Origin of the sequence: Streptomyces sp. CB01881 (genome assembly GCF_002953255.1) — a bacterium.
Lineage (GTDB): Bacteria > Actinomycetota > Actinomycetes > Streptomycetales > Streptomycetaceae > Kitasatospora.
Map to the genome: position 1 here is coordinate 7,739,366 of NZ_CP026498.1, position 55,731 is coordinate 7,795,096.

52 protein-coding genes (1 of these 52 running past the window's edge) are annotated in these 55,731 nt (G+C 73.1%); 30 read left to right on the forward strand and 22 right to left on the reverse strand.

Translation table 11 applies throughout. The features are described from left to right. Positions 1-1,380 (forward strand): IS1634 family transposase (locus C2142_RS23845; RefSeq protein ID WP_148644981.1); only part of this gene is annotated, 1,380 nt, incomplete at its 5' end. A gap of 23 nt (positions 1,381-1,403) precedes the next feature. Here the strand turns inward: C2142_RS23845 and fdhD are convergent. Beyond that, on the reverse strand, positions 1,404-2,228 hold the full coding sequence (gene fdhD / locus C2142_RS23850) for a formate dehydrogenase accessory sulfurtransferase FdhD (protein WP_148644523.1): 825 nt from the start codon (positions 2,226-2,228) through the stop codon (positions 1,404-1,406). A gap of 156 nt (positions 2,229-2,384) precedes the next feature. Here fdhD and hutH point away from each other — a divergent pair, with 156 nt between their 5' ends. Further along, positions 2,385-3,962, forward strand: a complete 1,578-nt coding sequence (gene hutH / locus C2142_RS23855; protein WP_148644982.1) for a histidine ammonia-lyase — start codon at positions 2,385-2,387, stop codon at positions 3,960-3,962. Between the two features lie 61 nt (positions 3,963-4,023). Here hutH and C2142_RS23860 read toward each other — a convergent pair whose 3' ends face one another. Further along, positions 4,024-4,446: a hypothetical protein gene (locus C2142_RS23860; RefSeq protein ID WP_148644524.1), complete on the reverse strand. Its 423-nt coding sequence runs from the start codon at positions 4,444-4,446 to the stop codon at positions 4,024-4,026. 221 nt (positions 4,447-4,667) lie between these two features. Here C2142_RS23860 and C2142_RS23865 point away from each other — a divergent pair, with 221 nt between their 5' ends. Further along, a complete protein-coding gene (locus C2142_RS23865; RefSeq protein ID WP_148644525.1) occupies positions 4,668-5,537 on the forward strand; it encodes a MurR/RpiR family transcriptional regulator in 870 nt (289 codons plus the stop codon). Positions 5,538-5,587: 50 nt separating this feature from the next. Here the strand turns inward: C2142_RS23865 and C2142_RS23870 are convergent, their stop codons facing one another. Beyond that, positions 5,588-6,067, reverse strand: coding sequence for an SRPBCC family protein (locus tag C2142_RS23870; protein ID WP_148644526.1), 480 nt, complete (start codon positions 6,065-6,067; stop codon positions 5,588-5,590). A 117-nt stretch (positions 6,068-6,184) separates the two neighbouring features. Here C2142_RS23870 and C2142_RS23875 point away from each other — a divergent pair, with 117 nt between their 5' ends. After that, positions 6,185-6,505, forward strand: coding sequence for a hypothetical protein (locus tag C2142_RS23875; protein ID WP_148644527.1), 321 nt, complete (start codon positions 6,185-6,187; stop codon positions 6,503-6,505). A gap of 7 nt (positions 6,506-6,512) precedes the next feature. Here the strand turns inward: C2142_RS23875 and C2142_RS23880 are convergent, their stop codons facing one another. After that, on the reverse strand, positions 6,513-7,085 hold the full coding sequence (locus tag C2142_RS23880; RefSeq protein ID WP_148644528.1) for a Uma2 family endonuclease: 573 nt from the start codon (positions 7,083-7,085) through the stop codon (positions 6,513-6,515). A gap of 181 nt (positions 7,086-7,266) precedes the next feature. Here C2142_RS23880 and hutU point away from each other — a divergent pair, with 181 nt between their 5' ends. From hutU to hutI, 4 genes are all read left to right on the forward strand, one after another. After that, a complete protein-coding gene (gene hutU / locus C2142_RS23885) occupies positions 7,267-8,937 on the forward strand; it encodes a urocanate hydratase (RefSeq protein ID WP_148644529.1) in 1,671 nt (556 codons plus the stop codon). An 11-nt stretch (positions 8,938-8,948) separates the two neighbouring features. After that, entirely contained in the window at positions 8,949-10,151 is a 1,203-nt protein-coding gene (locus tag C2142_RS23890; RefSeq protein ID WP_148644983.1) for an allantoate amidohydrolase, read from the forward strand. Beyond that, positions 10,142-11,491, forward strand: a complete 1,350-nt coding sequence (locus C2142_RS23895; RefSeq protein ID WP_148644530.1) for a formimidoylglutamate deiminase — start codon at positions 10,142-10,144, stop codon at positions 11,489-11,491. Before C2142_RS23890 ends, C2142_RS23895 begins: the two co-directional genes overlap by 10 nt. Positions 11,492-11,609: 118 nt before the next feature. Then, positions 11,610-12,779, forward strand: coding sequence for an imidazolonepropionase (gene hutI / locus C2142_RS23900; protein WP_148644984.1), 1,170 nt, complete (start codon positions 11,610-11,612; stop codon positions 12,777-12,779). Positions 12,780-12,822: 43 nt separating this feature from the next. Here the strand turns inward: hutI and C2142_RS23905 are convergent, their stop codons facing one another. Further along, the gene (locus tag C2142_RS23905; protein ID WP_148644531.1) at positions 12,823-14,907 is read right to left on the reverse strand and encodes a prolyl oligopeptidase family serine peptidase; all 2,085 of its coding nucleotides are present in this window, start codon (positions 14,905-14,907) and stop codon (positions 12,823-12,825) included. A 171-nt stretch (positions 14,908-15,078) separates the two neighbouring features. Further along, positions 15,079-16,587, reverse strand: a complete 1,509-nt coding sequence (locus C2142_RS23910) for an oligopeptide:H+ symporter (protein ID WP_148644532.1) — start codon at positions 16,585-16,587, stop codon at positions 15,079-15,081. Positions 16,588-16,916: 329 nt separating this feature from the next. On the opposite strand from C2142_RS23910, the gene C2142_RS23915 reads away from it, so the two are divergent. Beyond that, positions 16,917-17,591: a response regulator transcription factor gene (locus C2142_RS23915; RefSeq protein WP_030290974.1), complete on the forward strand. Its 675-nt coding sequence runs from the start codon at positions 16,917-16,919 to the stop codon at positions 17,589-17,591. Positions 17,592-17,647: 56 nt separating this feature from the next. Beyond that, on the forward strand, positions 17,648-18,895 hold the full coding sequence (locus tag C2142_RS23920; protein ID WP_148644533.1) for an ATP-binding protein: 1,248 nt from the start codon (positions 17,648-17,650) through the stop codon (positions 18,893-18,895). 145 nt (positions 18,896-19,040) lie between these two features. On the opposite strand, the gene C2142_RS23925 is transcribed toward C2142_RS23920, so the two are convergent. Next, positions 19,041-19,733: an ester cyclase gene (locus tag C2142_RS23925; RefSeq protein ID WP_148644534.1), complete on the reverse strand. Its 693-nt coding sequence runs from the start codon at positions 19,731-19,733 to the stop codon at positions 19,041-19,043. A gap of 102 nt (positions 19,734-19,835) precedes the next feature. Continuing rightward, a complete protein-coding gene (locus C2142_RS23930) occupies positions 19,836-20,375 on the reverse strand; it encodes a GtrA family protein (protein ID WP_148644535.1) in 540 nt (179 codons plus the stop codon). Between the two features lie 230 nt (positions 20,376-20,605). Between C2142_RS23930 and C2142_RS23935 the strand changes: the two genes are divergently transcribed. Genes C2142_RS23935 through C2142_RS23950 form a run of 4 tightly spaced genes read left to right on the forward strand, consistent with a single transcriptional unit; the run spans position 20,606 to position 24,413 of the window. Then, the gene (locus C2142_RS23935; protein ID WP_148644536.1) at positions 20,606-21,763 is read left to right on the forward strand and encodes a 5-(carboxyamino)imidazole ribonucleotide synthase; all 1,158 of its coding nucleotides are present in this window, start codon (positions 20,606-20,608) and stop codon (positions 21,761-21,763) included. Then, a complete protein-coding gene (gene purE / locus C2142_RS23940; RefSeq protein WP_148644537.1) occupies positions 21,760-22,284 on the forward strand; it encodes a 5-(carboxyamino)imidazole ribonucleotide mutase in 525 nt (174 codons plus the stop codon). Before C2142_RS23935 ends, purE begins: the two co-directional genes overlap by 4 nt. Positions 22,285-22,307: 23 nt before the next feature. Further along, a complete protein-coding gene (locus tag C2142_RS23945) occupies positions 22,308-23,534 on the forward strand; it encodes a dipeptidase (RefSeq protein WP_148644538.1) in 1,227 nt (408 codons plus the stop codon). A gap of 42 nt (positions 23,535-23,576) precedes the next feature. After that, on the forward strand, positions 23,577-24,413 hold the full coding sequence (locus C2142_RS23950) for a MerR family transcriptional regulator (RefSeq protein ID WP_148644539.1): 837 nt from the start codon (positions 23,577-23,579) through the stop codon (positions 24,411-24,413). 7 nt (positions 24,414-24,420) lie between these two features. Here C2142_RS23950 and C2142_RS23955 read toward each other — a convergent pair whose 3' ends face one another. Together C2142_RS23955 and C2142_RS23960 are read right to left on the reverse strand one after the other, a co-directional pair. Then, on the reverse strand, positions 24,421-24,834 hold the full coding sequence (locus C2142_RS23955) for a CoA-binding protein (protein ID WP_148644540.1): 414 nt from the start codon (positions 24,832-24,834) through the stop codon (positions 24,421-24,423). Positions 24,835-24,883: 49 nt separating this feature from the next. Beyond that, on the reverse strand, positions 24,884-26,221 hold the full coding sequence (locus C2142_RS23960) for a UDP-glucose/GDP-mannose dehydrogenase family protein (protein ID WP_148644541.1): 1,338 nt from the start codon (positions 26,219-26,221) through the stop codon (positions 24,884-24,886). A gap of 225 nt (positions 26,222-26,446) precedes the next feature. Between C2142_RS23960 and C2142_RS23965 the strand changes: the two genes are divergently transcribed. Together C2142_RS23965 and C2142_RS23970 are read left to right on the forward strand one after the other, a co-directional pair. Further along, on the forward strand, positions 26,447-26,668 hold the full coding sequence (locus C2142_RS23965) for a hypothetical protein (RefSeq protein ID WP_148644542.1): 222 nt from the start codon (positions 26,447-26,449) through the stop codon (positions 26,666-26,668). Between the two features lie 83 nt (positions 26,669-26,751). After that, the gene (locus C2142_RS23970; protein WP_148644543.1) at positions 26,752-27,918 is read left to right on the forward strand and encodes an acyl-CoA dehydrogenase family protein; all 1,167 of its coding nucleotides are present in this window, start codon (positions 26,752-26,754) and stop codon (positions 27,916-27,918) included. A gap of 17 nt (positions 27,919-27,935) precedes the next feature. On the opposite strand, the gene C2142_RS23975 is transcribed toward C2142_RS23970, so the two are convergent. Beyond that, a complete protein-coding gene (locus tag C2142_RS23975; protein ID WP_148644544.1) occupies positions 27,936-28,883 on the reverse strand; it encodes a LysR family transcriptional regulator in 948 nt (315 codons plus the stop codon). Between the two features lie 199 nt (positions 28,884-29,082). Here C2142_RS23975 and C2142_RS23980 point away from each other — a divergent pair, with 199 nt between their 5' ends. The 3 genes from C2142_RS23980 (at position 29,083) to C2142_RS23990 (ending at position 31,872) form a co-directional block, all read left to right on the forward strand. After that, the gene (locus tag C2142_RS23980) at positions 29,083-29,946 is read left to right on the forward strand and encodes an oxidoreductase (protein ID WP_148644545.1); all 864 of its coding nucleotides are present in this window, start codon (positions 29,083-29,085) and stop codon (positions 29,944-29,946) included. 171 nt (positions 29,947-30,117) lie between these two features. Further along, positions 30,118-31,341: a beta-ketoacyl-ACP synthase II gene (locus C2142_RS23985; RefSeq protein ID WP_148644546.1), complete on the forward strand. Its 1,224-nt coding sequence runs from the start codon at positions 30,118-30,120 to the stop codon at positions 31,339-31,341. 45 nt (positions 31,342-31,386) lie between these two features. Next, a complete protein-coding gene (locus tag C2142_RS23990) occupies positions 31,387-31,872 on the forward strand; it encodes a GNAT family N-acetyltransferase (RefSeq protein ID WP_148644547.1) in 486 nt (161 codons plus the stop codon). Positions 31,873-31,936: 64 nt separating this feature from the next. Here C2142_RS23990 and C2142_RS23995 read toward each other — a convergent pair whose 3' ends face one another. From C2142_RS23995 to C2142_RS24005, 3 genes are all read right to left on the reverse strand, one after another. Further along, on the reverse strand, positions 31,937-32,545 hold the full coding sequence (locus C2142_RS23995) for a hypothetical protein (protein WP_148644548.1): 609 nt from the start codon (positions 32,543-32,545) through the stop codon (positions 31,937-31,939). A gap of 185 nt (positions 32,546-32,730) precedes the next feature. Beyond that, complete coding sequence (locus tag C2142_RS24000) at positions 32,731-33,333, reverse strand: NAD(P)H-dependent oxidoreductase (protein ID WP_148644549.1); 603 nt, start codon at positions 33,331-33,333, stop codon at positions 32,731-32,733. 118 nt (positions 33,334-33,451) lie between these two features. Then, positions 33,452-33,850 carry a MerR family transcriptional regulator gene (locus C2142_RS24005; RefSeq protein ID WP_148644550.1) on the reverse strand — a complete coding sequence of 133 codons (399 nt, stop codon included), beginning with the start codon at positions 33,848-33,850 and terminating at the stop codon, positions 33,452-33,454. 81 nt (positions 33,851-33,931) lie between these two features. On the opposite strand from C2142_RS24005, the gene C2142_RS24010 reads away from it, so the two are divergent. From C2142_RS24010 to C2142_RS24020, 3 genes are all read left to right on the forward strand, one after another. After that, positions 33,932-35,104, forward strand: a complete 1,173-nt coding sequence (locus tag C2142_RS24010) for an alkene reductase (RefSeq protein WP_148644551.1) — start codon at positions 33,932-33,934, stop codon at positions 35,102-35,104. Positions 35,105-35,209: 105 nt separating this feature from the next. Next, positions 35,210-35,704, forward strand: a complete 495-nt coding sequence (locus C2142_RS24015; protein ID WP_148644552.1) for a peptidylprolyl isomerase — start codon at positions 35,210-35,212, stop codon at positions 35,702-35,704. A 188-nt stretch (positions 35,705-35,892) separates the two neighbouring features. Continuing rightward, positions 35,893-36,696: an arylamine N-acetyltransferase gene (locus C2142_RS24020; protein WP_241002746.1), complete on the forward strand. Its 804-nt coding sequence runs from the start codon at positions 35,893-35,895 to the stop codon at positions 36,694-36,696. Positions 36,697-36,899: 203 nt separating this feature from the next. Here C2142_RS24020 and C2142_RS24025 read toward each other — a convergent pair whose 3' ends face one another. Further along, entirely contained in the window at positions 36,900-38,318 is a 1,419-nt protein-coding gene (locus tag C2142_RS24025) for an LCP family protein (RefSeq protein ID WP_148644554.1), read from the reverse strand. Between the two features lie 468 nt (positions 38,319-38,786). Here C2142_RS24025 and ssuE point away from each other — a divergent pair, with 468 nt between their 5' ends. The 3 genes from ssuE to C2142_RS24040 all read left to right on the forward strand — a co-directional run bounded on the left by ssuE (position 38,787) and on the right by C2142_RS24040 (position 43,032). After that, positions 38,787-39,341 (forward strand): NADPH-dependent FMN reductase, encoded by a 555-nt coding sequence (ssuE, locus tag C2142_RS24030; protein ID WP_148644555.1) that lies wholly within the window; start codon positions 38,787-38,789, stop codon positions 39,339-39,341. A gap of 322 nt (positions 39,342-39,663) precedes the next feature. Next, the gene (locus C2142_RS24035; protein WP_241002747.1) at positions 39,664-40,449 is read left to right on the forward strand and encodes an ABC transporter ATP-binding protein; all 786 of its coding nucleotides are present in this window, start codon (positions 39,664-39,666) and stop codon (positions 40,447-40,449) included. A gap of 18 nt (positions 40,450-40,467) precedes the next feature. Beyond that, positions 40,468-43,032: an ABC transporter permease gene (locus tag C2142_RS24040; protein ID WP_148644556.1), complete on the forward strand. Its 2,565-nt coding sequence runs from the start codon at positions 40,468-40,470 to the stop codon at positions 43,030-43,032. Positions 43,033-43,119: 87 nt separating this feature from the next. Here C2142_RS24040 and C2142_RS24045 read toward each other — a convergent pair whose 3' ends face one another. Continuing rightward, positions 43,120-44,667, reverse strand: coding sequence for an LCP family protein (locus tag C2142_RS24045; RefSeq protein ID WP_148644557.1), 1,548 nt, complete (start codon positions 44,665-44,667; stop codon positions 43,120-43,122). A 164-nt stretch (positions 44,668-44,831) separates the two neighbouring features. On the opposite strand from C2142_RS24045, the gene C2142_RS24050 reads away from it, so the two are divergent. Next, a complete protein-coding gene (locus C2142_RS24050) occupies positions 44,832-45,872 on the forward strand; it encodes a glycosyltransferase family 2 protein (RefSeq protein WP_148644558.1) in 1,041 nt (346 codons plus the stop codon). A gap of 80 nt (positions 45,873-45,952) precedes the next feature. Then, the gene (locus C2142_RS24055; RefSeq protein WP_148644559.1) at positions 45,953-46,582 is read left to right on the forward strand and encodes an acyltransferase; all 630 of its coding nucleotides are present in this window, start codon (positions 45,953-45,955) and stop codon (positions 46,580-46,582) included. Positions 46,583-46,613: 31 nt separating this feature from the next. Here the strand turns inward: C2142_RS24055 and C2142_RS24060 are convergent, their stop codons facing one another. The 3 genes from C2142_RS24060 to C2142_RS24070 form a co-directional block, all read right to left on the reverse strand. After that, on the reverse strand, positions 46,614-48,293 hold the full coding sequence (locus C2142_RS24060) for an LCP family protein (protein ID WP_148644560.1): 1,680 nt from the start codon (positions 48,291-48,293) through the stop codon (positions 46,614-46,616). A gap of 215 nt (positions 48,294-48,508) precedes the next feature. Then, positions 48,509-49,735, reverse strand: coding sequence for an LCP family protein (locus tag C2142_RS24065; RefSeq protein ID WP_241003261.1), 1,227 nt, complete (start codon positions 49,733-49,735; stop codon positions 48,509-48,511). A gap of 147 nt (positions 49,736-49,882) precedes the next feature. Beyond that, positions 49,883-50,674 (reverse strand): TIGR03089 family protein, encoded by a 792-nt coding sequence (locus C2142_RS24070; RefSeq protein ID WP_148644562.1) that lies wholly within the window; start codon positions 50,672-50,674, stop codon positions 49,883-49,885. A 104-nt stretch (positions 50,675-50,778) separates the two neighbouring features. Between C2142_RS24070 and C2142_RS24075 the strand changes: the two genes are divergently transcribed. Next, the gene (locus C2142_RS24075) at positions 50,779-51,924 is read left to right on the forward strand and encodes an N-acetylmuramoyl-L-alanine amidase (RefSeq protein WP_148644563.1); all 1,146 of its coding nucleotides are present in this window, start codon (positions 50,779-50,781) and stop codon (positions 51,922-51,924) included. Between the two features lie 19 nt (positions 51,925-51,943). Here C2142_RS24075 and C2142_RS24080 read toward each other — a convergent pair whose 3' ends face one another. Beyond that, positions 51,944-52,435: an SgcJ/EcaC family oxidoreductase gene (locus C2142_RS24080; RefSeq protein ID WP_148644564.1), complete on the reverse strand. Its 492-nt coding sequence runs from the start codon at positions 52,433-52,435 to the stop codon at positions 51,944-51,946. 54 nt (positions 52,436-52,489) lie between these two features. Between C2142_RS24080 and C2142_RS24085 the strand changes: the two genes are divergently transcribed. Together C2142_RS24085 and C2142_RS24090 are read left to right on the forward strand one after the other, a co-directional pair. Next, positions 52,490-53,407: a DNA-3-methyladenine glycosylase gene (locus tag C2142_RS24085; RefSeq protein WP_148644565.1), complete on the forward strand. Its 918-nt coding sequence runs from the start codon at positions 52,490-52,492 to the stop codon at positions 53,405-53,407. 17 nt (positions 53,408-53,424) lie between these two features. After that, complete coding sequence (locus C2142_RS24090) at positions 53,425-53,565, forward strand: hypothetical protein (protein WP_153882813.1); 141 nt, start codon at positions 53,425-53,427, stop codon at positions 53,563-53,565. A gap of 3 nt (positions 53,566-53,568) precedes the next feature. Here C2142_RS24090 and C2142_RS24095 read toward each other — a convergent pair whose 3' ends face one another. Further along, on the reverse strand, positions 53,569-54,861 hold the full coding sequence (locus C2142_RS24095; RefSeq protein ID WP_148644566.1) for a coenzyme F420-0:L-glutamate ligase: 1,293 nt from the start codon (positions 54,859-54,861) through the stop codon (positions 53,569-53,571). Continuing rightward, positions 54,858-55,731 carry the 3' portion of a 2-phospho-L-lactate transferase gene (gene cofD / locus C2142_RS24100; protein WP_148644567.1) on the reverse strand. The gene runs 86 nt beyond the window's last position, so 874 of the gene's 960 nt are visible here — the last part of the coding sequence; the start codon falls outside the window, past its right edge; its stop codon occupies positions 54,858-54,860. Before cofD ends, C2142_RS24095 begins: the two co-directional genes overlap by 4 nt.

The following is a 55,731-nucleotide window of genomic DNA, read 5'->3' on the forward strand; positions in this document are numbered from 1 at the left end:
GGCGTCGAGCCGGACCTGCTCAACGACGACAGGCTCGCCCGCGCTCTCGACGCGATCGCCCCGCATCTGGAGGAGATCACCGGCTCCGTCGGCGCGCAGGCCATCGCGGAATTCGGCATCGACACCGCCCAAATTCACTGGGACATGACGTCGATGTCCCTGTTCGGCGCCTACGAGGACCAGGAAGAGGGCTTTCCGCAGGTCAGGTACGGTCACCCCAAGGACCGGCGGGTGGATCTGAAGCAGATCCAGGCCGGCCTGGCCGTCACCCGCGACGGCGGGATCCCCCTCTTCCACCGGGTCTACGACGGCGGCGCGGGCGAGGTCGCGCAGGTCGTCGGCGCGATGAACGCCCTGCGGAAGACCGCCGAGCGCAAGGACTTCCTGCTCGTCGCGGACTCCAAACTCGTCTCCCACCCGAACATCACCGCACTGCTGGACGCGAAGGTCGACTTCATCGCCCCGCTCCCGGCCGCCCAGGTCAAGGCGGATGTCTACGCCGCCCTCGACCTTCACTCCGCCCGGCCGGTCGACTACGTCAACGACCGCGACCGCGAGCGGAACACCCCCGCCGACCAACGGGAGTCCTACCGGGTCCTGGAGGACGTCCACGTCATGACCGGGCCACGCAAGAGCGACCCGCAGCACCGGCTGCGCAGGATCCTGGTCCACTCCACCGGCAACGCCAAAGGCCAGCAGGCCGCCCGCGCCAAGCGCCTGGCCCGGGCCGCGGAAGACCTGGAGAAACTGCAGCGCTCGGCCGGCGGCCGCTTCTACAACACCGCGGCCAAGGTCGAGGCCCGCATCGGCGTGATCGCCAAAACCCGCCGGGTCGCGAGCTGCCTGCGCACCGGGGTCACCGTCGATTCCGACGGGCGCCCGTCCCTGGCCTGGCACTTCGATCAGGACATCCTGGACACCGAGGCCGCCGCCGACGGCTGGTACGCCCTGGTCACCCGGCTCACTCCCGAGCAGGCCGACGCCGCCGAGGTCCTCAAGCGCTACAAGGGCCAAGGCGTCGTCGAGCGTCGCTACAACGACTTCAAGGGCCCGCTCGCCGTCGCCCCGATCTTCCTGGAACACAACCGGCGCATCGCCGCCCTGATCACCGTCATCTGCCTGGCCCTACTCGTGTTCTGCCTGATCGAACGCCAGGTCCGCCAGGCCCTGGGCCCCGACCGGACCATGGGCGGCCTCTACCCCGACAACCGCAAGGTCCGCCCCACCGGCCGCATGATCCTCTACCACCTCGACAGCCTCATGCTCCGACCCGGCACCGCGACCAGCCCACCCGTCATCCTCATCAACCGAGGAGTCCAAGCACACCTGCTCGAACTCCTCGGCATCGACGAAACCCGACCCCGCTGGCTGGAAACCTAAGACCCCACCTGCGAAGTCACCGGCTAGCCGGTGATGCGGTCCGGGCGGGTGTAGACGTTGGCGCCCTCGCCGCGCAGGAAGCCGACCAGGGTCAGGCCCAGCTCCTCGGCGAGGTCAACCGCGAGCGAGGACGGTGCCGAGACGGCGGCCAGCAGCGGTATGCCCGCCAGCGCCGCCTTCTGGGTCAGCTCGAACGACGCCCGCCCGCTGACCAGCAGCACGTGCCCGGTCAGCGGCAGCCGCCCGGCGCGCAGCGCCCAGCCGACCACCTTGTCCACCGCGTTGTGCCGGCCGACGTCCTCACGGGCGCAGAGCAGCTCGCCGGTCGTGCCGTCGAACAGTCCGGCCGCGTGCAGGCCGCCGGTCGACTCGAAGGTGCGCTGCGCGGCCCGCAGGGCGTCCGGCAGCCCGTACAGCAGGGCGGGCGGGACGGTCAGCGGATCGTCCGCGACGGGGTGGCGGACGTGGGTGCGGACGGCGTCCACGGTGTCCCGGCCGCAGAGGCCGCAGGCGCTGGTGGTGAGCAGGTTGCGGTGGGCGGAGAGCGGGACGGTGCCGACGCCGCGCAGCGTCGCGTCCACCACGTTGTAGGTGTTGGCGCCGGCCTCGTCCGTCCCGGCGCAGTAGCGCAGCGCGGCCAGCCCGTCCGTCGTGTGGACCAGCCCCTCGCCGACCAGGAAGCCGGCCACCAGGTCGAAGTCCTGCCCCGGGGTGCGCATGGTCACCGTGAGCGGCTCGCCGCCGAGCCGGATCTCCAGCGGCTCCTCCGCCGCGAGCGCGTCCGGCCGCGCGCTGCGCACGTCCCCGCGCAGTCGCACGACCCGCCGTCGCGCCGTCGCCCGTGTCATCGCCCCGCCACCTCCGCGCCGTTCGTCACCCCCACAGCGTGCGCCACGGGCCGGGGTAACCGAAAATCCTGCTGACCGGCGCAGCGTCCGCGGAGACCGAATGGGCGCAGGCGGTTGTCATATCTTCATTCACCTGATGTGATGGTGTATATGGATATGCACAGTGCTGCGGCCCCCCACGCGCCGCTCGTCCAGGTCGGCAAGGCCGACGTCAGCGCCGAGGACGTGCTGGCCGTCGCCCGTGGCAACGCCAAGGTCGAGATCGGCCCCGACGCGATCGCCGAGATGGCGACCGCGCGTGCCCGGATCGACGCCCTCGCCGCCGAACCGCGCCCCGTCTACGGCGTCTCCACCGGCTTCGGCGCACTCGCCGTCCGGCACATCAGCCCCGAGCTGCGCGCCCAGCTCCAGCGCTCGCTGGTGCGCTCGCACGCCGCCGGCATGGGCCCGGCGGTGGAGCGCGAGGTGGTCCGCGCGCTGATCTTCCTGCGGATGAAGACGCTCGCCTCGGGCCGGACCGGCGTGCGCCCGCTCGTCGCCCAGACCATGGCCGCCATCCTCAACGCCGGCATCACCCCGGTGGTCCGCGAGTTCGGCTCGCTCGGCTGCTCCGGCGACCTCGCGCCGCTGTCGCACTGCGCGCTGGCCCTGATGGGCGAAGGCGTGGCCACCGGCCCCGACGGCGTCGAGAAGCCCGCCGGCGAGCTGCTCGCCGCGGCCGGCATCGAGCCGGTCGAGCTGCTGGAGAAGGAGGGCCTGGCCCTCATCAACGGCACCGACGGCATGCTCGGCATGCTGGTGATGGCCATCGCCGACCTCCAGCGCCTGTTCACCACCGCCGACATCACCGCCGCGATGACCCTGGAGGCGCTGCTCGGCTCCGACAAGGTGCTCGCCCCCGAGCTGCACGCCCCGATCCGCCCGCACCCCGGCCAGGCGCTCTCCGCCGCCAACATGCTGGCCGTCCTCAAGGACTCCGGCCTCACCGGCCACCACCAGGACGACGCGCCGCGCGTCCAGGACGCCTACTCGATCCGCTGCGCCCCGCAGGTCGCCGGCGCCGGGCGCGACACCCTGGCCCACGCCGCGCTGGTCGCCTCCCGCGAGCTGGCCGCCTCCGTCGACAACCCGGTGGTGCTGCCGGACGGCCGCGTCGAGTCCAACGGCAACTTCCACGGCGCCCCGGTCGCGTACGTGCTGGACTTCCTCGCCATCGCCGCCGCCGACCTCGGCTCGATCTCCGAGCGCCGCACCGACCGGCTGCTCGACAAGGCCCGCTCGCACGGCCTGCCGGCCTTCCTGGCCGACGACCCGGGCGTGGACTCCGGCCTGATGATCGCCCAGTACACCCAGGCGGCGCTGGTCAGCGAGAACAAGCGGCTCGCGGTTCCGGCCTCGGTCGACTCGATCCCGTCCTCGGCGATGCAGGAGGACCACGTCTCGATGGGCTGGTCCGCAGCCCGCAAGCTGCGCCAGGCGGTCGAGAACCTCGGCCGGATCCTCGCCGTCGAACTCACCGCCGCCGCCCGCGCACTGGAGATCCGCCAGCAGGCCGACGCCAGCGGCACGGTGGCCCCCGCCACCGCCGCGGCGATGGCCGCCGCCCGGGAGGCCGGGGTCGGCGGCGCCGGCCGCGACCGCTTCCTCTCGCCGGACCTGGAGGCCGCCGCCGCGCTGGTCGCCTCCGGCGCGCTGGTGCAGGCGGTCGAGCAGGTTACCGGTCCGCTGGCCTGACGGCCGGAGCCCGACGGCCCGGGCCCGACGGCCGAGGCACGATGTCGCGGGGCGGGTGGGATCAGTCCCACTCGCTCCGCGGCTGCTTCGGCCGGCGGTCCTCCCGCCGGTTGCCCAGGGCGGCCGCGACGTTGACCCCGACGATCCCGGTCCAGCAGACCACCAGGCCCAGGAGGCCGGTGAAGCCGTTGCTCCCGCCGTTGGTCGCGATGGCGGTCAGCGGGATGCCCAGGACCAGCGAGGCCATCGGCAGCCTCGTGCCGGAGCGGCCGCTCCGGCGGCGCAGGTGCTCGGCCGGCCCGTAGTCGTCGAGCCGCTCGGCGACCCGGCGCTCCACCCGGGCGTCGAGGCGGGCGTCCAGCCGGGACTCCAGGCGGGTCAGGAACGAGTCGACCAGCTCGGGCTCGTACTCCTTGCCGAGTTCCTTGCGGGCCTGCAGGGTGGCGTCGAGGTCGCGGCGCAGTTCGTCCTGGCGAGTGTTCATGGCTATCAGCCTGGGACCGCGAGGCCTGCGCGGTCCATCCGTCCGCGCGGTAATCCGGGCGGACTCAGGGGGAAATCAGGGTCACCCCGAGGGTCCGGGGAAGCCCGTCCCGCCCCTCGGGACGTCTCATCCGGCGTCCCGGCGTACGAGACGTCTTTGCCAGCGGCCGCGCACTGCTGCACAGTCGTCGTCCGAACAGCTCGCACCCGGAGGTACCGCTGATGACCGCCACCGACGACACCGGCACGGTCGGCCCCTCCGCCCGGCTGCTCCAGCTCTTCGAGGGCCACCGGCTCACCCCCACCCAGCGCCGGATCGCGCACTCGCTGGTCCGGCACGCCACCGAGGCGCCCTTCCTCTCCAGTGTCGAGGTCGCCGAACTGGCCGGGGTCAGCCAGCCCTCCGTCACCCGCTTCGCGGTTGCCCTCGGCTACGACGGCTACCCGGCGCTGCGCAGGCAGCTGCGCGAACTCGGCGCGGGCGAGCCGGCCGCCCCCGAGACCCCGGCCGACGCCGTCCGCAACGAGCACCAGCAGGCCGTCCTCGCCGAGATCGAGCACCTGCGGCTCCTCGCCGACCTCCTCGCCGATCCCGAGCCGATCACCCGCGCCGCCCGCCTCCTCGCCGCCTCCCGCCCGCTGCCCGTCCTCGGCCTGCGGGCCGCCTCCGCCCAGGCCCGCGGCTTCGCCTACTTCGCGGCCAAGGTGCACCCCGACATCCGGCTCCTCGACGAGGGCGGCAGCATGCTCGCCGACCGGCTCGAACAGGCCGCCGCGGCCGGCGCCAGCGCCCTGCTCTGCTTCGCGCTGCCGCGCTACCCGCGCGAGCTGATGGACGCCCTGGCGGTGGCCCGGGAGTGCGGGCTGACCGTCCTCACCGTCGCCGACAGCGCGTTCGCGCCGGTCGCCAAGCTCTCCGACCTGATGCTGCCGGCCGCCGTCGGCACCGGGCTCGTCTTCGACACCGCCTGCGCGCCGATGATGCTCGGCCGGGTGCTGCTGCAGACCATGTGCGACGAACTCCCCGGTGCGGAGGCCCGGTTGGAGGCGATCGAGCAGTCGGCGGCGGCGCGCGGTCTCTTCCTGGAGTAGAAGGGGCCTGGAGTAGAAGGGACCCGGAGCGGCCGGCGGCGGCCGGACGGTCAGCCGGCGAGGGCGTTCCGGAGCCGGTCCAGGGTGGCGCGCATGCCGGCCCGGTTGGCCGCGGGCCGCCGCTCCGGGGAGACCCCGGTGAAGACCTTGCCGAGCAGCTCGGCGAACGGCGCGCTGCGCCCGGTGCGCAGGTCCCGCCAGTACTCGGTGACCGTCGTCCCGCCGTTCCCGTCCGCCGCGAAGCGGTAGCCCCACTCGGCGATCGGGATCCCGAACGAGTCGACCCGGAAGGCGAATTCACGGTCCGGATCGGCGACCGTCACCCGGCAGGTGGTGAACCAGACGAAGAGCCCGCGGCGGTTGAACCCGACGAACCGCTCGCCCGCCCGGAGCGACCCCCGGCGGGCCCAGACCGCGCGGCACTCCGGGCTCCACTCGCCCGTCCGGCGCACCTCGCTGACGGCCCGGTAGGCGGCGGCCGGCCCGGCCGCCACCGTGACGCTCTCCTCGATGCTCCACTCGCGGCCCATTGCGGCCCCTCCCCGATCGTTCCCGCCCGGTGTCGGCGCTTGTGCGCGCGTCAGTGACCGTACCGTCACGTTGCCGATCCGCCCAGAGCGGGTATCACCCTGTCAGGGGGTGCCGCCATGCGCGTGATCCACGAGATGAAGTTCGTCGGCCGGCTCGCCTCCGGTGCCGACGAATGGTCCTGCCCCGCCTGCGGACGCCGCGTCACCCTGCGCCGTCTGCCCGGACCCGAACTCACCGTCCTCGACCCGGGTGACGAGAGCGCCGTCCATGTCGGCGTCATCGAACCCGACGCCGGCGCGGCCGCCGCGGCCGAGAGGTACGGCCTCGGCCCCGTCCAGGAGATCCCCCGCCCGCCCCGCCCGGCCGCCCCCGACGACGAGGACCGCCGCTGGCTCGCCGAGATCGGCATCGACTGGGACGGCGGCGCGGCGGCGTGAGGGTGTGTCAGCGGCGCGGGGCGTAGAGCGGCAGCGAGGCGGTCTGCAGCTCCGGTGGCAGGGGTGCGGCGAGCGGAACGGGCTCGCCGTACTTCCCGTGCAGCACGCCCTGGTAGGCGCCGTCGCGCGGGTGGGTGTAGAGCGTCCAGGTGCCGTTGCGCGGGTCGACCGCAAGGAGGACGGCCACGCTCGCGCCGGCGTACCAGTCGGTCTTGGTGGCGATACTCCTCACACCTTCCGAGTTGGAGATCACCTCGACGGCCAGTGCGACCTCGTGGGGGTCGGCCAGCCACGCGTCGTCCTCGTCCCAGTCCACCGGGAGGACGACCAGATCAGGAGTGACGTAGTCCTCGTCGTTGCCGGGCATGTAGATGGACGACACCTCGTAGGCGCCCAGATCTGCGGGCAGCTGCGGGTCAAGCTGGATGCGTAGGCGTCGTACGGTCCCCGCGTGCTTGCCGCGGCGGGCCGGGGACATCACCAGGGTTCCTCCGATGATCTGCACGCGGAGGCCGGTGCTCCGTTCGATCTCCTCGGCGGCGTCACGGAGTCTCCCGGGGCGCACGGTGATGGCCGTCATCGCGTCCTCCGTCCGTCGGCGCTGGGCCGAGTGGCTGGTGTTCGCCGGGTTCAGGGTAACGCTCGGGGCCAGAACGCGCGGGCGCTGATCGGATGGCTCCGAGGTCTGGCCGGAAGCTGAATGATTGGATATATTCAGCCGAGTAGAGTCTGAATGAATTCATCCGCAGGGAGGCCGTGACATGGTGCAGCAGCAGGCGAGCGGGCCGCGTGAGGTGCGTGCGGCGCGAGGTACGGCGCTGACGACGCAGGGGTGGCAGCAGGAGGCGGCCCTGCGGATGCTGATGAACAACCTCGACCCCGAGGTGGCCGAGCACCCGTCGAAGCTGGTCGTCTACGGCGGCACCGGCAAGGCGGCGCGCGACTGGCGTTCCTTCGACGCCATGGTGAAGACGCTGCAGGGGCTGAAGCAGGACGAGACCATGCTGGTCCAGTCCGGGCGGCCGGTCGGCGTCATGCAGACGCACGAGTGGGCGCCGCGGGTCCTGATCGCCAACTCCAACCTGGTCGGCGACTGGGCCAACTGGGAGGAGTTCCGCCGGCTGGAGAGCCTCGGGCTCACCATGTACGGGCAGATGACCGCCGGGTCGTGGATCTACATCGGCACCCAGGGCATCCTCCAGGGCACCTACGAGACCTTCGCGGCCGTCGCCAACAAGCGGTTCAACGGCACGCTGGAGGGGACGATCACCCTCACCGCCGGCCTCGGCGGGATGGGCGGCGCCCAGCCGCTGGCCGTCACCATGAACGGCGGCGTGGCGATCTGCATCGACTGCGACCCGTCCCGGATCTCCCGCCGCATCGAGCACCGCTACCTGGACGTCGAGGCCAAGAACCTCTCGCACGCGCTGGAGCTGGCCACCGCCGCCCGCGACAAGAAGCAGCCGCTCTCCATCGGCCTGCTGGGCAACGCCGCCGAGCTGTTCCCGCAGCTGCTCGCGATGGACGCGCCGATCGACATCGTCACCGACCAGACCAGCGCCCACGACCCGCTGAGCTACCTGCCGCTCGGCGTCGCCTTCGACGACATGGCGACGTACGCGGCCGAGAAGCCCGCCGAGTTCACCCAGCGCTCCCGTGAGTCGATGGCCAAGCACGTCGAGGCGATGGTCGGCTTCCAGGACCGCGGCGCCGAGGTGTTCGACTACGGCAACTCGATCCGCGGCGAGGCCCAGCTGGCCGGTTACGACCGCGCCTTCGCCTTCCCCGGCTTCGTCCCCGCGTACATCCGCCCGCTGTTCTGCGAGGGCAAGGGCCCGTTCCGCTGGGCCGCCCTGTCCGGCGACCCCCAGGACATCCACAAGACCGACAAGGCCGTGCTCGACCTCTTCCCGGAGAACGAGTCGCTGCACCGCTGGATCAAGATGGCCCAGGAGAAGGTGCACTTCCAGGGCCTTCCGGCGCGCATCTGCTGGCTCGGCTACGGCGAGCGCGACAAGGCCGGCGAGCGCTTCAACGACATGGTCGCCTCCGGCGAGCTGTCCGCGCCGATCGTGATCGGCCGCGACCACCTGGACTGCGGCTCGGTCGCCTCCCCGTACCGGGAGACCGAGGCGATGCTGGACGGCTCCGACGCGATCGCCGACTGGCCGCTGCTCAACGCCATGGTCAACGTCGCCTCCGGCGCGTCCTGGGTCTCCATCCACCACGGCGGCGGCGTCGGCATCGGCCGCTCGATCCACGCGGGCCAGGTCACGGTGGCCGACGGCACCCCGCTGGCCGGCGAGAAGATCCGCCGGGTGCTCACCAACGACCCGGGCATGGGCGTCATCCGGCACGTCGACGCCGGCTACGACCGGGCCGACGAGGTCGCCGCCGAGCGCGGCGTGCGCATCCCGATGGGTGAGCTGTGAGCTTCGAAGAGATGTGGGCGGAGCTGCTCCCCGTGGGCCGCTCCGCCGCCTCCGGCGGCTACCGCCGCTTCGCCTGGAACTCCGCGGACGCCGAGTGCCGGGCCTGGTTCGAGGAGCAGGCCCGCAAGCGCGGCCTGACCTACGAGCTGGACCGCAACGGCAACCAGTGGGCCTGGCTCGGCGACCCGGCCGCCGGCGGCGCGGTCGTCACCGGCTCCCACCTGGACTCCGTCCCGGACGGCGGTGCCTACGACGGCCCGCTCGGCGTGGTCTCCTCCTTCGCCGCGCTCGACGAACTGCGCAGCAGGAACGCCGAGCTCACCCGGCCGCTGGCGATCGTCAACTTCGGCGACGAGGAGGGTGCCCGGTTCGGCGTGGCCTGCATCGGCTCCCGCCTCACCGCCGGCGTGCTCGGCAGGGAGGCCGCGTACGAGCTGCGCGACGCCGACGGCGTCCGGCTGCCCGACGCGATGGAGAAGGCCGGCTACGACCCGGCCGCGATCGGCGCGGACGGCGACCGGCTGGCCCGGATCGGCGCCTTCGTCGAACTCCACGTCGAGCAGGGCCGCTACCTGGCCGAGGACCAGCCGGTCGGCGTGGCCAGCGCGATCTGGCCGCACGGCCGCTGGCGGTTCGACTTCCACGGCGAGGCCAACCACGCCGGCACCACCCGGATCGAGGACCGCCGCGACCCGATGCTCACCTACGCCAACACCGTGCTCTCCGCGCGGAAGAAGGCGAAGCTGGCGGGCGCCCTGGCCACCTTCGGCAAGGTCGCCGTCGAGCCCAACGGCACCAACGCGATCGCCTCGCTGGTCCGCGGCTGGCTGGACTCCCGGGCCGCCGACGAGGAGACGCTCACCGGGCTGGTCGAGGAGATCGAGCGGGCCGCGTACGAGCGCGGCGAGCGCGACGGCGTCCGGGTGCAGCTGACCCGCGAGTCCTACACCCCGGTGGTGGACTTCGACGGGCCGCTGCGCGACCGGCTCGCCCGGCGGCTCAACAGGACCGGGACCCCCGGCGGCGTGCCGGTGCTGCCCACCGGCGCAGGACACGACGCCGGAATCCTGGCATCGGCGGTCCCGACCGCCATGCTGTTCGTACGTAACCCGAGCGGTGTCTCGCACTCCCCGGCCGAACACGCCGAGACGGCCGACTGCCTGGCCGGCGTCGCCGCTCTCGCCGACGTACTGGAGGACCTGGCGTGTCAGTGACCTACTGGGCGCAGTACGCCTGGCTGCCGCACGTCAACGGGCCGGTGGTCGAGCAGGACGTGCTGATCGCCACCGGCGCCGGCGGCCGGATCACCGGGGTGACGCCGGACAGCGGGCCCTGCCCGCCCGGCGCCGTCCGGCTGGAGGGGCTGCTGCTGCCCGGCCAGGCCAACGCCCACTCGCACGCCTTCCACCGGGCGCTGCGCGGCAACGTCCAGGTCGGCTCCGGCACCTTCTGGACGTGGCGCGACACCATGTACCGGTTCGCCACCGCGCTCGACCCGGACAGCTACCTGGAGCTCGCCACCGCCGTCTACGCCGAGATGGCGCTGGCCGGGATCACCGCGGTCGGGGAGTTCCACTACCTGCACCACGCCCCCGGCGGCGTCCGCTACGACGACCCGAACGCGATGGGCGAGGCGCTGATCGAGGCCGCGTCCCGGGCCGGCATCCGGATCACCCTGCTGGATACCTGCTACCTGTCCTCCGGCTTCGGCGCCGAGCCGACCAAGCCGCAGCTGCGGTTCAGCGACGGCGATGCCGACGCCTGGGCCGAGCGCGCCGACGCGCTGAAGCCGCGCGAGCACGCCCGGATCGGCGCCGCGATCCACTCGGTGCGGGCGGTACCGGCCGAGCAGCTCGGCACCGTCGCGCACTGGTCGGCGATGCGCAAGGCCCCGTTGCACGTCCACCTCTCCGAGCAGACCGCCGAGAACGACGCCTGCCTCAACGCGCACGGCGTCACCCCGACCCGGCTGCTCGCCGACCACGGCGCCCTCGGGCCGCGTACTTCCGCCGTGCACGCCACCCACCTCACCGAGGAGGACGTCAAGCTCCTCACCGACTCCTCGACCGTCATCTGCATGTGCCCCACCACCGAGCGGGACCTCGCGGACGGCATCGGCCCGGCCCGCCAGCTGGCCTCGGCCGGCTGCCCGGTCACCCTCGGCAGCGACAGCCACGCCGTCATCGACCCGTTCGAGGAGGCCCGGGCACTGGAGCTGGACGAGCGGCTGCGCACCCGCACCCGGGGGCACTGGACGGCGAACGCGCTGCTGCGGGCCGGCACGGAGGACGGGCACGCCTCGCTCGGCTGGCCGGAGGCCGGGCGGGTCGAGGCCGGCTCGCTGGCCGACTTCACCGTGATCGCGCTGGACTCGGTGCGCACCGCGGGGCCGCCGCCCCGGCTCGGCGCCGAGATCGCGGTGTTCGCCGCCTCGGCCGCCGACGTGCGGCACGTGGTGGTCGGTGGCCGGCACGTGGTCAGGGACGGGGTGCACCAGCTGGTGCCGGACGTCCCGGGGGCCCTGCACTCGGCGATCGCCGCGCTGAGCTGCTGAGCCGTCGAACCTCCCTCAACTCCGGGGGCGGGCGGGGACCGATCCCGCCCGCCCCCGGGTCCATTTCGTTCGTGAAAGGTCCCACGTGAGCACCCCGAGCAGCCCGAAGACCGCCGGTATGCCGAGCACCCTGATCACCGGCATCGGAAGCCTGGTCACCAACGACCCCGCGCACGGTACCGGGCCGCTCGGCCTGCTCACCGACGCGGCCGTGGTGGTCGACGACGGCACGATCGCCTGGGTCGGCCCGGCCGCCGGGGCACCGGCCGCCGACGAGCGCTTCGACGCGGCGGGCCGGGCGCTGCTGCCGGGCTTCGTCGACTCGCATGCCCACCTGGTCTTCGCGGGGGACCGCACCGCCGAGTTCAACGCCCGGATGTCCGGCCAGTCGTACAGCGCCGGGGGCATCCGCACCACGGTGGCCGCCACCCGGGCCGCGAGCGACGCCGAACTCGACGCCAACCTGGCCCGGTTCGTCCGCGAGGCACTGCGGCAGGGCACCACCGCGATCGAGTGCAAGTCGGGCTACGGGCTGACCGTCCAGGACGAGGCCCGGGCGCTGCGGATCGCCGCCTCCTACACCCCCGAGACCACCTACCTCGGCGCCCACGTCGTCGCCCCGGAGTACGCCGACGACCCGGCCGGCTACGTCGACCTGGTCACCGGGGACATGCTGGACGCCTGTGCGCCGTACGCCCGTTGGGTCGACGTGTTCTGCGAGAACGGCGCCTTCGACGGCGACCAGGCGCGGGCCGTCCTGACCGCCGGGATCGAGCGCGGGCTCACCCCCCGGGTGCACGCCAACCAGCTCTCCTACGGACCGGGCGTGCAGCTCGCCGTCGAGCTGGGGGCGGCCTCCGCCGACCACTGCACCCACCTGACGGACGAGGACGTGGCCGCGCTGGCCGGTTCGGCGACGGTGGCCACCCTGCTGCCCGGCGCGGAGTTCTCCACCCGCGCCGCCTACCCGGACGCACGCCGGCTGCTCGACGCGGGCGCCGTGGTCGCGCTCTCGACTGACTGCAACCCCGGCTCCAGCTTCACCAGTTCGATGGCGTTCTGCATCGCGGTCGCGGTGCGGGAGATGGGGATGACGCCGGACGAGGCGGTCTGGGCCGCCACCGCGGGCGGTGCGCACGCGCTGCGGCGCTCGGACGTCGGGACGGTGTCGGTGGGCGCCCGGGCCGACCTCCAGCTGCTGGACGCGCCCTCGCACGTCCACCTCGCCTACCGGCCGGGCGTGCCGCTGACGGCGGCGGTCTGGCGGGCGGGCGTGCGGGAGGTCTGAGCCGCAGCCCCCGCGCCCCGGGCGGGGCGCGGGGGAGCGCCGGTCAGGAGAGGCCCAGGGAACGCCTCAGGAACTCCAGCTGGTGGTGGTGGAGGTTCTCCGCCACCACCTCGTCGGCGGGAGTGTGGGTGGTGCCGCTGAGCGGCAGGAGCTCGTGCGGACGGCCGGCGGCGAGCAGGGCGCCGGAGAGCCGCAGGGCGTGCACGGGGAACACGTTGTCGTCGGCGAGGCCGTGGACCAGCAGCAGCGGTCGGCGCAGGGCGGGTGCGTCACCGATCAGCGAGCAGGCGTCGTAGCGCCCGGGGTGCTCGTCCGGGTGGCCGAGGAAACGCTCCTGCCAGTGGGTGTCGTAGAGCCGCTGGTCGGTGGGGGCCGCCCCGGCGACGGCGGCGTGGAAGACGTCCGGGCGCCGCAGGACGGCGAGCGCGGCGAGGTAGCCGCCGTAGGACCAGCCGCGGATGGCGACCCGGTCGAGGTCGAGCAGCCCGGGCCGCAGGCGGGCGGCCGCGTGCAGGGCCTCGACCTGGTCCTCCAGGGCGGGCGTGGCCTTGTCCCCGAAGATCTCCTTCTCCCAGCGGGGGCCGCGCCCCGGGGTGCCGCGGCCGTCGACGGCCAGGACGGCGAAGCCCTGGTCGGCGAACCACTGCGAGACGAGGTCCCACCAGGCGCCGCCGGTGGTGACCTTCTGCAGCGCGGACCCGCCGTACGGGTCGAGGAGGACGGGCAGCGGGCCGTCCCCGGGGCGGTGGCCGGCCGGCAGAAAGAGCGCGGCGCGCAGGTCGCGCGGGCCGAGGCGGAGCGGTTCGGGGTGTGCGGCGAGGACGGGCGGCTGCGCGTACGAGGTCACCGGGAGCGTCGGCCGCCCGTCGCGCCGGACGGTGGTCCGGCCGGCAGGGGCTCCGGGCAGCCGGGTGGTGAGGACGAGCGTGCCGCCGCGCAGCACGCCGGTGTGGAGGCCGGGTCCGTCGCTCAGTCGCCGGAGGCCGTCGGCGGGGTCGTAGCACCACAGGTGGGTCTCGGTGGGCTCGTCGGTGGCGGTGAACAGCACCCGCTCGCCGTCGGTCCCGAGCACCGCGCGCAGCTGGAGCCCGTCCGGGGTGACGGGCCTGCCGTCGACGGTGAGGTGCCGGGTGTCGCCGTGGTCGGCTGAGCCGACCGGTGCGCCGTCCGCGGTGCGGGCCGGCAGGCCGGGGACGAGCTCGACCCAGTGCTCGTCGCGCTGCTCGGCGAGCAGCCGGGTGGTGCCGTCCGGGCCGATCGCGAGCGTGCGGACGGTGCGCTGGTCGCGGCTCTGCACGGCGGCGTACGGGCCGTGGCCGTCCCAGCCGGCGGCGGGCAGGTACTCGTACGCCGCCCGGTCCCAGCGGACCTCGGTACGGCTGCCGTCGAGGCCGAGCAGCCAGAGCGAGACGTCCGCGTTGGCGGTGCCGGCCAGCGGGTAGCGGATGACGCGCGGCCGCTGCTGCGGGTCGGCCGGGTCGGCGAGGTGGAGACGGCTCAGCGGACGGTTGTCGACCCGGGCGGCGAGCAGCCCGGCACCGTCCGGGGACCACCAGTGGCCGCGGGTGCGGAACATCGACTCGGCGGCGACGTGGTCGGCGACCCCGTACGCCACCTCCTCCGCCTCGGGTTCGGCGAGCGCGCGGTCGTCGGTGCCGTCCGTCCCGACCACGCGCAGGGCGCCGCCGCCGGCGTAGGCGATCCGGCGGCCGGCCGGGTCGAGGCGAGGGTCGTACACCTCGGTGCCGGTGGGGACGCGCCGGACGGTGCCGTCGGCGGTGTCGGCGAGCCAGAGTGCGCCGCCGAGGGCGAAGGCGGCGAGCCGGCCGGCGGCGTCGGTGCTGAAGGAGGTGATGCCGGTGCCCAGCACCCGGGCCCGTTCGCGGCGGATGCGCTCGGCCTCGGGGACTTCGCCGCCGGGCTCGCCGAGCGCCGCGGGATCGGCGACCAGCCGCTCCCCGCCGGTGGCGGTGTCCAGCGCCCAGAGGCAGCCGACCGGGTCGTCGCCGGCCCGGCTGCGCAGGAACAGCACGGTGCGGCCGTCGGCGGAGACGGCCGGGTGGGCGGGGGCGCCCAGGGTGAAGCGGCGGGTGCGGGCGAGCTGGCGGGGGAGGGTGTCGGTCGGCATCCGGACACCGTAGGCAGAAAGGGGCCGGGCGCGCCCGGGAAACGGGCCTTCCCGGCCGGGCGGGCCCGGTGCGGGTGCCGCGGTGCGGGCGCGCCCGGAAACACGGCCGGGGCCGGTGCGGATCTCAGGAATCCGCACCGGCCCCGGAGCCAGTGCCAGGTCGGCTGGGCGTCAGTGCACGTCGCCCATCAGCTTCACGACCTTCTTGCGGTACAGCGCGAGCCCGATGCCGGCCACGATGGCCATGGCGCCCTGGACCGCGAAGTACCCGGTGGAGCCGACGACCTTGTCGCCCAGGACCAGCTGGAAGATCGCCGCGACGCAGTCACCGGCGGTGACGGCGAGGAACCAGACACCCATCATCTGGCTGGCGTACTTCGCCGGGGCCAGCTTGGTGGTGACGGAGAGGCCGACCGGGGAGAGGGTCAGCTCGCCGACGGTCTGGACCAGGTAGACCAGGGCCAGCCAGAGCGGGGTGACCTTGGTGCCGCCCGCGGCGGCGGCCATCGCCATCATCATGACCAGGAAGGACGCGCCGATCATCAGCAGACCGAAGGCGAACTTCATGGTGGTGCTGGGGTTCTTGGCCTTGCGGGACAGGGACACCCAGAGCCAGGCGAAGACCGGGGCCAGCGCCATGATGTACAGCGGGTTCAGCGACTGGAACCAGGTCGACGGGAAGTCGAACCCGAACAGCGTGGACGAGGTGTTCTCGTCCGCGAAGATGCTCAGCGTCGAGCCGGACTGGTCGTAGATCATCCAGAACACGGCGGCGGCGACGAAGAACCAGATGTAGCCGCTCATCCGGGACTGCTCGGTCTCGTCGAGGTCCTTGTCGCGCTTCACCTTGGCGAAGACGAACACCGGGATCGCGATGCCCGCGATCGACAGCGGCCAGATCGCCCAGTTGATGGTGAAGTGACCGGTCAGCGCGACGACGGCGTAGAACACCGTGGCCACGGCGAGCCAGATGCCGGCCTTCTTGAAGATCGCGCTCTTCTCGGACGCCGAGATCGGCGAGGTCACCACGTCGCTCTTGGCGCTCAGGTGACGGGTGCCGAGCAGGAACTGGCCGAGGCCGAGTGCCATGCCGACGCCGGCGAGGGCGAACCCGAGGTGCCAGTTGACGCTCTGGCCGACGGTGCCGATGACCAGCGGGGCGGCGAAGGCACCGAGGTTGATGCCCATGTAGAAGATCGTGAAGCCACCGTCGCGACGCGGGTCGTTCGGCCCGTCGTAGAGGTGGCCGACCATCGTCGAGATGTTCGCCTTGAGCAGGCCGGAGCCGATCGCGATGAACGCGAGGCCGACGAAGAACGAGACGCCGGCCGGGATCGCCAGCAGGAAGTGGCCGATCATGATGATCGAGCCGCCGACCGCCACGGTCTTGCGGGCGCCGAGGAAGCGGTCCGCGATCCAGCCGCCCGGCAGGGCGAGCAGGTAGACCATGGCCGTGTACACGCTGTAGACGGCGGCGGCGACGGCCGCCTTCATGCCGAGGCCGCCCTCAGCGACGGAGGCCGTCATGTAGAGGACCAGCAGGGCGCGCATGCCGTAGTAGCTGAAGCGCTCCCACATCTCGCTCATGAAGAGAGTGGCGAGTCCACGGGGGTGCCCGAGGAAGGTCTTGCCGCTGGGAGAGGCCGGCCGGAGGCCGGCGTCCAGGGTCGTAGACGCCATGTGTAGGGGTTCCTTGCCTGACGGCGTCCGCCAAGGGGGGTGGCGGCGGACGTGGACGGAACCACTCTACGTGGCGATATTTGGCGTCATCAGCTGACAAAAGACACCAATTAGGTATGGCGATGGTAAAGCCCGCGACAGATCCGCCTGGCTAATCCATGGTAGGGGCGACTTAAATCCTTCGGTTTCAAGATCGAAGCGTAGAATCTTCGCCGAACAGGCGGTCGGGGCATGGTCGTTGAGCGGTGATCGCCGTCCGTATAACGATCACGCTCTGTGAACTAGCTCACAGCGCCAAAGGGGTTACCCCGGCCGACTACCATCACCACATGACCTGTGTGCTGCTCGCCGAGGACGATCCGGCGATCTCCGAACCGCTCGCCAGGGCCCTGCGACGCGAGGGCTATGAGGTGCTCGTCCGCGAGGACGGTCCGACCGCACTGGCCGCCGGACTCACCGAGGAGGTCGACCTCGTCGTCCTCGACCTCGGCCTGCCGGAGATGGACGGCCTGGAGGTCTGCCGCCGCCTGCGTGCCGACGGCAAGAGCTGCCCCGTCCTGGTGCTCACCGCCCGCGCCGACGAGGTGGACACCGTGGTCGGCCTGGACGCCGGAGCCGACGACTACGTCACCAAGCCCTTCCGCCTCGCCGAGCTGCTGGCCCGGGTCCGCGCCCTGCTCCGGCGCGGCAACGTCGACCAGCTCACCACCGGCGCGCACGGGGTGAAGATCGACATCGAGTCGCACCGCGCCTGGCTCGGCGAGGAGGAGCTCACCCTCTCCGCCAAGGAGTTCGAGCTGCTGCGGGTGCTGGTCCGGGACGCCGGCCGGGTGGTCACCCGCGAGGAGATCATGCGCCAGGTCTGGGACACCACCTGGTGGACCTCGACCAAGACGCTGGACATGCACATCTCGTGGCTGCGCAAGAAGCTCGGCGACGACGCGGCCAACCCCCGCTACATCGCCACCGTGCGCGGGGTCGGCTTCCGCTTCGAGAAGAATTAGCCGCGACACGGATCCATCCCCCGCAGGGGGTTCGCAACACCACGGGGAGCGGCAGCGTGAAACGCCGGATGATCAACTCGCTGCTGGGCGTCGTCCTGGTGGTGGTCGTGGTGTTCTGCGTACCGCTCGCCCTGGTCGAGAAGCGCACCATCGTCAACTCGGCCCAGGACCGGGTGGACGCCGCCGCCGTCCGGGTCCTGGCCCTGGTGGAGAACCGGCTCGCCGCGGGCGAGCCGGTCACCGGCGACAAGTTCGCCAACCAGGTCACCGACGGCCAGTACGTCGAGGTGGACATCCCCGGCCAGACCCCCGTCTCCAGCGGCGAGCGGCCGGCCGGGAACCACCTGCTGAAGGCCGTCGAGCAGGGCGCCAGCGGTGAGACCGTCACCGTCGAGCAGTCCCGGGAGGCGGTCGACCACGAGATCGCCAACATGCTGCTGCTGCTCGGCGTGGTCGCCCTGCTCGCCGTCCAGGCCGCCGTCGCCCTCGCCGTCTGGCAGGCCAAGCGGCTCGCCCGCCCGCTCACCGACCTCGCCGAGACCGCCGAACGGCTCGGCTCCGGCGACCCCCGCCCGCGCGACCGCCGCTACGGGGTGCCCGAGCTCGACCGGGTCGCCGAGGTGCTGGACGTCAGCGCCGAGCGGATCGCCCGGATGCTCACCGCCGAACGCCGGCTCGCCGCCGACGCCTCGCACCAGCTGCGCACCCCGCTCACCGCACTCTCCATGCGGCTGGAGGAGATCACCGCGGTCGCCGAGGAGCCGGAGACCGTCAAGGAGGAGGCGACCATCGCCCTCCAGCAGGTCGAGCGGCTCACCGACGTCGTCCAGCGGCTGCTCACCACCCAGCGCGACCCGCGCAGCCCCACCGCCGTCGCCTTCGACCTGGACGACGTGGTCAAGCAGCAGGTGGAGGAGTGGGGCCCGTCGCTGCGCGGCACCGGCCGGGTGCTCCAGCTGGAGGGCCTGCGCGGGGTCACCGCGGTCGGCACCCCGGGGACGGTGGCACAGGTGCTCGCCACCCTGATCGAGAACTCGCTGATGCACGGCGCCGGGACGATCACGCTGCGGGTGCGGCCGTCCGGGACGTCCGTGGTGGTCGAGGTGCAGGACGAGGGCGCCGGGGTGCCGCCGGAGCTGGGCAACCGGGTCTTCGAGCGCGCGGTCAGCGGGCGCAACTCGACCGGCATCGGCCTGGCCGTCGCCCGCGACCTCGCGGAGGCGGACGGCGGCCGGCTCGAACTGCTGTCGCTGAAGCCGGCGGTGTTCGCGCTCTTCCTGGGGCGAAGCCGCAGGGACGACTAGCGCAGCCTGGGGCGGAGCCGCAGGGACGACTAGCGCAGCCTGGGGCGGAGCCGCAGGGACGACTAGCGCAGCCTGGGGCGGAGCCGCAGGGACGACTGGCGCAGCCTGGGGCGAAGCCGCAGGGACGGCCGGTGCGGCGCTGGGTTCAGCCGGGCTTCACCCCGAGCTGGCGCATAAGACTCATCACGTCCCACTGCCACCAGCCTTCGCAGATCATGCCGTCCCGGAAGCGGAAGGTCGTCGTCCCGCGCCCGACCACCGACTTGCCGGTGGACGGCACTCCCATGAAGTCGGCCTTCTGCGTGGCGTGCCAGGTCCACCGGGTGGCGACCTCGTCGCCCTCGGCGATCTGGCTCTCGATCGCGAAGGTGAAGTCGAAGGCTCCGACGTAGCCGCCGCAGCGCTCCTTGAACGCGGCCGGGCCGACCGCCTCACCCTCGCTGCCGTAGTCGCGGTCGCAGTAGTCGGAGGTCATGAGCTCGTCGATCACGCCGAGGTTGCCCCTGGAGATCTCCTCCAGCAGGCGGGTCGCGGCGGCCTTGTTGAACTGCGTGTCGCGGACCACGTCCAGGTCGGTGAAGGTCGGCGGCTCTTCGCAGAGCGCGACCATCTCCCGGAAGATCCGGTCGGTCTCGGGCAGGTGGGAGTTCTTCATAGCCTCCTCGTACGAGGCGAACTCCACGATCTCCACGACGTGCTTGGTGTCGGAGCGGTCCGTGGCGACCACCGCGTGGCCGGCGGTCCGCCTGCCCCTGGTCTGCTCGGCCCAGCTGTCCATGAGCCGGTTGAGGTCGTCCAACCTGTCGGTCTTGCAGTCGATGATCTGGACGAACGCCATGGCGAGCCTCCTGGGTCCCCCCGTGGCCTCGATCGTCCGCCGGCCGTGCTCGCCCTCGGTAACCACTGTCCTCTTGGGAGCAGGGGTGCGGCAAGCGGGCGGCTACTCGGCCTTGGCGTACCGGATCTCCTCGGCGGCCAGCATGAGTTCGGCCTGCGCCGCCAGCCCGCTGCCGGGCTCCTGGGCGGCCTCCGGCTCGGGGATGGCCGTGAACACCCAGGTCCGGTACGAGATGAAGCGGAACACCGTGGCCACCGCGAGGCCGGCCACCTTGGCGGCCAGCTGCTCGAAGTGCGAGTCGAGGCCCAGCACGTACACGGAGAAGCCCAGCACGCCGGTCTCGATGAGCATCCCGGCGCCGCTGAACAGCAGGAAGAGCGTGATCTCGCGCTTGCGGGAGGCGGCGTCGCGGTCCCGGTACAGCCAGTAGCGGTAGCCGAGGTAGTTGGTGGCGATCGCGACCAGCGTCGCGGCGATGTTGGAGCGCAGGGACGCCAGGTGCAGGCCGTTGATGCAGATCCAGAAGACGGCGAAGTTGACCACCACGCCGCTGAGGCCGACGAAGCCGAACTTCACCACCTCGCCCGACAGGCCGCGCAGTTTCTGCACCAGCGAGGGGTTCGACGCTTCGGTCGTCGCCATACCGGGCTGCCTCCATGTACCTGCGGACGAGGGACCCGGAGCGGGGGTGCTCGGCCGGCCCTTGAGCCCTGCGCGCACGCACATGATCGGACCACGCGTACCAGGACCTAGCGGTCCAGGCTACCCGCTTCCGCCGTTCGGCTCAGCCCCGCGGGCCCCGTGCTCTCCGGGACGCCCTCCGGCGGCGGAGCGGTTCCACGGGCTCCCACCGGCCCGGATATCCTGGCGGGGTGACTTCCCCGGGCAATGCGAATTTTCCAGTGGTGGGCATGATCGGCGGCGGGCAGTTGGCCCGCATGGCACACCAGGCGGGCATCCCGCTCGGGGTCAGGTTCAAACTCCTCGCCGACACGCCCCAGGACTCCGCCGCGCAGGTGGTTTCCGACGTCGTCCTCGGTGACTACCGCGATCTCGACACGCTGCGCCGCTTCGCGGCCGGCTGCGACGTGATCACCTTCGACCACGAGCACGTGCCGACCGAGCACCTGCGGGCCCTGCAGGCCGACGGCGTTGCCGTCCGGCCCGGCCCGGAGGCGCTGGTCAACGCCCAGGACAAGGGCGTGATGCGGGCGAAGCTCGACTCCATCGGCGTGCCCTGCCCCCGGCACCGGATCGTCGCCGACCCGGCCGACGTCACCGCCTTCGCGGCGGAGGGCGACGGCTACCCGGTCGTGCTGAAGACCGTCCGCGGCGGCTACGACGGCAAGGGCGTCTGGGTCGTCGACGACGAGCAGGAGGCGCAGGCGCCGTTCCTGGCCGGCGTCGCGGTGCTGGCCGAGGAGAAGGTCGACTTCGTCCGCGAGCTGGCCGCCAACGTGGTCCGCTCGCCCAGCGGCCAGGCCGTCGCCTACCCGGTGGTGGAGAGCCTCCAGGAGAACGGCGTCTGCGCCGAGGTCACCGCCCCGGCCCCGGACCTCGACCCCGCGCTGTCCGACGAGGCCCAGCAGCTGGCCCTGCGGATCGCCGGCGAGCTGGACATCACCGGCCACCTCGCGGTCGAGCTGTTCCAGACCCGGGACGGCCGCATCCTGGTCAACGAGCTGGCCATGCGCCCGCACAACTCCGGGCACTGGACCCAGGACGGCGCCGTCACCTCGCAGTTCGAGAACCACCTGCGGGCCGTCCTCGACCTGCCGCTCGGCGACCCCCGGCCGCGCGCCGGGTGGACCGTCATGGTCAACGTCCTCGGCGGCGACTACCCGGACATGTACCACGCCTTCCTGCACTGCATGGCCCGTGACCCGGGCCTGCGGATCCACATGTACGGGAAGGACGTGAAGCCCGGCCGCAAGGTCGGCCACGTCAACGTCTTCGGGGACGACCTCGACGACGTCCGCGAGCGCGCCCGTCACGCGGCCGCCTACCTGCGAGGAACGATCACCGAATGACCTCCCCCCTTGTCGGCATCGTGATGGGCTCGGACTCCGACTGGCCCGTGATGGAGGCCGCCGCCCAGGCCCTCGACGAGTTCGAGATCCCCTACGAGGTGGACGTCGTCTCCGCGCACCGGATGCCGCGCGAGATGGTCGCGTACGGCGAGAAGGCGCACACCCGCGGGCTGAAGGCGATCATCGCCGGTGCCGGCGGCGCGGCCCACCTGCCGGGCATGCTGGCCTCGGTCACCCCGCTGCCGGTCATCGGCGTGCCGGTGCCGCTGCGCTACCTGGACGGCATGGACAGCCTGCTGTCGATCGTCCAGATGCCGGCCGGCGTGCCGGTGGCCACCGTCTCGGTGGCGGGCGCGCGCAACGCGGGCCTGCTGGCGGTGCGGATGCTGGCGGCGTTCGACCCGGAGCTGACCGAGCGGATGACCGACTTCCAGGCCGAGCTGAACAGCCAGGCCACCGAGAAGGGGAAGAAGCTGCGGGCCAAGGTGGCGGGTTCCCCCTCCTTCGGCTTTGGGAAGTAGTCACATCGGATACAACAGCTCGTATGACCTCTGAGCTGCTGGACTCCTCCACCCCGTCGGACTCCGCCGCCCTGCTGGAGCGTGCCCGGGCCGTCCTCCGCGACACCCCCGTGGTGGACGGCCACAACGACCTCCCCTGGGCGATGCGCGAGCAGGCCGGCTACGACCTCGACGCGGTCGACCTGGCCGCCGACCAGCGCGACCGCCTGCACACCGACCTCGCCCGCCTCGCCGCGGGCGGGGTCGGCGCGCAGTTCTGGTCCGTCTACGTCCCCTCCCGGCTGGCCGGGGACCACGCGGTCAGCGCCACCCTGGAGCAGATCGACTTCGTCCGGGCCCTGGCCGGGCGCTTCCCCGACCGGCTGCGGCTCGCGGTCACCGCCGCCGACATGGAGGCCGCCCGCGCCGAGGGCCGGATCGCCTCCCTGATGGGCGCCGAGGGCGGCCACTCCATCGACTGCTCGCTCGCCACCCTGCGGGCCCTCCACGCGCTCGGCGTCCGGTACCTGACGCTCACCCACAACGACAACACCCCGTGGGCCGACTCCGCCACCGACAAGCCGGCCGCCGGCGGCCTGACCCCGTTCGGCGAGGAGGTCGTCCGGGAGATGAACCGGCTCGGCATGCTGGTCGACCTCTCGCACGTCTCCGCCGACACCATGCGTGACGCGCTGCGGGTCAGCGAGGCGCCGGTGCTCTTCTCGCACTCCTCCTCGCGCGCCGTCTGCGACCACCCGCGCAACATCCCGGACGACGTGCTCGCGCAGCTGCCCGCCAACGGCGGCGTCGCGATGGCCACCTTCGTGCCCAAGTTCATCCTGCCCGCCGCCATCGAGTGGACCGCCGCCGCCGACGAGAACATGCGCGCCCACGGCTTCGACCACCTCGACACCACCCCGGCCGGCATGGCCTGCCAGCGCGCCTTCGAGGAGGCCAACCCGCGCCCGGTCGCCACCCCGGCCACCGTGGCCGACCACCTCGACCACATGCGCGAGGTGGCCGGCGTCGACCACATCGGCATCGGCGGCGACTTCGACGGCACCGCCTTCCTCCCGGCCGGGCTCGACGACGTGGCCGGCTACCCCAACCTGATCGCCGAACTGCTGCGGCGCGGCTGGTCGGAGACCGACCTCGGGAAGCTCACCTGGCACAACGCGGTGCGCGTCCTGCGCGACGCCGAGGCCGTCGCCCGCGACCTCCAGGCCACCCGCGGCCCGTCCATCGCCACCATCGGCCGGCTGGACGGCTGAGCTGTTGACTCTGCCCCTGGGGCAGACGGGAGCGTGACCGGTGTGGAGGACACCCCGGAAACCCAGCTGGCCATCGGCGAATTCGCCCGCCGGTCACGGCTCTCGCTCAAGGCCCTGCGGCTCTACGACCGGCTCGGCCTGCTCGCCCCCGCCCGGGTCGACCCGGACACCGGCTACCGCTTCTACGGTGCCGGCCAGGTGGAGCAGGCCAGGCAGATCGCGCTGCTGCGACGGCTCGACATGCCGCTCGCGGCGGTCGCCGACGTCCTGGCGGCCGGGGGCCCGGCCGGAGCCGACCTGGTCGCCGGGTACTGGGCTTCGGTCGAGCGCCGGATCGCCGTGCAGAGGGAGCTGGCGGTGTACCTCCGCGTCCAGTTGTCAGGTGGCGGAGAGAGGACCCCCAGCATGTATCCCATCGAGCGGCGCGAGGTACCCGAGCAGACCGTCCTGAGCGAGCGACGGCACGTCAGGATCGGGGAGTTGAGTGCGTGGATCCCGGCCGCCTGCCGGCGCATGGAGGCCGTCGCGGACGGCTGCGGCGGGGTCGCCGGCCCGCCGTTCGTGATCTACCACGGCGAGGTGAGCGAGGACGGCGACGGCCCGGTGGAGGTCTGCGTCCCGGTCGACCCCGCGCTGGCCGGGCACGCCGGCCCGGCCGCCACCGTGCGGGTCGAGCCGGCGCACGATGAGCTCTACACGCGGCTGACCCGGTCGCAGATGGACTACCCGTACCTCCTCGGCGGTTACGAGGCCGTCCACCGGTCCGCCGACGAGCGGGGGCTGGAGGTCGCCGGCTCCGCCCGCGAGATCTACTTCGGCCCCTACGTCGGGCCGGACCCGCAGGAGCCGATCTGCGACGTGGCGGTGCCCGTCCGGTAGCGCGAGGTCAGCCGAGCAGCGGGATCTCGATGGCCGGGCACCTGTCCATCACCATCGCGACCCCGGCGGCCGTGGTCCGCTCGTAGGCGGCCTCGTCGACCACACCGAGCTGGAACCAGACCGCCTTCGCCCCGGCGGTGACCGCCTGGTCGGCCACCTCGCCGGCGAGGTGGCTGTTCACGAAGACGTCCACGACGTCGACTTCGAACGGGATCTCGGCGAGCGAGGAGTACCCCCGCTCGCCGAGGACCGTCTCGGCCTTGGGGTGGACGGGCACGATGCGCTTGCCGTAGCGCTGGAGGACGCGGGCGACACCGTGGGCCGCGCGGGCGGTGTTGGTGGAGAGGCCGACCACCGCCCAGGTGTCGCCCCGGGCGGTGAGGATGTCGCGGACCGTCGCGTCGTCGCCGTAGCTCGTCATGCCGGTGACAACTGAGCTCCGGCGCCCGGGATTCCCCGGGCCCGGGCCGCTAGCTCGGGCGGCCGAGCGCCCGGTACGTCCAGCCGGCCGCGCGCCAGGCGTCGGCGTCCAGGGCGTTGCGGCCGTCCAGCAGGCGGCGCTCGGCGACCACCGTGCCCAGCTCCTCCGGGTCGAGGGCGCGGAACTCCTGCCACTCGGTGAGGTGCAGCACCACGTGCGCGCCCTCGGCGGCCTCCAGCGGCGAGTCCGCGTAGGCCAGGCCGGGGAACATCTTGCGGGCGTTGTCCATGGCCTTCGGGTCGTACACCGTGACCTGGGCGCCCTGGAGCTGGATCTGGGCGGCCACGTTGAGCGCGGGAGAGTCCCGGATGTCGTCCGAGTTCGGCTTGAAGGCGGCGCCGAGGACGGCGACCCGGCGGCCGAGGAAGCCGCCGGCGCACTGCTCGCGGGCCAGCTCGACCATCCGGGAGCGGCGGCGCATGTTGATCGAGTCGACCTCGCGCAGGAAGGTCAGCGCCTGGTCGGCGCCCAGCTCGCCGGCCCGGGCCATGAACGCGCGGATGTCCTTGGGCAGGCAGCCGCCGCCGAAGCCGAGGCCGGCGTTGAGGAACTTGCGGCCGATCCGCTCGTCGTGGCCGAGCGCGGTGGAGAGCAGCGTCACGTCGGCACCGGCGGCCTCGCAGACCTCCGCCATCGCGTTGATGAACGAGATCTTGGTGGCCAGGAAGGAGTTGGCGGCGGCCTTGACCAGCTCGGCGGTGGCGTAGTCGGTGACCACGAACGGCACCCCGGCCGCGATCGGGTCCGCATACACCTCGCGCAGCAGCTGCTCGGCGCGCCCGCCGCGCGTGCCGACCACGATCCGGTCCGGTCGCAGGGTGTCCTGGACGGCGAAGCCCTCGCGCAGGAACTCCGGGTTCCAGGCGAGCTCGGCACCCTCCCCGACCGGGGCCAGCGCCGCCAGCCGCTCGGCCAGCCGGCTCGCCGAGCCGACCGGGACGGTGGACTTGCCGACCACCAGCACCGGACGGGTCAGGTGCGGGGCGAGGGCGTCGATCGCGGCGTCCACGTACGACATGTCGGCGGCGAACTCGCCCTTGCGCTGCGGGGTGTTGACGCAGACGAAGTGCACGTCGCCGAACTCGGCGGCCTCCTGGGCGGAGGTGGTGAAGCGCAGCCGGCCGGTCGAACCCTCGTGGCCCACCACGTGCTTGAGCAGCAGCTCGGACAGGCCCGGCTCGTACATCGGGACCCGGCCGGCGCTCAGCGTGGCGATCTTCTCCGGGTCGACGTCCAGCCCCAGCACCTCGAAGCCGAACTCCGCCATGGCGGCGGCGTGGGTGGCGCCGAGATAACCGGTGCCGATCACGGAGATGCGGAGGGCCACGGGTTCCCCTTTGCGGAATCTCGACCTGGGCGGGTGCGGGCGGACATGACGTGCGAGCACCGATGCTATCCGCCCGTACGGGTGCCGCCCAGGCCGTCCCGGCAGCACCGGGTTCCGGCCGTGGGAGCGTGGTTTCCGGGCAGGACACGGAGCGTGGCACCGGGCGGGGGTGCGATCCCGGCCGAACCCCGGTGCGGGAGGTGTGACCGGCGGCACAATGCGCGCATGGATTCGAACCCGGCGAGCACGGACGAACCCGAGGGCGCCCGGGAGGCGGCCGGGCTCGGTCTCTTCGAGCCGCGTGAGCCGCACGGACCGCGCGATCCGCAGGGTGAGAACGGTGAGAGCGGGGAGGGCGGGGAGGCGATGCGCAACGACCGGATGCCGCAGTACTTCCAGGAGCACCGGACCGGCGACACCCTCGGCACGGACGTCGACCGAACCTAGGCAGCCGCAGGTCGGAGCCCTAGGATCTACTTAACGGTAGCTAACTGACTTCACTCCTTCATCACACGAACGAGGCGGGAATCATGGCGGGCAGCGCAGGAGCGGCGGACTTCGATCTCTTCCGGATCTCCGAGGAGCACGAGATGCTCCGTGAGGCGGTGCGTTCGCTGGCCGAGGCGAAGATCGCTCCGTTCGCGGCGGAGGTGGACGAGCAGGGCCGGTTCCCGCAGGAGGCGCTGGACGCGTTGCAGGGCAACGACCTGCATGCGGTGCACGTGCCGGAGGAGTTCGGTGGTGCGGGGGCGGACGCGCTGGCGACGGTGATCGTGATCGAGGAGGTCGCGCGGGTGTGCGGCTCGTCGTCGCTGATCCCGGCGGTGAACAAGCTGGGTTCGCTGCCGGTGCAGTTGTCGGGTTCGGAGGAGCTGAAGGCGAAGTACCTGGGGGCGCTGGCGCGGGGCGAGGGGATGTTCTCGTACTGCCTGTCGGAGCCGGAGGCGGGTTCGGACGCGGCGGGGATGAGGACGCGGGCGGTGCGGGACGGTGACTTCTGGGTGCTGAACGGGGTGAAGCGCTGGATCACCAATGCGGGTGTGTCGGAGTTCTACACGGTGATGGCGGTGACGGATCCGGAGCTGCGGTCGAAGGGCATCTCGGCGTTCGTGGTGGAGAAGGGTGACGAGGGGGTCTCCTTCGGTGCGCCGGAGCGGAAGCTGGGGATCAAGGGTTCGCCGACGCGTGAGGTGTACTTCGACAACGTGCGGATTCCGGCGGACCGGATGATCGGTGCGGAGGGGACGGGGTTCGCGACGGCGATGCGGACGCTGGACCACACGCGGGTGACGATCGCGGCGCAGGCGCTGGGGATCGCGCAGGGGGCGTTGGACTACGCGAAGGGGTACGTGCGCGAGCGCAAGCAGTTCGGGAAGCCGGTCGGTGACTTCCAGGGTGTGCAGTTCATGCTGGCGGACATGGCGATGAAGCTGGAGGCGGCGCGGCAGCTGACGTATGCGGCGGCGGCGAAGTCGCAGCGGGGGGACGGGGACCTGACGTTCTTCGGGGCGGCGGCGAAGTGCTTCGCGTCGGACGCGGCGATGGAGATCACGACGGACGCGGTGCAGTTGCTGGGCGGGTACGGGTACACGCGGGACTACCCGGTGGAGCGGATGATGCGGGACGCGAAGATCACGCAGATCTACGAGGGCACCAACCAGATCCAGCGCATCGTGATGGCCCGCAACCTGCCGTAACGCGCCACTACGCGCCACTACGCGCCGCGGCCCCCGGTCACCCGAGGTGACCGGGGGCCGTTCTGCGCCGTCGGCCCGCCAGCCCGCCAGCCCGCCAGCTCGCGGACCACGGCGGCGAATCCGTGCACCAGCGGGTTGTCCGCGCCCTCCGGCCAGGCGAGCGCGACCCGCAGCGGCTCGACGTCGGTGAGCGGGACCCAGACGAGGTCCGGGCGGGCGTAGTAGCGGGCCAGGCCGGCCGGGGCGAAGCAGATGGCGGCGCCCTCGGCGACCTGTTCCAGCATCTCCTCGACGTTGTCGTTGGTCGGCCCCCAGCGCGGGGTCGAGCCGTCCGGGCGCGGGTTGACCGCCCACCAGTCGACCCAGGCGCGGGGCGCGCGCTCGGTCCACATCAGCAGCTCGTCGTTGACCTCCAGGACGGAGATGCCCGCGCGCCCGGCCAGCCGGTGGCCGCCGGGCAGACCGGCGACCCTCGGCTCGGTGTGGACGATCTCCGCGTGCAGCCCGGTGAGGTCGGCGGGCAGCCAGACGAAGGCGACGTCCACCCGGCCGTCGCGCAGCCCGTCGGCTTCCTGGCCCCAGTCGAAGCGCTTCGGCTCGACCCGTACGCCCGCGTGCCGGCGGGCGAACTCGGCCCGTGCGCGGGTGGTCAGCTCGCCTGCTCCACTGGCCTCGAAGCCGACCCGCAGCACTCCGTCCGCGGCCCGCCGGTGCCGCTCGGCGGCGGCCGTGATCCGCTCCGCCTGGGCGACCGTGCGGCGGGCCTCGGCGACCACGTCGAGCCCGGCCGCGGTGGCGCTGACCCCGCCGGAGTGGCGGTCGAAGAGGCGGATGCCCAGCTCGGTCTCCAGGTTCCGCAGGGCGTAGGAGAGGGCGGGCTGGCTGACGTACAGACGGGCGGCGGCGCGGCCGAGGTTGCCCTCGTCGGCGATCGCGATCAGGTAGTGCAGCTGACGCAGCTCCATGCGGTGATCATAGGAGCCGATGATCACGGGAGTTGGAGATCACGGGAGTTGGCGATTGCAGGAGTTGGCGATCATCCGGTGGCCATAAAGCCTCCTTATCGAGCGACCAGGGTTCTGTCTTGGACGGCCACCGGGCCCGGCTGGCATAAAAGAGTGCGTCAACTACCAAGTTTTACAACGGTTTACGGAGGCACCCGGGATGACCAGCAGCACCCCCGAGAAGAACGCGGCCGGCCGGGTCTGGCTGATCACCGGCGCCAACTCCGGCTTCGGCCAGGCGATCGCGGAGGCCGCGCTGGCCGCCGGCGACACCGTGGTGGCGGCCGCCCGCCGTCCCGAGACGCTCGACGCGCTGGTCGCGGCCCACCCCGACCGGGTCGTCCCGGTCCGGCTGGACGTCACCGACCAGGCCGGGATCGCCTCCGTGGTGGCGGACACCCTGCTCTGGTACGGGCGGATCGACATCCTGGTGAACAACGCCGGGCGCGGGCTGATCGGGGCCGTCGAGGAGTACACCGACCGCGACCTGCGGGACCTGATGGACCTGCACTTCTTCGGGCCGGCCGCACTCACCCGCGCCGTCCTGCCGCACATGCGGTCCCGGGGCTCCGGCGCCGTCGTCCAGATGAGCAGCATGGGCGGCCGGTTCTCGTTCCCCGGGGTGGGCGCCTACTCGGCCACCAAGTTCGCGCTGGAGGGGCTCTCCGAGGCGCTGGCGCTGGAGGTCGTCCAGTTCGGCGTCAAGGTGCTGATCGTCGAGCCCGGTTCCTTCCGTACCTCCTTCGCCGGGCCGGGCGCACTCGCCCAGACGCCGGCCATCCCCGCGTACGAGTCGGTGGTCGGCCCGGTCCGGTCCGCGCTGCCGGAGAGCGACGGCAGGCAGCCCGGCGATCCGGCCAAGGCCGCCGCCGCGATCCTGGCCGCCCTGGACGCCGAGCGGACCCCGCTGCGACTGGCCCTCGGCAGTGACGCCGTCGACGCGGTCCTCGGTAACCTCCAGGCCGCCGAGAAGGAGCTCAGGGAGTGGGAGCCGGTCGGCCGGGGAACCGACTTCGAGGCCTGACGGCTGGAGGAATCCCACAATATCTTCGTGTTCGAATCGGTCGGCTTGCACACCTGATCAAGCATCACCACCCTGGCATGGTGGCGGAAGAGGCGACAACTCCCCGTACCCACGCGGTGCGGGGAGTTGTGCCGCTGTCACAAGCGCTTCAACAGCCTGGGGGTTCGTTCGATGAGTGTCGACAACAACGGCGTGCTGGTCACCGGGCTCGGTGCGACGACGCCGCTCGGCGGGGACGTCGCCTCGACCTGGGCCGGTCTGTTGGCCGGCGAGTCGGGCATCCGCGCGATCGAGGAGGAGTGGGCCGCCGCACTGCCGGTCCGGATCGCCGGGCGGCTCAGGGTCGAGCCCTCCGAGGTGCTGGACCGGGTGCAGGCCCGGCGGATGGACCGCTGTGAGCAGGTGGCGCTGGTCGCCGCCCGCGAGGCCTGGGCGGACGCGGGGGCTCCCGAGGTGGACCCGGAGCGCCTCGCCGTGGTGATCGGCACCGGCACCGGCGGGTCGCTCACCATGCTCGCCCAGGACGACGTGCTGGAGGCCTCCGGGGTGCGGAAGGTCTCCCCGCACACGGTGCCGATGCTGATGGCGAACGGCCCTGCCGCCTGGGTCTCCATCGAGCTGGGCGCGAAGGCCGGCGCGCACACCCCGGTGAGCGCCTGCGCGTCCGGCGCCGAGGCGATCGCGATGGGCCTGGACCTGATCCGGCTCGGCCGGGCCGACGTGGTGGTGGCGGGCGGCGCCGAGGCGTGCATCTGCCCGCTGCCGCTGGCCGGCTTCTCCCAGGCCAAGGCCCACTCGACCCGCAACGACGAGCCCGGGCGGGCGTCCCGGCCGTTCGACGCGGACCGGGACGGCTTCGTGATCGGCGAGGGCTCGGTGGTCGTCGTCCTGGAGCGCGCCGGGTTCGCCGCGGCCCGGTCCGCCCGCGCGCACGCCACCCTGGCGGGTGCGGCGGTCACCTCGGACGCGTACCACATCACGGCGGCCGCGGCGGAGGGGCAGGTCCGCGCGATGCGCCGGGCGGTCGCGGAGGCCGGGCTCGCCGCGGGGGACATCGACCTCGTCCATGCCCACGCCACCTCGACGCCGCTGGGCGACCTGGTCGAGGCCGAGTCGGTCACCGAGGCGATCGGCCTGCACCCGGCCGTCACCGCGACCAAGTCGATGACCGGCCACCTCTTCGGGGCCGCCGGTGCGGTCGGCGCGCTGACCGCCGTCCTCGCGCTGCGCGACGGCGTGGTGCCGGCCACGCGGAACCTGGAGAGACTCGACCCGGCGGTCAAGCTGGACGTGGTGGCGGGCGCCCCGCGGCGCGGCGCGCTGACCGCCGCCCTCACCAACTCCTTCGGCTTCGGCGGCCACAACGCTTCCCTGGTCTTCACCCCGGCGCCGTGAAAAGCCGCGCGACCGGAGCATCGGGTGGTGTCTAGAGTCGCCACCATGTCTACGTCGTCGCCGGCCCTGCGCCTGGAGCTGATCACCCCCGCCACCATCGACGCCGCGCTCGCCCTGAAGGTGCGGCCGGACCAGGAGGGGCTGGTGGCGCCGGTGGCGAAATCGCTGGCAGAGGCGTACGCGTACGGTGACACCGCCTGGCCCCGGCTGATCTTCGACGGCGACCGGCTGGTCGGGTTCCTGATGGCGTTCTTCGACGTCCGCTTCGCCCCCGGGTACCCCGACGACCGTCCCCGCTCGGGTCTCTGGCGTCTCAACATCGGTGCGCAGGAGCAGGGCCGCGGCTACGGGCGTTTCGCCGTCGAGCAGGTCTGCGCGGAGATCCGCCGCCGCGGCGGGCACCGCGTGTCGGTCACCTACGTCCCGGGCGACCACGGGCCGGCCGGGTTCTACGAGAGCCTCGGCTTCCGCCCCACCGGGGAGTTGAGCGGCGACCAGGTGGTGGCCGAACTCGCCCTGTCGGAGGGCTGACCGCCGGGCGCCGCGCGGGGCGGAGGGCCGGACCGGCCTCCCGCCCCTTCGGCGTGTCCGGGACTCAGCCCAGCAGCAGGTACTTGGTGGACTGGACGCCCCGGATGGAGCTGCAGTCGGTGTTCTGGACGCTCTGGCTGTAGGTGAAGCCCTTCGGGATCTCGCAGGCCCAGATGCCGTTGGCCGGCTTGCGGAGGTGGAAGGTCGTGGCCTGGACGCCCTGGTTGATGCTGCAGGCGCTGGTGTAGGTGATCATGTCGTAGGTGAAGGCGGGGGTGCCCATGCAGGCGGTGAGGCCGTCGACCGGGACCCGCAGGTGGTACATGTTGGAGGTCACGCCGGAGATCTGGCTACAGGCGCTGCCCCAGGTGATGGCGTCGTAGACGAAGCCGGGCGAGCTCTTGCAGGCGGTCAGCCCGTCCACGGGGGTCCGCAGGTGGAACTGCGGCGCGTTCCAACTGCCGCTGCTGCACGTCCGGTTCATGGACACCTGGTCGTAGACGTAGCCGGCGGGGACGTCGCAGGCCCAGACCCCGTCGAGGCCGGTGGTGGCGCTGGTGGCGGCGGAGGCGGTGGTCGCGGTGGCGGCGCCGGAGAACAGCAGGGCCAGAGAGGCGAGGGCGGCGAGCACCAGGCGGATCGGGCCGGTGCGGGCGGTGCGTGCGGCGGACATGGGTCTCCCAAGGGGTGGCCGGTGGTGTGAAGGTCGCACGGTGATTCGGGCAGGATTCTGTGCCCGCCGCTGGTTTTAGCATGATCATGCGGATCTCCGCACCCCCGCCGGACGGCAGGGATGGATACCCGCCACCGGACGCCCGTTCGTCGGCCAGATCCGCCTGTCCGGCCCGTCGGACGGCCTCAGTCGAGTAGTGCCGCCGCCTCCTGGCGTGCCCGGCGCAGCCACTGTGCGCGGGTGGCGTCCGTCGAGTCGGTCACCGTCCGGAAGACGACCCGCCGCACGTCCGTCACGCCCACGTACGGCAGGACGCAGGCCGCCCAGATCCGCTCCAGCGGATCGCCGAACTCGCCGTGCTCGCGCTCCTCCGGGGTGTCGGAGGTGTTCAGCACCAGCGCCCGCCCGGCCCGGAGCAGCCCGGCCGGCTCGCCGTCCGCCGTGCCGAGCTTGTACGCCACGCCGGGCACCAGGACCCGCTGCACCCATCCGGTCAGGACGGCGGGCGGCATGCCCCACCAGTTCGGGTGGACCAGGACGAGCGCGTCGAGGGTGGCCACCTCGGAGCGGTGCAGGGCGAGTTGAGGGTCGGTGGATTCGCCGGCCGCGGCGACGGTCTCCGTCTCCCCGGCGGTCAGCACCGGGGCGAACCCCTCCGCGCACAGGTCGTGCGCCACCACCTCGCAGCCGCGCCCGCGCAGTTCGTCCATCACGGCGTCGGCCAGCGCGTGGTTGAAGCTTCCCGGCCGCGGATGCGCCAGATAGACCCCGATCCGCCGTACTCCCATGTCCCCTGCCCCCTGAGTCAGTTGCTCCGGGGCGATCCTAGGGCCCGGCTTCGGGCTCCCGCCCGCCCGGGGGCGCCGGGGCAGGGCGGCGGACCATGCAGGCCGGCCCGGCGCCCCGCTACAGCGCCTGCGGGCGCCCGTCGACGCTGCTCAGCTGTGCCCGGCCCGAGGCGGTCACGATCACCTCGTCGAGGAGCTCGCGGGAGTGGACCAGATCGGTGATCATCCGGTCGATGCGGTCGCGCTCGACGGTGAGCTCCTCGATCAGGCGCGGGGTGGCGATCTCGGACGGCCCACCGTCGGAGTCCCGCATGCAGGGCAGGAGTTGGGCGATCTTCTTGCTGTGCAGGCCGGCCGCGAAGAGCTCCTGGATGAGGACGACGCGGTCGACGGCGGCGTCCGGGTAGTCGCGGTGGCCGCCGAGGGTGCGATCGGCCGCGAGCAGTCCCTGCTTCTCGTAGTAGCGGAGCGAGCGCTCGCTGACGCTGGTGCGCTGGGCCAGTTGACCGATTCGCATGGGCTTCCACCTCGGCGTTCGTCATCGGGTTCGAGAGCGGACTTGAAGTTGACACCGATGTTAGCTTCTACGGTCTCCCTCATGACGAACACGGCGAACACGGCGAAGGCCAACGCGACGAAGGCCAACGCAGGGTCGAGCGCCGCAGGGGCGGACACGCCCACCACGCACGCGACCTCCCTCTTCCAGCCCGCCCGCCTCGGCGCGCTGGAGCTGCCGAACCGCCTGGTGATGGCGCCGATGACCCGCACCCGCGCCGCGGCCGACGGCGTCCCTCGGCCGATCATGGCCACCTACTACGCGCAGCGCGCCTCGGCAGGCCTGGCCATCGCCGAGGCCGCCACCCCGAACGCCGTCGGCCGGACCTACGCCAACATCCCGGCGATCCACACCGCCGAACACGTCGCCGGGTGGCGGCGCGTGACCGACGCCGTGCACGCGGCGGGCGGCCGGATGTACCTGCAACTGCAGCACGGCGGCCGGGTCGGTCACCCGGAGAACAGCGGACTGCACCCGGTCGCGCCCTCGCCCGTCGCACTGCCGGAGGCCGTCCACACGCCGAGCGGCCCCCAGGAAGCGGTGGTGCCGCGGGAGATGACCGTCGCCGAGATCCGCGAGACGGTCGCCGACTTCGCGGCCGCCGCCCGCAACGCGGTCGCGGCGGGATTTGCGGGCGTCGAGGTGCACGCGGCCAACGGCTACCTGCTGCACCAGTTCCTGGCCCGGAACACCAACCGGCGCACCGACGCGTACGGCGGCTCCGTGGCGGGCCGGGTCCGGTTCGTCGTCGAGGTGGTGCGGGCGGTGGCGGAGGCGATCGGCGCCGAGCGGGTGGGGGTGCGGATCTCCCCGGGCGTGACCGTCAACGGCATCGAGGAGGGCGACACCGAGGAGATCTACCGCGCTCTGCTCGGCGAACTGGCGGGGGAGGGGCTGGCCTACCTGCACGTGGTCTTCGCCGACCCTCAGTCGCCCCTCTTCCAGGAGATCCGCAAGACCTGGGACGGAGTGCTGATCGGCAACCCGGTGCTCGGCTGGGGCGGGCCGCTCCCCGACGACGGCGGCCGCTCGGCCGGTGAGCGGCTGCTCGCGGCGGGCGCCGACCTCGTCTCCTACGGCCGCGGTTTCCTCGCCAACCCCGACCTGGTCGAGCGCCTCCGTACCGGGGCACCGCTCAATCCGGTGCGCGGCGGCCTGATGTACGCGAGCGGCGCCGAGGGGTACACGGACTATCCGGTGCTCGCCGCCGGGTGAGCCGTCGCAGCTCACCGGCGCCATGCGGTCCGGGGCGGTGGCACGCCGTGACGGCTTTGCCGGGGCCGTCGCGCGTCGAGGGGTGCGGCATGCCATGATCCCTGCATGGGTTCCAACGTTTACTTCGACATCACCATCAACGACGAGCCGGCGGGCCGGATCGTCTTCAAGCTCTTCGACGACGTCGTCCCGAAGACCGCCCAGAACTTCCGCGAGCTGGCCACCGGCCAGCACGGCTTCGGCTACAAGGGCTCGTCCTTCCACCGGGTGATCCCGGGCTTCATGCTGCAGGGCGGTGACTTCACCCGCGGTGACGGCACCGGCGGCAAGAGCATCTACGGCGAGAAGTTCGCGGACGAGAACTTCCAGCTCAAGCACACCAAGCCGGGCCAGCTGTCGATGGCCAACGCCGGCCGCAACACCAACGGCTCGCAGTTCTTCATCACCACCATCGTGACCGACTGGCTGGACGGCAAGCACGTCGTCTTCGGCGAGGTCGTCGAGAACCTGGACCTGGTGACGAAGATCGAGTCGCTCGGCTCGCAGAGCGGCCGCACCAAGGCGAAGATCACCATCGCCGACTCGGGCATCGTGGAGTAGTCCAGCCCCTCCCGAGGCGCTGTGGAGCAGGACGTCGGCCCGGCCGACTTCCTGCTCCTCGCCGTTTCCGGGCCCGGCCGCTCCGGCCCCCTGCGGCTCCTGCCACTCCGGCTCCGGCCACCACCCCGATGGCCCTAGGACCAAGGACCGATGGCCGCCCGGCGCCCCGGCGCGCTGGAATGGGCGGCGTGGACCGTCCCCCGGCACTCGACGACCTCACCGGCGCGCAGGTGGACGCCTACCTGGCCCGGCTCGGCCTGCCCGCACCCGAGCGGCCCTCGGCGGCCGCGCTCGCGGAGCTTCAGCGCGCGCACCTGGACGCCGTGCCGTTCGAGAACCTGAGCGTGCACCTCGGTGAGCCCGTGGTGCTCGGGACCGGCGCGCTGTTCGAGAAGCTCGTCACCCGGCGCCGCGGCGGCTTCTGCTACGAACTCAACGGCGCCTTCGCCGCCCTGCTGCGCGCACTCGGCTACCGGGTGAGCCTGCTCGGCGCACGCGTCCTCGACGGGGGCCGGCCGGGCCCGCCGTTCGACCACCTCGCCCTGCGGGTGGACCTGGACCGGCCGTGGCTGGTCGACGTCGGCTTCGGCAGGTTCAGCCGGTTCCCGCTGCAGCTGGACGAGCGCGGTCAACAGCCGGACCCGGCAGGCGAGTTCACCCTCGTCCCGTACGGCGCCGACGAGCTCGACGTGCGGATGGGCGGCGAGCCGCAGTACCGGCTCGGCCTGCGCCCCTACGAGCTGGCCGACTTCGTGCCGACCTGCTGGTGGCAGGCCACCTCGCCGGACTCGCACTTCACCCGCTCGGCCACCTGCTCGCTGCCGGCCCCGGACGGCGGCCGGGTGACCCTCAGTGGCACCCGCCTGATCCGCACCGCCGTCGACGGCGGGCGCACCGAGGAACTCCTCGACGGGGCAGGGACGCTGGCCGCCTACCGCTCGCTCTTCGGCATCACGCTGGACCGCCTGCCCACGGTCCTGCACCCGCAGTAGCCGGAGCGGGCAGCCGCACAGGAAGTCGGCCGGCCCCGGCCCGATCCCGGCGGGGGCCGGAACCTCCGCCCCGTGGAACGCGAGCGCCTCCTGGACCGGGCGGCCCAGGAGGCGGTGGCGACGGCGGTGGGCCGGCGCGGTGACGAGTGACGTCTCCCCCGCTGCGTCGACGGCGTCATGCCACGTCGCGGACGGTCACGGGGTCACTTCGTGTCCGGCACGGCGGTGTCGTTCTTGAACGCGTCGAAGACCTGCTTGGCCTTGGCGGCGTCCCACTTGACCGCCGACTCGCCGGTGCTGGTCTTGAAGTCGGGGTTGGCGATCGGGACGGTGATGCTCTTGCCGCCGCCGCCGTTGACGTCCTTCATCGCGAGGAAGAGCGAGCCGAGGTCGGTCAGGCCGGCGTCCTCGTCGACGATCAGGGTGCCGAGGCCGGAGTCCACCAGCGGGTAGAAGGTGAACGGGTTCAGCAGGGTGGCGGGCGAGGCGGCCTGCTTGGCCAGCGCGCCGAGGAACTTCTGCTGGTTGCGCATCCGGCCGAGGTCCTGGTCGGCCATCTGGTGGCGCTGGCGGACGAAGGCGAGGGCCTGGGTGCCGGTGAGGCTCTGGCAGCCCGCCTTGAGGTCGAGGCCGGAGTCCTTGTCCTTGACGTCCTGCTCGATGCACATGTCCACGCCGCCGACCGAGTCGACGATGCCGACGAACCCGGCGAAGCCGATCTCGGCGTAGTGGTCGATGCGGATGCCGGTGTTCAGCTCGACGGTCTGGGCGAGCAGCTTGCCGCCACCCGCCGCGAAGGCCGAGTTGATCTTCGAGCTGGTGGCCTTGACGGTCTTCCCGTTGTCGCCCGGGTGCTCGGGGATCGGCACCCAGGAGTCGCGCGGGATGCTCATCAGGGTGTTCCCGTTGTCCCCGATGTGCAGGATCATCATGGAGTCGCTGCGCTTGCCGCCCGCGTGGCCGGTGTGCAGGTCCTCCTCCTGGGAGTCGGAGAGGCCGTTGCGGCTGTCGGAGCCGACGATCAGCCAGTTGGTGCCCTTTCCGGCGGCCGGGCGGCCCGGGTAGTCGGTGAGCACGTTCTCGTGGTTGAGCTTGGAGCCGGCCCAGAACCAGGTCGAGACGGCGGTCAGCATCATCGCGATCAGGACGCCGAACACCGACCACTTGACGATCCGGCGTCGCGGCCAGCGCGAGGAGCGGGCGGCGGAGGGCGGCTGGGTGCCGCCCGGGGCTATCGGCCCGCCAGGACCGCCGGGCCCACCCGACCCACCCGACCCACCCGGCCCGCCGGGAGCCCCGGGGCCATTGGGCGCCCCCGGTCCCTGCGCCGGCACCCCGGGCCGCGCCCCCGGCTGCCCGTACGGCTGCGGCTGTCCGTAGCCCTGGGCCGGCCCGGAGCCGGGGGCCTGCCCGGGAGCCGGCGCCTGCCCGCCGGACGGCTGCCCGTACTCCTGCGGCTGCCGCGGCGCCGGGGCCCCCGGCCCGCGCGGGTTCAGCGAAGCCGGCAGCGGCGGCTCGGCCGCCGCACCGCCGCCGCTGCGCCCGTACGCACCGCCGCCGCCGTTGCCGCCGCCGTACGGGTTCCCGCCGCCGCCCGGGCGGCCCTCCTGCCACGTGTTCATGTGGGAGAGGATGCCCGACGCCGGGTGCGGTGACTCCCCCCGGGGCCCTCACCAGGCCCCTTGTAGCAGTTTTGATGCACGTGCCGGATCGTTCCGCCGCAACTTCGCGCGGGGGCGTACCCGGGGGCCGCACCCGGTGTGCGGCCGCCCCCGCCGCGTCTCACCATCCGTCTCACCCGGTGTTCACCAGCCGGAACGATCCTTGACCGGCCGGAACGCTGCGTGTTTGCATGACTGCCATGGATCAGCGATGGACTCTCACGCGTCGGCGGCACGTCGACCTTCAGCGTGTGTCCTGTTCGCTCTGTCGTGGCTGACGCGCGCCCGTCGAACCCTCTCCATTCCCCCTCCGCGCCGCACCTTCCCGCGCCGCTCCCCGTTCCTGCGCACCGTGGTCCGCCGCCGCCCGCGCGGCGCGCGCCCTGCTGCGGCAGCGCCGTCCCCGCTTCCCGCCCAGAGGTGAACCCCATGGCCACCGTCCTGTCCGTCTCCGGCTCCCCGTCCGCGACCTCCCGCACCACCCGCCTGCTGCGCCACGTCGACGCGCGGCTCGAAGCCCACGGCCACCACGTCGTCCCCTTCGAGGCGCGCAGCCTGCCCGCGCACGCCCTGCTCTCGGCGGACTTCTCCCACCCCGAGATCGTCGCCGCCGCGGAGCTGTTCGCCCGGGCGGACGGGATCGTCATCGGCACCCCCGTCTACAAGGCCGCCTACTCGGGCCTGCTGAAGACCCTGCTGGACGTGCTCCCGCAGTACGCGCTGACCGGCAAGGCCGTCCTGCCGCTGGCCACGGGCGGCTCCACCGCGCACGTGCTGGCGGTGGACTACGCGCTGCGCCCGGTGCTCAGCTCGATGGGCGCCGGCCACATCACCCAGGGCTGGTTCGTGCTCGACCGCCACATCACCGTCCGGGAGGACGGCGGCACGGTGATCGAGCGCGAGACGGACGTCCTGCTGACGCCGGTGGTCGACGCCTTCGCGGCCGCGCTGGAGCGGCTCGCCGCGCCGGCGCTCACCTGCTGACGGGCCGTCGGGAACGGTCCCGCGCGGGCCGACCCCGAGACGGGTGGCGGCGACCCCTAGGGGGAGGGGTGCCGCGCCCCGTACAACTACGGTTGAGGCGCTTCATACCGGCGGATGACGAGCGATCGCGCCGCCGCTCCTAACGTGGATCACATCCCCGCTCGTGCGGACCGGGGCCCAGGTTCCCCGGAACCGGGGCCTGGGTGCATCTGGAGGGTGGGGCTAACTCCCGGTCGAGGACTACGTCCTGCACCCTGTCGCAGCACAGGTCGCAGCGACAAGGCTGGGGGCAACGGGTGGGCCCACTTCTTAGGAGACTCCAGTGACGACGGCAGCAGCCGTGTACGACCCCCAGCTTCCCGGCGGCTCGGCCGCCGTCGCGGCCTCGGCACGTCAGGTGACCAAGGCCTACGGCACCGGCGAGACCAGGGTCACCGCGCTGGACGCGGTGGACGTGGACATCCAGCGCGGCCGCTTCACCGCGATCATGGGCCCCTCGGGCTCCGGCAAGTCGACCCTGATGCACTGCCTGGCGGGCCTGGACACCGTCACCGAGGGCCGGATCTGGATCGGCGACACCGAGATCACCGGCCTGAAGGACAAGCAGCTCACCAGGCTGCGCCGGGACAAGATCGGCTTCATCTTCCAGGCGTTCAACCTGCTCCCGACGCTGAACGCGCTGGAGAACATCACGCTCCCGATGGACATCGCCGGCCGCAGGCCGGACGCCGCCTGGCTGGACCAGGTGGTCGAGACCGTCGGCCTCGCCGACCGCCTCAAGCACCGCCCCACCCAGCTCTCCGGCGGCCAGCAGCAGCGCGTCGCGGTGGCCCGGGCGCTGGCCGCCCGCCCCGAGATCATCTTCGGGGACGAGCCCACCGGGAACCTCGACTCCCGTTCCGGCGCCGAGGTGCTGACCTTCCTGCGCCGCTCGGTGGACGAGCTGGGCCAGACCATCGTGATGGTCACCCACGACCCGGTCGCCGCCGGCTACGCGGACCGCGTGCTCTTCCTCGCCGACGGCGTGATCGTCGACGAGATGCACGCCCCCACCGCCGACTCCGTCCTCGAACGCATGCGCCGTTTCGACGGCAAGCGCACCAGCTGAGCGGGCGGGCACAGGACCATGCTGCTCAAGACGTCACTGAGGACCTTCTTCGCCCACAAGGGGCGGATGGTGCTCTCCCTGATCGCGGTCGTGCTGTCGGTCGCGTTCGTGTCCGGCACCCTGGTGTTCTCCAACACCGCCACCAGCACCTTCGACAAGCTCTTCGCCGCCACGGCCTCCGACCTCTCCGTCCAGCCGCCCAAGCCGGACAACGGCGACGACGACCAGCGCGACAAGACCCCGACGCTGCCGGCGGACACCGCGCAGAAGGTGGCCGCGACCGCCGGTGTGAAGACGGCCGTCGGCCAGGTGATGGTCGCCAACGCGACCCTGGTCAACCCGGCCACCAACAAGGTGGTCGGCCCGACCAGCGGCGCCCCCACCCTGACCGGCAACTGGACGGACACCCCGCGCAACGCGGTGGAGATCACCTCCGGCCACGTGCCGCAGGGCCCGGGCGACGTGGTGCTCGACGCCGACACCGTGAAGAAGTCCAAGCTCGGCCTCGGCGCCGGGCTGCGGGTGATCACCGCGGACGGCAAGCACGACTTCACCATCGTGGGCATCGCCTCCTTCAAGACCACCAACCCGGGCGCGGCGCTGGCCTTCCTGGACACCGCCACCGCCCAGCAGGTGCTGCTGGGCGAGACCGCCTTCACCTCGGTCGAGGCGTTCGGCGACGGCAGCCGCGGCAACGACCAGCTCAAGGCCGACCTGCTCGGCAAGCTGGGCGGCGGCTACCAGGCCAAGACGGCCGCCGAGCAGAAGGAGGAGAACGACAAGAGCGTCGGTGCCGGGCTCGACTTCATGAAGTACGCGATGCTCGGCTTCGGCGGCATATCGCTGCTGGTCGGCGGCTTCCTGATCATCAACACCTTCTCGATGCTGGTCGCCCAGCGCACCCGCGAGATCGGGCTGCTGCGCGCCATCGGCGGCAGCCGCAGCCAGGTGAACCGCTCGGTGCTGGTCGAGGCACTGATCCTCGGCGTCCTCGGTTCGACGCTCGGCATCGGGGCGGGCGTCGGCCTGGCGGTCGGCCTGATCAAGCTGATGAACGCCGTCGGGATGAACCTCAACGCCGGAGACCTCCAGATCGGGCTGAACGTGCCGGTCGCCGCCTACTCGGTCGGCATCCTGGTCACCGTGGCGGCCGCCTGGATCCCGGCCCGCCGGGCCAGCCGGATCGCCCCGATCGCGGCCCTGCGCGACCACGGCACCCCGGCCGAGGGGCGCTCCAACATCGTCCGCACGATCGTCGGCCTGGTGCTGACCGCGGGCGGTGCCGGCCTCCTGGTGCTGGCCGCCGGCGCCGACAAGGCCGGTACCGGCGGCAAGCTCCTCGGTCTCGGCGTGCTGCTCAGCCTGGTCGGCTTCGTGGTGCTCGGCCCGCTGCTGGCCACCACCGTGGTCCGCGTGCTCGGTGCGCTGCTCCCGGCCCTGTTCGGCCCGTCCGGCAAGCTCGCCCAGCGCAACGCGGCCCGCAACCCGCGCCGCACGGGTGCCACCGCCGCCGCGCTGATGATCGGTCTCGCGCTGGTGATCGGCGCCTCGGTGTTCACCAACTCGGCGACCAAGTCGACCAACGCGCAGATCGACAAGAACGTCGGCGCCGACTACACGGTCGACGGCGGCCGCACGGGCCTCAGCCCGGAGATCATCGCCGCCGTCAAGGCGGCCCCCGGCCTGGCGCACGTCACCGAGGAGAAGTACCTGAGCGGTGCGGCCATCGTGACGGCGGACGGTGCCGGCACCAAGGGGATCGCGGCGGTCTCCGGCACCTTCACCGACGACTTCTCGCTGCCGGCCGCATCCGGCGGCCCCGACTTCCTCAAGCAGGGCGGGCTGGCGGTCGGTCAGGACTTCGCCAAGGACCACAACGTCAAGGTCGGCGACACCGTCAAGATCGACTACGGCAAGGGCCACACCCAGTCGGTGCCGGTCGGCATGATCATCGGGAAGGGCAACTCGCTCTTCAACGGCGCCTCCTTCATCGGGATCGACACCGTCGCCAAGGCCGTCCCGGCGGCCGAGCAGCCGACGACCGGGCAGCTGTACGCCAAGGCGGCCCCGGGGGCGGACGTCGCGAAGACGCTCACCGCCGTGCAGGACGCGGTCAAGGAGTACCCGCAGGTCCAGGTCGTGGACAAGGCCGGCTACAAGGAGATCGTCCAGAGCCAGATCAACACCCTGCTCTACCTGATCTACGGCCTGCTCGGCGTGGCGATCGTGGTCGCGGTGCTCGGCGTGGTCAACACCCTGGCGCTCTCGGTGGTCGAGCGGACCCGCGAGATCGGCCTGCTGCGGGCGATCGGGATCTCCCGGCGCCAGCTGCGCCGGATGATCCGGCTGGAGTCCGTGGTGATCGCCCTGTTCGGCGCGGTCCTCGGCACCGGCCTCGGCCTGGCCTGGGGCATCACCGCCCAGCAGGTCCTGAAGGAGAACGGGCTGGAGTCGCTGGCCGTCCCGACCGGCACGATCATCGGCACGCTGATCGCCGCGGTGGTCATCGGCCTGCTGGCCGCCCTCGTCCCGGCCTTCCGGGCCGGCCGGATGAACGTCCTCGCGGCGATCGCGACGGACTGAGCCCCCGGATCGGGGGACCGGGGGACGGCAGGGGCCGGGTGCGCGACAGCACCCGGCCCCTGCCGCGTACCCGGCCCGGGCGTGCGGCTACGGGCAGACGACGTCCGCCGTCTTCCCGGCCGCCGAGGAGGCCGCCGCCGACGGCGCGGTCGGTGCCGGCGGGGGCGGGGGCGGGGGCGCAGGCGTGGCGGACGGGCCGGTGCCCGCCGGGGCGCCCGGAGCGCCCGTCGACGGGCCCGCCGCAGCCGGGTAGTCCGTGCCCGCGAACACCTGCAACGTGGACCCGAGCCCCGGAACGGTCACCGGCTCCGCGCCCGGCAGGGCGGCCGCCAGCGTCCGCGCCGACTCGGCCCAGCGCGGGTCGTACCGGACCACCGTCCGGCCGGACGCCGTACCCGCCGGGGCGTTGGACGGTGCGCCGGTGGTGGCGAACCCGGCCCGCCGCAGGTCCCCGTCGACGCGGGCGCCGAGCCCGGTGGTCCCGGCCGCGTTGAACACCTGGACGTGCACCTGTTCCGGGGCCACCGTGGGCGCCGCGGCCCCACCCGCGGCCCCACCCGCAGCCGCAGCCGCGCCCGCCGCCGGGGCCGCCGGGGACGCGCCCGCCGTCACGCCCTCCAGTGGCTGGCCGGCCCGTACCGCGTCGAACAGGGCCCGGGCGCCGGCCTGGTCCCAGAGCACCGTCGAGCCCCATCCGCTCACCTGGTGGTCCAGCTGCGCCAGCGGGACGGTCGCGAAGTCGGCCCGGCCCCCCGACAGGTCCTTCAGCCGGGTGGCTAGGGTGATCAGCTCGTCCGCGGTGAGGTCCTTGTCGGCCTTGACCGAGCCGAGCAGGCTGTCCGTGACCCGGGCCAGCCGGACCGGGTTGAGCAGGGTGCCGTCGTCGGCGAGCTGGTGCAGCAGCTGGGCGACCAGCTTCTGCTGCCGGTGCATCCGCCCCAGGTCGGAGCTGGCGTCCACGTGCCGGGCGCGGACGTACTTGAGCGCCCCGGCGCCGTCCAGGGTGTTGGTGCCGGCCGGCAGGTCGAGGCCGGAGTACTCGTCCTTGAGCGGCTTGGCGGTGCACACCCGCACCCCGCCGACGGCGTCCACGGCGGAGACGAACCCGGCGAAGTCGACCTGGACGTAGTGGTCGATCCGCAGGCCGGTGTTCTGCTCCACGGTGGCGACGGTCAGCTGCGGCCCGCCCATCCCGTACGCGGCGTTGATCTTGCCCTTGCCGGCCGGGACCTCCTTGCGGGTGGCCTGGTCGCGGTGGGCGGGGATGTCCACGTAGGAGTCGCGCGGGATGCTGACCACGTCGGCCCGGGCGCCGTCCCCGGTGAGCTGGACGATCATCATGGTGTCGGTGCAGTGGCAGGACTCGCCCCCGGCGTGCAGCACCTCCTTGAGCGTCTTCTCCGGGATGCCGTCCCTCTCGTCGGTGCCGACCACCAGGAAGGTGGTGGAGCCGTCGTCGGTGGGCCGGGCCTGGTCGCCGCTGAAGGCGTCCACCCGGTCGATCGAGCCGAGGCCGTGCAGCACCGCCCAGCCGCCGCAGGAGGTGGCGAGGACGCCGAAGGCGATGCCCGCGGCCAGTCGGCGGGGCCAGGCGCGGCGTCGGCCGGGCTGGGCGTGGAGGGGGGAGACGGGCATCTCTCGGATGGTAGGGGCGGCCCGCTCCGGGCCGGGTGAGGGCGCGCCGTGGGCTGGGGGTACGGTGAGCCTGGGCGATGAAACGTTCCTCCGGTGAAGGGTGTGCGGAGGTACCCGAACCGGGACAAGACGGCGACCCTTCGGCACCGGTACGGTTGGCCCCGATGAACACCAAGGCTGCTGAGGAGCTGCCGGCGGTCTCCGTGATCATGCCGGTGCTCAACGAGGAACGACACCTGCGTACGGCCGTCCGGCACATCCTGGAACAGGACTACGCCGGGCCGATGGAGGTGGTGATCGCCCTCGGCCCGTCCTCCGACCGCACTGCGCAGATCGCCGCCGAGCTGACCGCGGAGGACCCGCGGGTCCGCACGGTGGAGAACCCCACCGGTCGCACCCCCGCAGGGCTGAACGCGGCGATCCGGGGCTCCAGCCACCCGATAGTGGTCCGCGTCGACGGACACGGCCTGCTGACCCCCGGCTACATCACCACGGCGGTCCGGCTGCTGGGCGACATGGAGGCCGCCAACGTCGGCGGCATCATGCACGCCGAGGGCGAGACCGAGTGGGAGAACGCGGTCGCCGCCGCGATGACCTCCAAGATCGGCGTCGGCAACGCGGCCTTCCACACCGGCGGCCTGGCCGGCCCGGCGGACACCGTCTACCTCGGGGTGTTCCGGCGCGAGGTGCTGGAGAAGCTCGGCGGCTACAACGAGGAGTTCGTCCGCGCCCAGGACTGGGAGCTGAACTACCGCATCCGCCAGGACGGCGGGCTGGTCTGGTTCACCCCGCAGCTGCGGGTCACCTACCGGCCGCGCCCCACCGTGCGGGCGCTGGCCAAGCAGTACAAGGACTACGGGCGCTGGCGCCGGGTGGTCACCCGGTACCACAGGGGCTCGGTCAACCTCCGCTACCTCGCCCCGCCGGCCGCGTTCCTCGGCGTCACGCTCGGGCTGCTGCTCGGCGTGGCCGTCCACCCGGCCTTCCTCGCGGTGCCCGGCGCCTACCTGCTGGGCATCCTCGGCGGCGCGCTGTCCGAGGGCCGCGGCCTCTCGCCGAAGGCCAAGGCGCTGCTGCCGGTGGCCTTCGCGACCATGCACCTCAGCTGGGGCTTCGGCTTCCTCACCTCGCCGCGCTCGCTGGCCCGCCGGGTGATCGGCAGCCGGGCCCCGTCCAGTACCGACGTGGTGGCCAAGGCGGGCTGACCGGAGCCCGCGGGGCCCGGTCCGGCCAATCCCGCGGACCCGCCCTCCCGCCCCCTGCGCCGGCGCTATCGTCGGGCGCCATGGGGACAGTCGAGGGCGGGGCCGCCGCCGGTGCCCGGATCGAGCCGAGCGCGGACGTGGACGACCGGGCGGTGCTCGGTGCCGGGACGACGGTCTGGCACCTCGCCCAGGTGCGCGAGGACGCCGTGATCGGCGCGGACTGCATCATCGGGCGCGGCGCCTACGTCGGCCCGGGCGTGCGGATCGGCGACCGGGTCAAGCTGCAGAACCACGCCCTGGTGTACGAGCCGGCGGTGGTCGAGGACGGCGTGTTCGTCGGCCCGGCGGCGGTGCTCACCAACGACCTCTACCCGCGCTCGGTCGACGTCGACGGGAAGCTCAAGCGCGGCGACGACTGGCACGCCCGCGGGGTGACCCTCCGCGAGGGCTGCTCGGTCGGCGGCCGCGCCGTCCTGGTCGCCGGGGTGACGGTCGGCCGCTGGGCGCTGGTCGCCGCAGGCGCCGTGGTGCACCGGGACGTCCCGGACTTCGCCCTGGTGGCCGGCGTCCCGGCCCGCCGGATCAAGTGGGTCGGCCGGGCCGGTGAGCCGTTGGAGCCGGACGGCCCGGACCGCTGGCGCTGCCCGCGCACCGGCGAGGAGTACCGCGAGGCCGACGGCACCCTCACCCTTCTCCAGCGGCTGATCTAGCGGCCGATCGGGCGGGCCGTCTCTTCAGCGGCTACTTCGCGCAGACGTCGGTGTCGTCCGCCTGGACCCGCTGGAGGTCCTTGGGGGCCTCGGTCGGCGCGGCGCCAGGGGTGGCCGGCGCCGCCGGCGCGTCCTTGCCCAGCAGCAGGACGAGCCCGTCCCTGGCACCCGCCTTCGGGTCCTCCTTGGCCGCGTCGGCCGGCAGGCCGAGGGCTGCGGCCAGCGCGGCCGCCTCGGCGGACTTCCCGGCCGGGTAGGTGATCGAAGTGGCGGGCGCGGCCGGCGCGTTGGCGGCGGTCGCGGCCTTCGCGAAGCCCTTTGCCCGGAGCTTGTCGACGGCCTGCTGCGCCTGCCCGGGTGTCCCGCTGCCGTTGTGCACCGTCACCCGGACGTCCTTGGTGTCCACCGCGGGGGTGGTGGCCGTGGGCGAGGGCGCGGCGGCGGCCGGGGCGGTGGTCCCGGGGGTGGCGGGGGCCGAGGGGGCGGCCGGGTCGGCCGGGGCGGCCGTCTCGGTCAGCGAGCGGTCGTTGGCGACCAGTGAGAACACCTGCCCGGCGTCCGGCTGCTTCAGCACCAGCCGGTCGTTGTCCTTCGGGTCGTCCAGTACCGGCACGGTGGTGAAGGTGATGTTCTTGGTGTCGACCTTGCTGACGTCCAGCGCGAGGTCCTTCAGCTTGTCGACGCTGCCGATGCCGGAGTCCACGGTGAGCGCCTTGGTGGCGGCGTCGGCGAGCTTCCACAGCTTGGTCGGGCTGGTCAGGGTGTCGCTGCTCTTGACCGAGCGGATCATCGAGCTGATGAACTGCTGCTGGAGCGGGATGCGGGTGAGGTCGCCGCCCAGGCCGACGGCGTGCCGGGTGCGGACGAAGGCCAGCGCCTCGTCGCCCTGCACCACGTGCCGGCCCTTGGTCATCTTCAGGTGCGAGTCCGGGTCGTTGATGTCCTTGGCCGCACACACCTCGACCCCGCCGACGGCGGTGGAGAGCGTCTTCACGGCGTCGAAGTTGACCATGACGAAATGGTCGACCCGGATGCCCGTCAGTTTCTCGACGGTCTTCCAGGTGCAGCCCGGGTCACGGCCCTCCTGGCCGAGGCTCTCGTTGAACATCGCCCGCGACGAGCCGGGGATCTTCTTCCCGGTATTGGTCTCGCAGTCCGGGATCGGCACCATCAGATCGCGCGGAAGGCTGACCACGGTCGCATTGCTGCGGTCCTTGGCGACGTGGAAGAGCAGCGTGGTGTCGGCGTGCCCGGTGCTGCCCTCGTCGCCGTACTCGCGGCCCAGGCCCTCCCGGCTGTCGGTGCCGATCACCAGGATGTTCAGCGCGTCCCCGGCCGGCTTGGGCCGCTCCTCCTCGCTGCCCAGCTGCACCTTGACGGCGGTGATGTTGTTGTTGAAGTGCTCGTACGCGTAGTACGCGCCGCCGCAGCCGGCCACCAGGACCAGCGCGCCGACCCCGGCCGTCCACTTCAGTACCCGGCGCCGCCGGTTGCGCCGGGCCTGGCCCTTGCGGCGGTGGCCCCGGCCGCCGGAGTGGCCGGGCCCGGGAGCGGCGTCCGCCGTGGCGTCCGCCGCGGGGCCGGGCTCGCGGGAGGCCGTCCGGCGGCGCTGCCCGGGGACGCCCGTGTCCGGGTCGAGCCGGTACTGCCCCGTGTCCGGGTCGAGCACCCACTGGTCGGCGGGGTCGACCTCCTGGCTGTCCTGCTGCACGGGGGCTCCCTCCCTCCGACCGGTCTGCACGGGCCGGTGCGCATGCCGCGCGCCGACCCGGACACACTAGACGAGCCGCGTGGGGGAATTGTTCCTGATGTGATCTCCGCCATGTCCGGGAACCGCAATTCCCCAGGTAATCGGGGGTCTGGGAATTCCCCGGGAATGCCTGGCAAGATCATGATCCGTACACAAAAGGGTGACCCGGCGAACGGTCAATGCATAGCGCAGGCATCCGCGTCGGCGGTGCGCCCCTCGAAGGAGGGCGGCGCGGTGGCGGAGGGCGACGCCCCGGCGCTCCGGCTCGCCGAGGGGGTCTGGCCCGCCGCCGAGGGCGTCTGGGCCGGGGTGGAGGTCCGGCCCGTCGTGGGGGTCTGCCCGGCGGCGGTGGCCAGGTCCGAACCGGCGGTGGGGGACGCGGTCACCCCCGCCCCCGCCGCCGTGGTCGGGGCGGCCGACCCCGGCGGGCGGACGGTGACCGGACGGTCGTCGCGCAGGGCCGTGAACAGCTGCGTGGTCTGCGGCTGCACGAACTCGTCCCGGTCCGAGTCGAAGCGGTACGGGCGGCGCGGCGCGGTCAGGAACACCACGTCGGCGGAGGGGATGCCGCGCAGGTCCTGGGTGAGGTCGTAGAGCGCGCCCAGCGAGGAGAGCCCGGCGTCGGCCTTGACCGAGGAGGTCGCGGCGTCCAGCACCGGCCAGAGCCGGGCCGGGTTGAGCAGGACGCCCTGCGACTGCACCTTGCGGATCAGTGCGGCCAGGAACTGCTGCTGACGGCCCATCCGCTGGGTGTCGCTGCCGTCGCCGAGGGTCTCCCGGGCCCGGACGTAGCCGAGCGCCTGCTCGCCGTGGAGGGTCTGCCGCCCGGCCGGGAGGTCCAGCTTGGCGTCCTTGTCGTGGATCGCCTGCGGCGCGCACACCTCGACCCCGCCGACGGCGTCGACCATGGCCTTGAACCCGGTGAAGTCGAGGATCACGTAGTGGTCGATCCGGATGCCGCTGAGCTGTTCGACGGTCCGGATCGAGCAGGCCGGGCCGCCGCTCTCGAACGCGGCGTTGAACTGGAGCAGTGCGGGGCGGCTCCGGGTGCCGTCCGGCTTCTCGCAGGCCGGGACGGTGACCATGACGTCGCGGGGGATGGAGACCGCCGTCGCGTGCCGCCGGTCCGCCGCCACGTGCAGCAGGATCGTGGTGTCCGAGCGCTGGCCGCCGGCCTCGCCGTACGAGGCGTTGGCACCGGTGCGGTCGTCACTGCCGATCAGCAGGATGTTCTCGGCGCCCTTGGCCCCGGCGGTGCGGCTGGGCCGGTCGGCCTCCAGCCGGGCCAGCAGCCGGTCGGTGGCGGAGTCGGTCTGGATGTTCCCGTCGAGCTTGCGGTAGGCGATCCAGAGCAGGGCGCCGCAGGCGACCAGCAGGAAGGCGAGGACGCCGGCGGTGATCATCAGCCACCGCCGGCGCCGTCGTCCGGGTGCGGTCGGGGTGTCCGGGGCCGCGGAGGCGTTCCGGGGAGGGGGGGTGTCGGTCGGGGGGTGCTCGGTGTCGTCCTCGGCCATGGCAGGCATCCCTACCCGCCGGACCGGAGGCGGGAGTTACCCGAGGCGCAGTGTCACCCGTTCGGATTCGGTCCGCTTCTCCCACTGCGCGTCGCCGAGGCCCTCCGAGTTGCGGCAGAGCACCACCGAGGCGCCGGCGGCGAGCGGTGCCAGCAGGCCGGCCTCCAGGCCCGTCCAGTCGTCGTACGAGAGGGTGGAGAGCACCCGGTCGCCGGCCTTGAGGCCGAGCCGGGCCGCGCCCTCCCGGGCCAGCTGCACGGTCTGGTCGCCGGTCAGCTTCAGCGGCAGGCCGTCCACGAGGGTCTCCAGCGCGGGTGCGTCCGGCGTGACGGGGGAGTACGGGGCGAACCGGTCACCCTGGCCGGGCACCTCGGCGGCGTAGTCCAGGAAGCCGTCCGGGCGCTGCGGGAAGCGGCCGCCGAGCGGGCGCAGCGCGAGGGCCACCCGCTCGCCCTCGCACGCCTGGGCGGCCTCCAGGCCGTCCGGGCCGCTGACCACCAGGTCGGCGTCGCCGGGCTCGCCGGCGGGGACCGCCGTCACCCCGACCGACCAGCAGGCCAGCAGCCAGACGGCGCTCTGCCAGTGGGCGGGCAGCAGCAGCGCGGCGCGGTCGCCCGGGCCGGCGTTCAGCTCGTCCTGGAGGAGGTTGGCGGTCTTGGCCACCCAGTTGTCGAAGGTCCGGGCGGAGAGCTCCACCCGTTCGCCGGTGGCGTCGTCGTAGAACGTGACCAGCGGGGCCGCGGGGTCGACTGAGGGAGTGCCACCTCGCAGGTATGCGTGCAGCAGCTCGACGGGGGTTCGGGCATCGGCAGCGAAAGGCGCAGTCATGGTGCGCCCCAGCCTACGGCCTTCGGGTGGACGACCGGGAGGGGTGTCGGACGGGGGGTGAGCTGGCGTGGCGTCAGAAGCGGTTTGTCTGCAATATCCCTTTTATGCGTATCTCACTCCTTGCCGGTGCCGCCGCGGGCTGCGCCGCCGTCCTGTTCTTCCAGCCACTGGCCGTCGGCGCCGTCGCCGACCCGGCACCGACCCGGCGCACCTCGGCCGGTGACGGATCGGTGACGACCCTGCCGCTGGGCCACACCGAGCACGGCTTCACGCCGCGCGCCACCAGACCCTTCTCACTCCTCGGGGTCAGCTGGGACGACCCACGGGGCTCGCTGGACGGCGGTTCGGTCCGGGTCCGCACCCGCAACATCGCCACCGGTGCCTGGAGCGACTGGCGCAGCCTGGACGTCGACGGCGAGGACGCGCCCGACGAGCGGGACGGCCGGGGCGGTGCGCGGGGCGCCTCGGCGCCGCTCTGGACCGGTCCCAGCGACGGCGTGGCGATCGAGGTCACCCCCGGTCCGCGCGGACTGCCCTCCGGGCTCCGGGCCGAGCTGGTCGACCCCGGTCGCGGCGCCACCGCCGCACCCAACGTCCCGCGCACCCTTGCGGCCGGCGCGTCACCCGGCCGGCGGGCCGACCACGAGGCACCGCGGCCGGGCATCGTCACCCGGGCGGGCTGGGGCGCCGACGAGTCCCTGCGCGACCCGGGCTTCGTCTACACCGGGCCGGTCCGGGCGGTCTTCGTCCACCACACCGCCACCGCCACCGACTACTCCTGCAGCGACGCGCCGCAGATGATCCGGGCGATCTACCAGTACCACGTCCAGAGCAACGGCTGGCGGGACATCGGCTACAACTTCCTCGTCGACCGCTGCGGCACCATCTACGAGGGCCGGGCCGGCGGGGTCGACCAGCCCGTGTTCGGCGCGCACACCCTCGGCTTCAACACCGACAGCTCGGGCGTCGCCGCGCTCGGCACCTTCACCTCGGACAGCCCCGAGCAGGCCCTGGTCGACGGCGTCAGCAAGATCGCCGCCTGGAAGCTCGGCCTCACCGGCCAGGACGCCGACGGCACGACCAACCTGACGTCCGGCTCCTCGCAGAGCCGCTACCCGAAGGGCACGGTCGTCTCGTTCGACACCGTCTCCGGTCACCGGGACGCCTTCAGCACCGACTGCCCCGGCGCCGGCCTCTACGGCCGACTCGGCGACATCCGCTCCTGGGCCGCCCACCTCCAGGGGCGCTGACCTCGTCCTCGTACCACCGCTACGCAGGCCCCGGTCCGCGTCCGATCAGCGCCCGAAGCTCCGCGGTGAGCTCCTGCGCGAGGTCCGGCCGCAGGTCGTACCGGGCCGGGGTGTTCTGCAGCAGCGCGATCCGCCAGCCCGCCCCCGAGTTGACCGCGATCACCGTCTGCAGGGCGTTCAGCGCCGGGTCGAGGTCCTCCCCGTCGTCCGGCACCAGCCCCGCGACGGCGTCCAGTTGCGCCACCCCCGGCCCCAGCGCCCGGACCCGCCGGACCTTGGCGACGTACTCGGGCGTGACGTGGTCCGCGAAGATCTGGCCCAGCTCGGCGGCGATCACCGACCGCCCGCACTGCCGCGTGCCGTCGAACCCGATCACCTCCCCGCCCTCGGCGAACGGCCCGGCGAAGGCCGCGCCGTCCCGCAGGTTCCATCCGTCCAGCGCCCGGTGGTAGAGCGCCCGGACGGCACCCTCGTCCGCGGGGGACAGCTCCGGCAGCCGCGTATCGTTCATACCCCCATGGTCGGCGAAGCCGGGGCGGGCGGCAGGCGGAGGAGGTGCACGGCGGTGACGGGCGAGGCGGTACGCCGCTGGCGGCCGGGCTTTCCGCTGGACGCGGCCCGCACCCTGCTGCCGCTGCGCCGCGGACCGGCCGACCCTGCGTACCGGACGACCGGTGACGGTGCGGTCTGGCGGGCCTCCCGCACCCCGGCCGGCGTCGGCACCCTGCGCGTGCTGGCCCGCCCGGCCGAGGGGACGGTCGAGGCGAGCGCCTGGGGTCCGGGCGCGCAGTGGCTGCTGGACCGGCTGCCGGTCCTGCTCGGCGCGGAGGACGACCCGGCGGGCCTGCTGCTTCCGCCCGGCCCGCTGCGCGACGCCCAGCGCCGGACGGCCGGGGTGCGGCTCACCCGGACGGGGCTGGTGCTGGAGTCCCTGGTGCCCGCGATCCTGGAGCAGAAGGTCACCACCGACGAGGCGTACCGCTCCTGGCGGACGCTGCTGCGCGATTTCGGCACCCCGGCGCCCGGCCCGGCCGAGGGCATGCGGGTGTCGCCGTCGGCCCGCGAGTGGGCGCTGCTCCCCAGCTGGGAGTGGCACCGGGCGGGCGTGGACCCGAAGCGCTCGGCGACGGTCGTGCGCGCCGTCCGGCTGGCCCCGCGGCTGGAGGAGGCCGCCGCGATGGGCCACACCGAGGCCTTCGCCCGGCTCACGGCGGTGCCGGGCATCGGGGTCTGGACGGCCGCCGAGACCCTCCAGCGCAGCAACGGCGACCCGGACGCGGTCTCGGTGGGCGACTACCACCTGCCCAACCTGGTCGGCTGGGCCCTGGCCGGCCGGCCCCGCAGCGACGACGCCCAGATGCTCGCCCTCCTGGAGCCGTACCGCCCCCACCGCCACCGCCTCTGCCGCCTCCTGCCGGCCACCGGCACCCACGCCCCCCGCTACGGCCCCCGCCTGACCCCCAACGACCACCGCGGGCGCTGAAGGAGGGCGACGCCGTTGTGCACACCGTCCGGTGCACGGCCGCTTCGCTGCTCACGGAGCTCGGCGACCACCGTGCCGTCCACGCGGTGCGGGGCGACGTGACGGTCGTCCCCGCGGCCACCGTCGGCAACCGCCGGGGCGCGTACCGCCGGCGGTGAGCCCTACCGCACCTCGATGAAGGCGTCCGCGCCGCGCTCGGGGCGCTCGCGCGGGGGTTCGGCCGGGCGGCCGACCGCGACGGCGCCCATCGGGTCCCAGCCGGCGGGCAGGCCGAGGGTCTCGCGGACGGTGTCGCGGCAGAACATGGTCGAGGAGACCCAGGCGGAGCCGTAGCCCTCGCCGGTGAGGGCTACCAGCAGGTTCTGCACGGCGGCGCCGATGGCGACGGTGAACATCTCGCGCTCGGCGGTGGCGCGGCGCTCGTCGGGGTAGTCGTGCGAGCCGTCCATCACCAGGCAGGGGACGACCAGGTACGGCGCGTCGCGCAGGACGTCGCCGCGGGCGGTCCGGCGGGCGATCCTGGCGTCGTCCCAGCCGTCGAGTTCGCGCAGGTCGCGCTGCCAGGCGGCGAGCATCGCGTCCAGCAGCCGGGTGCGGGTCGCGGCCGACTCCAGCAGCACGAACCGCCAGGGTGTGGTGTGGTGCGGGGCGGGCGCGGTGACGGCGGCGGCGACGGCCCGGCGGACGGCGCCCGGGTCGACGGGCTCGGTGGTGAAGGAGCGGATGGTGCGCCGCAGGGTGACGGCCTGCCGCAGCGCCTCGGAGGTGCCGAGCCGGAACATGTCGTCGGCGGCGGCGCGGATCAGCGGCCGGGAGCCTTCGCCGTCCTCGGCGGTGACCAGGTGGCCGAGGCCGCGGACCACGGCGACGGGGGTACCGGTGGCCTTGCCCTTGACCAGGTCGCCGGCGGCGGCGAGCTCGTCGGCGGTGGCGGTGACGGACAGTGTCAGCTCGTTGCCGTGGCTGTCGGTGCGGCCCCGGTGGTCCTCCAGGACGGGCAGCCCGGCGGCGCCGATGGCGACGTCGGTGAGCCCGTTGCGCCAGGGCCGGCCGAAGGTGTCGGTGACGACGACGGCGAGCCGGCGGCCGGTGAGCTCCTGGAGGCGGGCGCGCAGGGCGCGGGCGGAGGCGTCCGGGTCCTCGGGCAGCAGCAGCACGGTGCCGGGGGTGGTGTTGGAGGCGTCGACGCCGGCGGCGGCCATCACCAGCCCGTTGCGGTTCTCGACGATCCGGGCCGGGCCGCGCCGGGCGACCACCCGGACGGTCTCGGCGTCGATCGCGGCCTCGCGGTCGGCGGCGTGCAGCAGCCGCCCCTCCGCCTTGCTGACGATCTTCGAGGTGACGAGCAGGATGTCGCCGTCCTCGTAGGTGCCGGCCTTGGCGATCAGGCCGGCCAGGTCGGCGTCGGCGTCGATCTCGGGCAGGCCCCCGACCGGGAGGACGTGCAGGGTCATCCGCGGACCTGCTCGGCGAGCGCCAGTGCGGCCCGGGCCATCTCGGCGGTGGTGGCGACGTCGGTCATCAGCAGCGGTACGGCGCGGCAGGCGATCCCGCCGGCCTCGACGGCGGCGACCGCGGCCTCGTCGGCGGTGTCCACCAGCCAGCCGTCCAGGAGCTCGGAGCCGTAGTCCAGTGCGACGGCCTCCGCGGTGGCCTCGACGCCGACGGCGACGAGCACCTTGTCGGCCATGCCGCGCACCGGCGCCCCGCCGATGATCGGGGAGAGCCCGACCACGGGCGCGGAGGCGGCGGCGACGGCGGCCCGGATGCCGGGCACGGCGAGGATGGTGCCGATCGAGACGACCGGGTTGGACGGCGGGAAGAGGATCACGTCGGCGGCGGCGAGCGCCTCCAGCACGCCGGGTGCGGGCTTGGCGGTGTCCGCCCCGACCGGGATGATCGCCTCGGCGTCCACGGCGGCGTGCAGCCGGACCCAGTACTCCTGGAAGTGGACGGCCCGGGTGCCGTCCCCGTCCGTGATCCTGACGTGCGTCTCGACCCGGTCGTCGCTCATCGGCAGCAGCCGGACGCCCGGCTTCCAGCGCACGCAGAGCGCCTCGGTGACCTGGCTGAGGGTGTACCCGGCGGTGAGCATCTGGCTGCGGACGAGGTGGGTGGCGAAGTCGCGGTCGCCGAGCCCGAACCACTCCGGGCCGACGCCGTACTCCTTCATCTCGGCCTTGATCGACCAGGTCTCGTCGGCCCGGCCCCAGCCCTGTTCCTCGTGGATGCCGCCGCCGAGGGTGTACATGACGGTGTCGAGGTCGGGGCAGACCTTCAGGCCGTAGAGGTGGATGTCGTCACCGGTGTTGCCGATGACGGTG

Bases quoted from the DNA above. Each gene is read 5' to 3' on its own strand.
- fdhD (WP_148644523.1), bottom strand. From the start codon at position 2,228: ATGACACGGGCGACGGCGCGACGGCGGGTCGTGCGACTGCGCGGGGAC.
- hutH (WP_148644982.1), top strand. From the start codon at position 2,385: ATGCACAGTGCTGCGGCCCCCCACGCGCCGCTCGTCCAGGTCGGCAAG.
- C2142_RS23860 (WP_148644524.1), bottom strand. From the start codon at position 4,446: ATGAACACTCGCCAGGACGAACTGCGCCGCGACCTCGACGCCACCCTG.
- C2142_RS23865 (WP_148644525.1), top strand. From the start codon at position 4,668: ATGACCGCCACCGACGACACCGGCACGGTCGGCCCCTCCGCCCGGCTG.
- C2142_RS23870 (WP_148644526.1), bottom strand. From the start codon at position 6,067: ATGGGCCGCGAGTGGAGCATCGAGGAGAGCGTCACGGTGGCGGCCGGG.
- C2142_RS23875 (WP_148644527.1), top strand. From the start codon at position 6,185: ATGCGCGTGATCCACGAGATGAAGTTCGTCGGCCGGCTCGCCTCCGGT.
- C2142_RS23880 (WP_148644528.1), bottom strand. From the start codon at position 7,085: ATGACGGCCATCACCGTGCGCCCCGGGAGACTCCGTGACGCCGCCGAG.
- hutU (WP_148644529.1), top strand. From the start codon at position 7,267: ATGGTGCAGCAGCAGGCGAGCGGGCCGCGTGAGGTGCGTGCGGCGCGA.
- C2142_RS23890 (WP_148644983.1), top strand. From the start codon at position 8,949: ATGTGGGCGGAGCTGCTCCCCGTGGGCCGCTCCGCCGCCTCCGGCGGC.
- hutI (WP_148644984.1), top strand. From the start codon at position 11,610: ATGCCGAGCACCCTGATCACCGGCATCGGAAGCCTGGTCACCAACGAC.
- C2142_RS23905 (WP_148644531.1), bottom strand. From the start codon at position 14,907: ATGCCGACCGACACCCTCCCCCGCCAGCTCGCCCGCACCCGCCGCTTC.
- C2142_RS23910 (WP_148644532.1), bottom strand. From the start codon at position 16,587: ATGGCGTCTACGACCCTGGACGCCGGCCTCCGGCCGGCCTCTCCCAGC.
- C2142_RS23915 (WP_030290974.1), top strand. From the start codon at position 16,917: ATGACCTGTGTGCTGCTCGCCGAGGACGATCCGGCGATCTCCGAACCG.
- C2142_RS23925 (WP_148644534.1), bottom strand. From the start codon at position 19,733: ATGGCGTTCGTCCAGATCATCGACTGCAAGACCGACAGGTTGGACGAC.
- C2142_RS23930 (WP_148644535.1), bottom strand. From the start codon at position 20,375: ATGGCGACGACCGAAGCGTCGAACCCCTCGCTGGTGCAGAAACTGCGC.
- purE (WP_148644537.1), top strand. From the start codon at position 21,760: ATGACCTCCCCCCTTGTCGGCATCGTGATGGGCTCGGACTCCGACTGG.
- C2142_RS23945 (WP_148644538.1), top strand. From the start codon at position 22,308: ATGACCTCTGAGCTGCTGGACTCCTCCACCCCGTCGGACTCCGCCGCC.
- C2142_RS23955 (WP_148644540.1), bottom strand. From the start codon at position 24,834: ATGACGAGCTACGGCGACGACGCGACGGTCCGCGACATCCTCACCGCC.
- C2142_RS23965 (WP_148644542.1), top strand. From the start codon at position 26,447: ATGGATTCGAACCCGGCGAGCACGGACGAACCCGAGGGCGCCCGGGAG.
- C2142_RS23970 (WP_148644543.1), top strand. From the start codon at position 26,752: ATGGCGGGCAGCGCAGGAGCGGCGGACTTCGATCTCTTCCGGATCTCC.
- C2142_RS23975 (WP_148644544.1), bottom strand. From the start codon at position 28,883: ATGGAGCTGCGTCAGCTGCACTACCTGATCGCGATCGCCGACGAGGGC.
- C2142_RS23980 (WP_148644545.1), top strand. From the start codon at position 29,083: ATGACCAGCAGCACCCCCGAGAAGAACGCGGCCGGCCGGGTCTGGCTG.
- C2142_RS23985 (WP_148644546.1), top strand. From the start codon at position 30,118: ATGAGTGTCGACAACAACGGCGTGCTGGTCACCGGGCTCGGTGCGACG.
- C2142_RS23990 (WP_148644547.1), top strand. From the start codon at position 31,387: ATGTCTACGTCGTCGCCGGCCCTGCGCCTGGAGCTGATCACCCCCGCC.
- C2142_RS23995 (WP_148644548.1), bottom strand. From the start codon at position 32,545: ATGTCCGCCGCACGCACCGCCCGCACCGGCCCGATCCGCCTGGTGCTC.
- C2142_RS24000 (WP_148644549.1), bottom strand. From the start codon at position 33,333: ATGGGAGTACGGCGGATCGGGGTCTATCTGGCGCATCCGCGGCCGGGA.
- C2142_RS24005 (WP_148644550.1), bottom strand. From the start codon at position 33,850: ATGCGAATCGGTCAACTGGCCCAGCGCACCAGCGTCAGCGAGCGCTCG.
- C2142_RS24010 (WP_148644551.1), top strand. From the start codon at position 33,932: ATGACGAACACGGCGAACACGGCGAAGGCCAACGCGACGAAGGCCAAC.
- C2142_RS24015 (WP_148644552.1), top strand. From the start codon at position 35,210: ATGGGTTCCAACGTTTACTTCGACATCACCATCAACGACGAGCCGGCG.
- C2142_RS24025 (WP_148644554.1), bottom strand. From the start codon at position 38,318: ATGAACACGTGGCAGGAGGGCCGCCCGGGCGGCGGCGGGAACCCGTAC.
- ssuE (WP_148644555.1), top strand. From the start codon at position 38,787: ATGGCCACCGTCCTGTCCGTCTCCGGCTCCCCGTCCGCGACCTCCCGC.
- C2142_RS24040 (WP_148644556.1), top strand. From the start codon at position 40,468: ATGCTGCTCAAGACGTCACTGAGGACCTTCTTCGCCCACAAGGGGCGG.
- C2142_RS24045 (WP_148644557.1), bottom strand. From the start codon at position 44,667: ATGCCCGTCTCCCCCCTCCACGCCCAGCCCGGCCGACGCCGCGCCTGG.
- C2142_RS24050 (WP_148644558.1), top strand. From the start codon at position 44,832: ATGAACACCAAGGCTGCTGAGGAGCTGCCGGCGGTCTCCGTGATCATG.
- C2142_RS24055 (WP_148644559.1), top strand. From the start codon at position 45,953: ATGGGGACAGTCGAGGGCGGGGCCGCCGCCGGTGCCCGGATCGAGCCG.
- C2142_RS24065 (WP_241003261.1), bottom strand. From the start codon at position 49,735: ATGATCACCGCCGGCGTCCTCGCCTTCCTGCTGGTCGCCTGCGGCGCC.
- C2142_RS24070 (WP_148644562.1), bottom strand. From the start codon at position 50,674: ATGACTGCGCCTTTCGCTGCCGATGCCCGAACCCCCGTCGAGCTGCTG.
- C2142_RS24075 (WP_148644563.1), top strand. From the start codon at position 50,779: ATGCGTATCTCACTCCTTGCCGGTGCCGCCGCGGGCTGCGCCGCCGTC.
- C2142_RS24080 (WP_148644564.1), bottom strand. From the start codon at position 52,435: ATGAACGATACGCGGCTGCCGGAGCTGTCCCCCGCGGACGAGGGTGCC.
- C2142_RS24095 (WP_148644566.1), bottom strand. From the start codon at position 54,861: ATGACCCTGCACGTCCTCCCGGTCGGGGGCCTGCCCGAGATCGACGCC.